Raw genomic sequence first — 56,147 nt, 5'->3', positions numbered from 1 at the left:
TCGACCGTGGCGTTGGCCGTCTCCTCGGCGAAGGGCGTGAGCCGCAGGCCGATGAGCCGCGACGCCTTGGTGCGCAGGTTCCGCGCGGCCCGGTTGGGCGTGTAGCCCAGGGTGTCGACGGCGTCGCGCACCCGCTCGAGGGTGTCGGCGCGCAGCAGGGCCGGGTTGTTGAGCGCGTTGGAGACCGTCTGGCGCGAGACCCCGGCGAGCGCGGCCACGTCGGCCAGGGTCGGCGGACCCGACGGGCCGTCCGCCGCCCGGTGGGGGTCGCGGCCCATCCGTCTCCCTTGATCGATCCAAGCTGTGCGTCGAGCATCATCGGGCGGCGCGGGGAGGGCCGTCAACACCTCGCACGGGTACGTCGACCCGCACTGTCGGCGGGCTCCTCTACGGTGCCGTCCATGAGCCGACCCGCCTCCCGTCCCGCCCGCTCCCGCCCGGTCCACCGGTGCAGCGAGTGCGGCTGGGAGACCGCGAAGTGGGTGGGGCGCTGCGGTGAGTGCCAGGCCTGGGGCACCGTCGTCGAGGTGGCGTCGTCGACGGCGTCCGCGGCTGCGGCCGCCGGCCCCGTCACCGCACCCGCGGTGCCCATCGGCCAGGTCCGCACGGACACGGCCACCTTCCGCACGAGCGGGGTGCCGGAGCTCGACCGCGTGCTCGGCGGCGGCCTCGTGCCCGGCGCCGCCCTCCTCCTGGCGGGCGAGCCCGGGGTCGGCAAGTCGACCCTGCTGCTCGAGGTGGCGGCCCAGACGGCCCGCCGCCGCACGCGCACGCTCTACGTCTCCGGCGAGGAGTCGGCCTCGCAGGTGCGCCTGCGGGCCGACCGCACGCACAGCATCACCGACGAGCTCTACCTGGCCGCCGAGACCGACCTGGGCGCCGTGCTCGGGCACGTGGACGCCGTGCAGCCGGCCCTGCTGGTGGTCGACTCCGTGCAGACGATCAGCGCCCCGGGCGTCGACGGCGTCCCCGGCGGCGTCACCCAGGTCAAGGAGGTCGCGGCGGCGCTCATCCGCATGGCGAAGACGCGCGGCATCACGACGGTGCTCGTGGGCCACGTGACGAAGGACGGCTCGATCGCGGGCCCCCGCGTGCTCGAGCACCTGGTGGACGTCGTGCTGCACTTCGAGGGCGACCGCGACTCGCGGCTGCGCATGGTGCGGGCGATGAAGAACCGGTTCGGCCCGGTCGACGAGGTGGGCTGCTTCGAGCTGGGCAGCGACGGCATCACAGCGGTGTCGGACCCGACGGGTCTCTTCGTCGAGCACCACGAGCGCCAGGTGCCGGGCACCTGCGTGGCCGTGACGCTGGAGGGGCGACGCCCCCTGCTCGCCGAGGTGCAGGCGCTGGTCACGCCGACCCCGGCGGAGCGTCCCCGCCGCACGACGGCGGGCCTCGACGGCTCCCGGGTGGCCATGGTGCTGGCCGTCCTGGCGCAGCACTGCGGCATCCGGCTGCACCAGATGGACGTCTTCGCCTCCACCGTCGGCGGGGCGCGGCTGCACGAGCCGGCGAGCGACCTGGCGCTCGCCGTCGCGCTGGCCTCGGCCAGCCAGGGGAAGGCCGCCCCGCTCGGGGTCGTCGCCATGGGCGAGATCGGCCTCGCGGGCGAGCTGCGGCGCGTGCGCGACCTCGACCAGCGCCTCTCCGAGGCCGCCCGGCTCGGCTTCCGCCTCGCCGTGGTGCCGCACCGCAAGTCCGGCGGACGCTCGCCGGAGTCGTGGACGGTCGACGGCATGAAGGTGGTCGACGTCGACGACGTGCGCTCCGCCCTGCGGTTGCTCGGCCTCGTGAACGGCTGAGCCCCACCACGCCGCCGGCCCGGGGCTCAGCCCCCGGCGAAGGGCGGGAGGAACTGCACGACCGAGCCCGGGCTCACCACGACGTCGCCCGGGTCCTCCGAGCTGACGGGGCGGTCGTCGACGAGCACGGAGCAGACGGCGAGCACGTCGCCGAGGCGCGCGCCGGGGTGCAGCCCGAGCACGCGTTGCTGCAGGTCGGCGAGGGTGACGGCGCCCTCGACGGGCACCTGGTCGGCCTCCACCCCGGCGGCCTGTTTCGCTGCCGCCCAGTAACGGGCCTCGATGACCTGCGTCTCACTTCGCGGTGATGCCGGTGGCGTGTCGACCATGTTTCTGTATTCTCCCGTTCACTTGTGCAGGCCGAGACTCAACGACGTGTTTCGGTCCCCACCCCTTCGGGAGGAGACCACCATGAGCGCTCTTCTGCTCCTCACCAGTGCCCTGCAGCCCTCGGTCGAGGTGCTGCCCGGCCTGGCCCTGCTCGGCCACAGCGTCAAGATCCTCCCAGCCGAGGGAAGCGCGCTCCTCGAGGCCCCCGACGCGGACCTGGTCCTCGTCGACGGCCGCCAGGAGCTCGCCCACGCGCGTGACCTCTGCCGCCTCATCCGCACCACCGGGGCCGACGTCCCCGTCCTGCTCGTCGTCACCGAGGGCGGCCTGGCCGTCGTGGCCGCCGACTGGGGCATGGACGACGTCGTCCTCCACACCTGCGGTCCCGCCGAGCTCGAGGCCCGCATCCGCCTCGCGATCGGTCGCCTCAACGCCCAGCGGCAGGCGGACGACCCCGAGTCGCACGTCATCCGCAGCGGCGAGGTCGTGGTCGACGACGCGACGTACACGGCGAAGCTCGGGGGCCGCCCGCTCGACCTGACCTTCAAGGAGTTCGAGCTCCTGAAGTTCCTGGCCCAGCACCCGGGCCGCGTGTTCAGCCGCCAGCAGCTGCTGCAGGAGGTGTGGGGCTACGACTACTTCGGCGGCACCCGCACCGTCGACGTGCACGTGCGTCGCCTGCGCGCCAAGCTCGGCCCCGAGCACGAGACGCTCATCGGCACCGTGCGCAACGTCGGCTACCGCTTCGTGCTGCCGTCGAAGGACCGGTCCGAGACGACGGTCGCGGCCGACGCCGGCGTCGACGCCTGAGCGTTCCCGCGGAGCAGCAGCACCCAGCGACACCTCAGCACGGCCCCGGGTCCGCCCGGGGCCGTGCTGCGTCGCGGCCGTAGGGTCGGGGCCATGGCGCACGAGGGGACGGACCACCTGCAGGGACGCACCGGGCCGGTCGTGCTCCGCGAGCCGGTCACGCTCGACGAGTCCACCCGGGCGGCGCTCGACGCCGTGGACGGCGGCGTCGCCCGCACCCTCGGAGCCCCGGCGCTCGACGAGGCCGGTCGCCGCCACCTCGAGCACCGCGGGCTCCAGGACGCCCGGCTGTGGCTGGCCGAGGAGCCCCGGCCCGCCGGCGGCCCCCGCCCCGTCGGGTTCGCGCTCCTGCGGCGCACCGGCGCCGAGCACGACCTGACCCTCGCCGTGACCCCCGACGACCAGGGGTACGGCGTGGGTGCCGCCCTGGCGCGGACGTCCCTCGACGGGCTCGCCGACGACGCCCGCGTGGTCGCCTGGTCCCACGTGGACAGCCCGCGGGCGGCCCACCTCGCGGAACGCCTCGGCTTCGACCGCGTGCGCGAGCTGCTGGTGATGGAGCGCGAGCCCGGTGGCCTGCCCGCCCTGCCGTCGCGCGCCGACGTCACGATCCGCTCGTACCGCCCCGACGACGCGGCCGACCTCCTGGCGGTCAACGCAGCGGCCTTCGCCCGCCACCCGGAGCAGGGCGCGATGGACGAGCGCGACCTCGCCGAGCGGATGGCCCAGGACTGGTTCGACCCGGCAGGCCTGCTCGTCGCCGAGGACACCGCCACCGGCGCGATGCTGGGGTTCCACTGGACCAAGACCACCCCGGGCGACGACAGCGGCGACGGCAGCGGGGACGACACGGGCCCGGTCGGCGAGGTCTACGTCGTCGGCGTCGCGCCGCAGGCGCAGGGCCGCGGCCTGGGCAAGCTGCTGACGCTGGCCGGTCTGCACCACCTCGAGGCGCAGCACCCCCGCGTCGTCGAGCTGTACGTCGAGGGCGACAACCACCCGGCGCGCGCGGTCTACGCGGGCCTGGGCTTCACGGTCGCCGCGAGCCACGTGCAGTACGCGCGGGGCTGAGCCGCCGGGCCCGGCCCGCCGGCGGGTCGCTCAGCCGACCTGGGCCAGCACGGCCGCCGCGATGGCCTCGGCGCCCCGCTCGGTCGGGTGGGCCCCGTCGGTCGTGAGGCCGGGCGACGCCCACCGGTCGTCGCCGTCCCCGACCTCGGGCACCACCTCGACGAACGGCACGTCGAGCTGCTCGGCCAGAGCGCGCTCGGCCTCGATCAACGGACCGACGTCGCCCCAGCGGGGCAGGTCGAGCGGCGGGGGCGAGACGATCCACACCTCCGCGCCGGCCCCGCGCGCCGCGTCGACCATGGAGCGCAGCGCGTCGAGCGAGTCCTCGACCGCCAGCCCGAGGCGCACGTCGTTGGTGCCGCCCATGATCACGACGGCCTCCGGGCCGCGGGCCAGCACGTCGCGCTCGAAGCGGTCCGCCATCTCGCCGAGCGTCTCCCCGGCGACGGCGGCGTTGGCCACGTAGCGCCACGGCGTGCGGTCGTCGGTCACGACGTACCGGGTCCACGACCGCGGCCCCGGCAGGTCCGTGGCCCCCGCAGTGTCGGCCTCGGTGATGGAGTCGCCGATGAAGACGGTGGCCACCCCGTTGGCGCTGGCCTCGACACGGGTCGTCTCGTGGGCCACGACGCCCGTCGCGACGCCCGCCACGACCAGCCCGGCGCCGATGCGGCGCCAGGGCAGCCCGCTCCCCCGGCCGCCGCTCACCCGGCCCACGCTCAGCCCCCCGCCGTACCCGCCGCCGCGGTGCCGCCCGCCGGCTCGGTGCCGCCGTGGGCGCCGTCGGCGTCGACGCCGAGCCCGGCGCGCAGGGCGGCCGCGACCTCGACGAGCGCGGCGTGGTTGGCGGCGCCGAGCGCGACCCAGTTGGCGAAGCCGTGGATGAGGCCGTCGAAGCGGCGCTGGACGACGGGGACGCCCGCGGCCTCGAGCTTGCGGGCGTAGGCCTCGCCCTCGTCGCGCAGGGGGTCGAAGCCGGCCGTGCACAGGTACGCCGGGGCCAGCCCCTCGGGCAGCTCGGCGAACAGCGGCGAGGCCGTGGGGTCGACGCGGTCGTGGACCTCGGGGAGGTAGCCCTCCGCGACGCCGTCCATGAACTCGGCGGTGAGGAAGAAGCCGCGGGCGAAGAGCCGGTGGCTCTCGCTCGAGCGCGTCATGTCGGTCGCGGGGTAGATGAGCAGCTGGAACGCCAGCGGCAGTCCCTCGCGGGCCGCCTCGATCGCCACGGTCGCGGCGAGGTTGCCGCCCGCCGAGTCGCCGCCCACCGCGATGCGGTCCACGTCGGCGCCGAGCCAGCCGGCGTTCTCGACGACCCAGCGGTACGCCGCGACCGCGTCGTCGTACGCGGCGGGGAACGGGTGCTCCGGCGCGAGCCGGTAGGCCACCGACAGCACCCGGACGCCGGCCTGCTCGGCGAGGAACCGGCACAGCGCGTCGTGGCTGTCGAGGTCGCCGTACAACCAGCCGCCGCCGTGGAGGAAGACCAGCAGCGGGTCGCCGCCCCCGCCGTCCTGCACGAGCCGGCCGCGGGGCACGTAGAGGCGGCCGGGCAGACCGGCCACCCGGCACGAGAGCGCGTCGCCGATCGGCTGCTCGCCGCCCGCCAGCACCGACTGGGCGAGCAGCGCCCGCCGCGCCTTCGCGACGGGCAGCGTCTCGATGACGGGCTCGCGGGTGAGCTGCGCGAGGCGCAGCACGAGCTGGGTGTCGAGGTCGAGGCGCAGCCCGTCGAGGTCGACGGGGGCGCCCGCCAGCCGGCGCTTGACCGGCTCGGGCAGGGCGAGCAGGCCGCGCAGGGAGGCGCGCTTGAGGCGGGTCGCTGCGTGCGTCGGGGAGGTGTCGGCAGGCACGAGCGTCAGGTTACCGATCGGTTCGCCCCGCGCCAGCGGATCCGCGGGATGCGCACGGTCACCGCTCGTTCACCGTCGGGTGGGAGGATGGCGCGCATGAGCACCGACCCGTCCATCCTCGCCGCTCACGTCTCGGGCTCGCTGGACGACGGGCCCCCGGAGTCCGCCCTCCAGGCGGCCGGCGGCGACATCTTCGACGTCGACCCGCCGTACGTGCCCGACCCGGAGGCGCTGGCCGCGGTGGAGAAGCACGGCGACCGGTTCCTGGACCGCGAGGTGTCGTGGCTGAAGTTCAACCAGCGCGTGCTCGAGCTGGCCGAGGACCCCACGCTCCCCCTGCTGGAGCGCACCCGCTTCCTCGCCATCTTCGCGAGCAACCTCGACGAGTTCTTCATGGTGCGCGTGGCCGGCCTCAAGCGCCGGATCGCGGCGGGCGTCGCCGTCCGCGCGGCCTCCGGCCTGCTGCCGCGCGAGGTGCTGCGCGAGATCTGGTCGACGACCCGTGAGCTGATGGACCGCCACGCGCGCGTGTTCCGCGACGAGATCGTGCCCGCGCTCGAGCTGGAGGGCATCCAGCTCGTGCGTTGGGAGGACCTCGACCGCGACGAGCAGAAGCACTGCAAGCGCCTCTTCCGCGACCGCGTCTTCCCGGTGCTGACCCCGCTCGCCGTCGACCCGGCCCACCCGTTCCCCTACATCTCGGGTCTCTCGCTCAACCTGGCCGTGCTGGTGCGCAACCCGAAGACGGGCAAGGAGCAGTTCGCCCGCGTCAAGGTGCCGCCGATCTTCGACCGCTTCGTCGCGGTGGGCAACCAGCGCTTCGTGCCGCTCGAGGACGTCATCCGCGAGCACCTCAAGCGGCTGTTCCCCGGCATGGAGGTGCTGGGCGTCCACACCTTCCGCGTCACCCGCAACGAGGACCTGGAGGTCGAGGAGGACGACGCCGAGAACCTCCTCCAGGCGCTCGAGAAGGAGCTGCTGCGGCGTCGGTTCGGGCCCGCCGTACGCCTGGAGGTCGAGGAGTCCATCGACCCGAAGGTGCTGGAGCTGCTGACCTCCGAGCTCGGCGTGCGCGACGAGGAGGTCTTCCGGCTCTCGGGCCCGCTCGACCTGCGCGGTCTCAACGACATCGCCGACCTCGACCGCGAGGACCTGAAGTACCGCGCGTTCGTGCCCTCGACCCACCCGCTGCTCGCGGAGGTCGAGTCGAGCTCGCCCGTCGACGTGTTCAAGGCGGTGCGCCGCCACGACGTGCTGCTGCACCACCCCTACGACTCGTTCGCCACCTCGGTGCAGCGCTTCCTCGAGCAGGCGGCCGCCGACCCGCACGTGCTGGCGATCAAGCAGACGCTCTACCGCACCTCGGGCGACTCGCCGATCATCGACGCCCTCGTCGACGCCGCCGAGGCCGGCAAGCAGGTGCTGGTGATCGTCGAGATCAAGGCGCGCTTCGACGAGACCAACAACATCCGCTGGGCCCGCAAGCTGGAGCACGCGGGCTGCCACGTCGTCTACGGCCTGGTCGGCCTCAAGACGCACTGCAAGCTCTCGCTGGTGGTGCGCGACGAGCCCGACGGCATCCGCCGCTACACCCACATCGGCACGGGCAACTACAACCCGAAGACCGCCCGCCTCTACGAGGACCTCGGCCTGCTCACCGCCGACCCCCGCATCGGCGAGGACGTCGCCCACCTGTTCAACAACCTGTCCGGCTTCTCCCGCAACGCGTCGTACGACGAGCTGCTCGTCGCCCCGGACGGGGTCCGCACCGGGCTCGTCGACGCCATCCACGCCGAGATCGCCCACCACGAGGCGGGGCGTCCGGCGCACATCCGCATCAAGGCCAACTCGGTCGTCGACGAGGCGATCATCGACGCGCTCTACCTCGCCTCGCAGGCCGGCGTGAGCATCGAGCTCCTGGTGCGCGGGATCTCCGCGCTGCGCCCCGGCGTGCCCGGGCTGTCGGAGTCCATCCACGTCCGTTCCGTGCTCGGTCGCTTCCTGGAGCACAGCCGCGTCGCGTGGTTCGCCGGCGGCGGCTCCCCTACCGCCTGGATCGGCTCGGCCGACATGATGCACCGCAACCTCGACCGCCGCGTCGAGGTCATGGTGCGGCTGCCCGAGGCGCAGGGGGCGAAGGTCGCCGCGCTGCTCGACCTCGCGTTCGACGACGCCACCGACGCCTGGCACCTCGAGTCCGACGGCTCGTGGACCCGGCACCGCGGGGAGCGTCACCTCCAGGAGACGCTCATCGAGCAGCAGCGCCGCCAGCGCCGCGGCTGACCGCGGCGGGTGCGGTCCGCCGTACCCGACCGGGGGTGGTCCGGACCGGAGCGGGCGTCGGGGACGTCACGGGGCCCCGGGTTTGTGTCCGGCAAGTGACGAAGCCCTAGCATGAGGCGGCCTGGTTCCGTCCTGCAGGAGAATCCCGTGGCTTTTCGCTTCCGCCCTGTCGAGGGGTCGTTCTACGACCTCTTCTCACAGTCGGCCCAGCACCTCGTCGTCGGCGCCGGCCTGCTGGCCGAGATGCTCGCCGACGGCGCCGACCGCGAGGACGTCGCGCGCCGCATGCGCGACGCCGAGCACGCGGCCGACGAGACGACCCACGCGATCGTGCGGCAGGTGAACTCGACGTTCGTGACGCCGTTCGACCGCGAGGACATCTACGGCCTCGCCTCCGGTCTCGACGACGTGATGGACGAGATGGACGAGGCGGTCGACCTGATCCTGCTCTACGAGGTGAAGGCGCTGCCCCCCGAGCTGAGCCAGCAGGTCGACGTGCTCCAGCGCTGCGCCGAGGTCACCGCCGAGGCGATGCCGCGGCTGCGGACGATGAAGGACCTCTCGGAGTACTGGATCGAGATCAACCGGCTGGAGAACGCCGGCGACAAGAACCACCGCCGCACCCTGGCCAACCTCTTCAGCGGGTCCTACAAGACCATCGAGGTGCTGAAGCTCAAGGACATCGTCGAGGCGCTCGAGCGCGCCATCGACGCCTTCGAGACCGTGGCCAACCGGGTGGAGACGATCGCCGTCAAGGAGTCCTGAGCGGTGGAGCTCACCATCGTCGTCGTGGTGGTCGTCGTCGCCCTCACGTTCGACTACACGAACGGGTTCCACGACGCGGCGAACGCGATCGCGACGTCCGTCTCGACGCGGGCCCTCACCCCGCGCATCGCCCTCGCCATGGCGGCGGTCATGAACTTCGTCGGCGCCTTCCTGGGCCAGGAGATCGCGAACACCGTCGCGTCGGTCATCACGATCCCCGACCCGGAGACGACCTCGGCCGCGGTCCACGGCCTGGTGATCGTGCTCGCCGGGCTGCTCGGCGCCATCGCCTGGAACCTGATCACCTGGTACTTCGGCCTGCCCTCGTCGTCCTCCCACGCCCTCATCGGCGGCCTCGTGGGCGCCGCGCTCGCGGGCGGCGCGACGGTGAAGTGGGACGTCATCGTGCAGAAGGTCGTCATCCCGATGATCGCCTCGCCGCTGTTCGGCTTCGCCGCGGCGTTCGTGCTGATGGTCGCGATCATGTGGATCTTCCGGCGCAGCAACCCCGGGCGGACCAACCGCGGGTTCCGCGTCGCGCAGACGCTGTCCGCCGCCGCGATGGCGCTGGGCCACGGCCTGCAGGACGCACAGAAGACGATGGGCGTCATCTTCCTGGCGCTCGTCACCGGCGGGTTCTACGCCCAGTCCGACGGCCTCCCCCTGTGGGTCATCTTCTCGGCCGCCGCCGCGATCTCGCTGGGCACGTACGCCGGCGGCTGGCGCATCATGCGCACCCTCGGGCGGCGCATCATCGACCTCGACCCGCCCCGCGGCTTCGCGTCGGAGACGGTGGCGGCCGGCGTGCTCTACACGACCGCGTTCGCCTTCGAGGCGCCCATCTCGACGACGCACACCATCACCTCCGCCGTCATGGGCGCCGGCGCCACCAAGCGCTTCTCCGCCGTGCGCTGGGGCGTCGCGAAGTCGATCATCATGGCCTGGATCCTGACGTTCCCCATGGCCGGCCTCGTCGGCGCCGCCGGCTACGGCATCGCCCACGTCGTCTTCGAGGTCGCACCCTGAGCCACCCCGGCTCGTAGCGCCCGGCCCCGCGCCGTACCGCGCCCCCGCCCAGCCCCCGGGACGTCATACCGATCCGAGGCCGAAGGGCTCTTCTCGCATGACGTCTCGGCGCGTCGTATGAGGGCCTGGCGCTCCGCCGGGGGCCGCCGCCAGACTGCCCGGGGACGTCATCCGGATGCCAGGCCAGGACGCTCACTGCGCATGACGTGCGGCGGGTCAGCCGGCGAGGAGGGTCTCGTCGCGTTCCCAGCCACGTGCGCGGAGCGCGCGCTCCACCTGCTCGAAGAACGCGTCGGGGGCGACCCTCAGGCCGAGGACCGGGAGCCGCAGGACGAGGTCCGCGCCCGCCAGCACCACCTCGTTCTGGCGGATCGCGTCGGCCACGAGGTTCTCCGCCCAGGCGTGGTGGAGCCCGTCGACCTCGAGGACGACGCCGTACTGCTCCCACCAGACGTCGAGGTAGTAGGAACCGCCGCGGCCGCGGCGCACCGCCTGCCGCGTCGGCTCCGGCAGCCCCCGACGACGGCACTCACGGGCGACGTCGATCTCGCCCAGGGACTCCGCGCCGCCGAGCAGCTCTTGCAGCACCTCCTGCACCAGCGCACGACGCCGGTCGCGACGGATGCGGAGCAGCTCAGCGCCCAGCTCGGCCACGGTCGCGACTCCCTGCTGCACCGTCATGGTGAGCAGCAGCGTCGCCTGGCGGTCCGATCGCGCCCAGAGTGCGGCCCGGACGGCGGCGACGGCCGGCCGAGCCCGGGGCACGCCCGGGCCCACCACGTCCTCGGCCGAGTAGCGACGTGTCTGGCGCACGTCGAGACCGGGTCCCCGCCGTACCCGGGCACCCCGCGGGACCGACACCCGGATCGCCTCCTCCGACCACCGGCGGAGTCCCGCGACCTCGAGAGCCGCAGCGCCGTCGAGGTGCGCCCGGGGGCCCGCCTCCAGCACCGCGCTCCACAGCGCGCCGTCCCGGTCCAGCGGTCCGTTGTGGACCACGATGCTCTGCGACCTCAGGCGACGCCACCTGCCCCCGGCGATCTCGGCGCGCACCTGCCACCTGGTCACGCCCGCGGCGTACGCCTGGCGTCGCGACACGACGCCGCCCTGCTCCCCCGCCAGGGCGACGACCTGTGCCCGCGCGCGCCGTCGGCGTTCGCGTCCGTCCGCCGGTCTCGTCCCTCCGTCCACCACCCGACCAGGCTCCCGGCCCGCACCCTCCGCAGGATGGTGGGAGGCGGCGCCTGGGGACGGCGGGTCCGGCGCGGCCACCTGGGGACGGAAGACGGCTCGTCGGACGACGACCGGGTCGGCCAGGTCGCCTCACTCGTCTGGCCGGCGAGCCGCGGGACGTCATACGCCCCGAGCGCTCCGACCCACCCGACGCATGACGTCCGGGCAGGGCCGCGGGACGTGGCAAGACCCCGGGGACGACCCGAGGCCCCACGGGACGGCGCAGGGCCCGCGGCGGGTACGGCGTACCTGCTGCGGGCCCTGCGTCGGTGGCGGCCCCGGGATGGCCCCGGGGGCGGCGGCTCAGCCGAAGCGGCCGGAGATGTAGGCCTCGGTGGCCTCGTTGTCCGGGTTCGCGAAGACCTTCTCGGTCGGGTTGAACTCGACCAGGTGGCCGGGCTGGCCGGCGCCCTTGAGGTTGAAGAAGCCGGTCTCGTCGGAGACGCGGGCCGCCTGCTGCATGTTGTGGGTGACGATGACGATCGTGTACTGCGACTTCAGCTCGTGGATGAGGTCCTCGATCGCGGAGGTCGAGATGGGGTCGAGCGCGGAGCACGGCTCGTCCATCAGGAGCACCTCGGGCTCGACCGCGATCGCCCGGGCGATGCACAGGCGCTGCTGCTGACCACCCGACAGGCCCATGCCGGGCTTGCCGAGACGGTCCTTGACCTCGCCCCACAGGTTCGCGCCCTTCAGGGAGCGCTCGACGATGGTGTCCGCCTCGGACTTCTTCATCTTCTTGGCGTTGAGGCGGTTGCCGGCCAGCACGTTGTCGTAGATCGACATCGTCGGGAACGGGTTCGGCCGCTGGAAGACCATGCCGATCTGGCGGCGCACGGCGACGGGGTCGACACCGTTGCCGTAGAGGTCCTGCCCGTCGACCACGATCTTCCCCTCGACGCGCGCGCCGGGGATGACCTCGTGCATGCGGTTGAGCGAGCGGAGGTACGTCGACTTGCCGCAGCCCGAGGGACCGATGAAGGCGGTCACGCTGCGCGCCCGGATCGTCATGTTGACGCCCTGCACGGCGAGGAAGTCGCCGTAGTAGATGTCGAGGTCGGAGACGTCGATGCTCTTGGCCATGGGGAGTGCTTTCCTTCTCTCGGCTCAGCGGCCGGTCTTGGGTGCGAACGCCTTGCCGATCACGCGGGCGAGCACGTTGAGGATCATGACGATCGCGATGAGCACGAGGGCCGCGCCCCAGGCCCGCTCGTGACCGGCGGACGCCGGCAGACCCGGCTGCGTGTAGCTGTAGTAGATGAACACCGGCAGCGTCGCCATGCGCTCGTCGAACAGGTTGAAGTTCACCGAGTCGGTCTTGCCGGCGATGATGAGCAGCGGGGCCGTCTCGCCGATGACCCGCGCGATCGCCAGCGTCACACCGGTCACGATGCCGCTCATGGCGGTCGGCAGCACCACCTTGGTGATGGTCCGCCACTTGGGCACACCCAGAGCGTACGCCGCCTCCCGCAGCTCGCCGGGAACCAGCTTGAGCATCTCCTCGGTGGAGCGCACCACGACCGGGATCATCAGCAACGACAGGGCCACCGAGCCACCGAAGCCCATGCGCACGCCGGGGCCGAAGAACAGCACGAAGAGCGCGTAGGCGAACAGGCCGGCGACGATCGAGGGGATGCCCGTCATGACGTCCACCAGGAACGTGATGGACCGGGCGAGGCGACTGCCCGTGCCGTACTCGACGAGGTAGATCGCCGTGAAGATGCCGATGGGCACGGAGATGATGGTCGCCGCGATCGTGACCAGGACCGTGCCGATGAGGGCGTGGTAGATGCCGCCCTGCGCGTCGCCGAAGACGCTGCGCATCGAGTAGGTGAAGAAGTCCGCCGAGAGGGCCGGGGCCCCCTTGCTGACGACCGTCCAGATGAGGGAGACCAGCGGCACGATCGCCGCCAGCAGCGCCACCCACACGAGGGCGGCGACCAGGCGGTCGACGGCGCTGCGCTTGCCCTCGACGATGCGGGACCACAGCGGGAGCAGCACCACGAAGGCCACGATGGCGAGGAACGCGGCGGCCACGACGCCGGCGCCGAGCACGAGCGCCAGCGCACCGCCGACGGCGATGGCGGCCACGACCGCGAGCAGCGGCGCGTAGGCCGGCAGGCGGGGCCCGGACAGGGGCATGTCCTCCCGCACGGGCGTGGGGTTCTTCTCGAGGGTGGTCATCGGTTCATCTTCTTCCCGCTCCGGGCCACGATGGCGCGCGCCGCGAAGTTCACGGCGAAGGTGATGACGAAGAGGACCAGGCCGCTCGCGATGAGCACGTTGACCGAGGTGCCGGTCGCCTCGGGGAACTCACGCGCGATGTTGGCGGCGATGGTGTTGGGGTTCTGCGTCGAGATCAGGTTGAGCGTCACGAACCCGGTGCCCGAGGCGGCCAGCACCATCGCGACGGCCATGGTCTCGCCGAGCGCGCGGCCGAGGCCCAGCATCGTGGCCGACACCATGCCCGAGCGGGCGTACGGGAAGACGGCCATCCGCACCATCTCCCAGCGCGTCGCGCCGAGCGCGAGGGCGGCCTCCTCGTGCAGCTTCGGGGTCTGCGCGAAGATCTCGCGGCAGATGGCGGTGATGATCGGCAGCACCATGATCGCCAGCACGAGGCCGGCGGTGAAGATGGTGCGGCCGCTGCCGGCGGCCGGGCCCGCGAAGAGCGGGATGAAGCCGAGGTTCTCCTCGAGCCAGCGGAAGAGGTCGCCCATGCGCGGGCCGAGGAACAGGATGCCCCAGAGGCCGTAGACGACGCTGGGCACGGCGGCGAGGAGGTCGACGACGTAGCCGAGCGGGGTGGCCAGGCGGCGCGGCGCGTAGTGGGAGATGACCAGGGCCATGCCGATCGAGAGCGGCGTGGCGACGACGAGCGCGATGACGGCCGCCAGCAGCGTGCCGTAGACCAGGCGCAGGGCGTAGCCGGCGAAGCTCGCCTGCCCGCTCATGGCGTCGGGCTCGGCGGTGAGGCCGGGGAGGCCCTCGACGGTCAGGAAGATCGCGACGCCGGCGAGCGCGACCAGGATGACCGTCGCCGCTCCGACGGCGGTGCCGCGGAAGATGCGGTCGCCAGGGCGCTCGGTGGAGCGCTTCTTGACGGCCGGCTCACGATCCGGCGGGGGCGCCTTCACGGTGTCGGTAGAGGGCACGCTGCCTCACACTTTCTCTTCGTGCACACCGCCGTTCGGCGGCACGCCCCCGTGGGGACGTGCCGCCGAGCGGTCGGTCATGTGCGGTTGATCAGGAGATCTTCTCGACGGCCGCGGCCGCCTTCTCCCGGAGCTCGTCGGGCAGCGGAGCCGCGCCGGCGTCCTGCGTGCCGGACTCCTGGCCCTCCGGCGAGAGGATGTACTCGAGGAAGCCCTTGACCAGCTCGGCCTCGTTCGAGTCCTCGTAGGACTGGCAGGCGATCAGGTACGACGCGAGCACGATCGGGTAGGTGCCCGACTCCTGCGTCGTGTAGTCGATGTCGACCGCGAGGTCGACCTCGGCGTCGCGACCCGGGACGGGGGTGGACGCGGTCAGGATCTGACCGGCGGCCTCGGGGGTCGGGGCCACGAACTCCTCGCCGACGCCGATGGCGGCGGCCGAGAGACCGGCCTCCTCCACCTGCGAGCCGTCGGCGTAGCCGATGGAGCCCTCGGTGCCGGTGACGACCTCGATGACGCCCGACGTGCCGGTGGCGGCCTCGCCGGTGGCCGGCCAGTCCTCGACCGGGCCGTGCGGCCACGACGTGGTGGCGTCGAGGTAGGTGGTGAAGTTCTCGGTCGTGCCCGAGGCGTCACCGCGGAAGACCGGGTTGATCGTCAGGTCGGGCAGCGTCGCGTCCGGGTTGTCCGCGGCGATGGCCGGGTCGTTCCAGTTCGTGATCTGGTTGTTGAAGATCTGCGCGACCGTCTCGCCGGACAGCTGCAGGTCCTCGACGCCCGGGAGGTTGTACGCGACCGCGATCGGCGCGACGTACGACGGGATCTCGATCGGGGTGGTGCCGTTGCAGCGCTCGGTGGCGGCCGTCAGCTCCTCCTCGTCGAGGTACGCGTCCGAGCCGGCGAACTGCACGCCGCCCGCGATGAACTGCTCGCGGCCCGCGCCGGAGCCGGCGGGGTCGTAGTTGACCGTGACGTCGGAGGCAGCGTTCTGGAAGTTGCCGCGCCACACGCCCATCACGGCCTCCTGCGTGGAGGCACCGGCGCCGTTCAGGGTGCCGGACAGCTCCTCGGCACCCTCGACGTCGGGGGCGTTGCCGTCGTCCTCGTTGCCGGCGCCGCAAGCCGAGAGCGTGAGGGCCAGGACGGCCACGCCGGGCACGAGGTACCGGCTGTAAGAACTGCGCTTCACTTCGTGTCTCCTGAAGTTTCGGATGAACTGACGCAGGGAACCTAAGGAGGTCGGGTGTACGGATCTGTCGGCGTCAGTGAACGAGCAGTGAACGCTGCCGACCCAGACCGGGACGACGCGGCGGGCGCAGGGCGACCATCAGGTGAACACCGGCCAGTAGGGCTTGACGGACATGACGTGCGTCACGCAGGGGCTCGTCGGTCGCCGCGGCCCGCGACGGCAGGCGCGACGGTCTCCGTGGCCACGACCGCGCCTCGGTGGTGGTGCGCGACGATCGCCGCCCCCTTCGCGAGCTGCTCCCCCGGGCGCGTGACCACGCCCGGCCGGGCGCGGGCGGCGAGCGCGTCGTACACGAGCGGGAGCACCGGGCGGTGCGTGCAGAGCACGACGCGGCGGCGTCCCTCGAGCAGGGCGGTGACGAGACGGCGTACGGAGCCGGCGTCGGCCCCCTCCTCGCTCAGGCAGGCCTGCAGGTCGGGCTCGAGCCCGGCCGCGTCGAGGTAGGGCTGCACCGTCTGCACGCACCGGGCGCTGGGCGAGCTGACGACCTCGTCGACGCCGTAGGCCCCCAGGACCGGCACCCACGCCCGCGCCTGCTCGTGGCCCCGGTCGACGAGCGGCCGCAGCGGGTCGGGCGCGTCCCACGACGAGCGTGGGCGGGCGTCGCCGTGGCGGAGCACGACGAGGGCGCCGGTACGGCGGGGCAGCTCCACCGCCTCGGCGAGGGTACGGCGGTCGTGCGGGTAGGTGAGCCGGTCGGCGGCCTCGGCGAACGGCAGCCACACGACCTCGTCGATCTCGTCCCCCCGGCGGTAGCCCGCGACGTCGTCGGCGCCCACGACCCGGGCGGACCAGTAGTCCACGGTCTTGCCGCGGGACCCGGCCCGGGCGGCGACCTCGTAGCGCTGGCGGGTCAGCGGCACCCCGAGCCGCACGGCGAGGCCCGTCTCCTCCGCGACCTCGCGGACCGCGGTGGCGGCCACGTGCTCGCCGGGGTCGACCTTGCCCTTGGGGAAGGACCAGTCGTCGTACCGCGGGCGGTGGACCAGGAGGACCTCGCGGCCCGGCCGGGTGACCACCGCACCGGCGGCACGGACCACGGGGGTGGCTCGGGGGTCGGCAGGACCTTCGGCTCCACGGGCGGCCCCGGCACTCATGGGCCCAGTCTCACACGGGGCCCGGGCCGGTCAGGCCAGGGCGTAGCCCGCCTCGTCGACCGCGGCCGCGACGGCCTCGCGGTCGACCTCGGACTCGCTGGTGACGGTGACGCGGCCGGACTCGAGGTCGACCTGCACGTCCTGCACGCCGGGGATCTCGCCGACCTCCTCGCGGACGGACGCGACGCAGTGGCCGCAGGTCATGCCGGTGACGGTGTAGGTCGTGGTGCTCATGGCTTCCTCCGAGGTGGGGTGCGGGGTGGGTCAGCGGACGAGGCGGCCGATGGCGTCGACCGCCTCCTGGATCTTGGCGTCGGCCTCGTCGCCGCCCGCCCGCGCCGCGTCGACGACGCAGTGCGACAGGTGGTCCCCGACGAGGGTCACGGAGACGACGTGGAGGGCGCGGGTCATGGCCGAGACCTGGGTGAGGATGTCGATGCAGTACTTCTCGTCCTCGACCATGCGCTGCAGGCCGCGGGCCTGGCCCTCGATGCGGCGCAGCCGGCGCAGGACCTCGTCCTTGTGGCCGATGTACCCGTGCTGGTGGTGCCCGTCGCGCACTTCGTCCTCACCGGGCTCGACGGGGGGCTCGACGGGGTCGACCGCACCGGCCGGGCTGGGGGACGTCATGGGGCCAGCATACCCCGTGGGGGTATCCGGGGCGGTGGTCGCTCAGGCGTCCGGGACGTCCACGCCGAGGATCCGGTCGATCTCCTCGGGGGACAGGCTGCCCTCGGACTGGCTGGCCGCGACCATGAGGTTGGTGGTGAGCTCGACCTCCGTCAGCAGCACGGAGTCCTCGAGCGTGACGTCGAACTGGTCGTTCATCCCGCTCACCTCCACCACCGCACGCGCACCGGTCCAGAGTGCCCCAGGGGTGGTGACCGGAAACCGGCGGCCGCACAGAACGGCCCGAACGGACCCGGAGGTCTAGTCCGGCCGGGGGGTGCGGCGTGGCCCGTCGGCGTCAGGAGGCGTCGGCGGGCGAGAGCGCCGCCGCGAGGGACCCGTGGATGACGAACACCTTCGCCAGGCCCGTGATCCGGAAGATCTTGAGGAGGCGGTCCTGGCTGCAGATGAGCTGCAGGGAGCCGTTGTGGGCGCGGACCTTCTTGAGGCCGCCGACCAGGACGCCGAGACCGGTGGAGTCGAGGAACTCGACGGCCTCCATGTCGATCACCAGGTCGTAGGCGCCCGCCGCCACCAGCTCGGTGATGCGGTCGCGCAGCCGGGGGGCCGTGTAGACGTCGATCTCGCCACCCACGGCGACGATGGTCTTGCCATCGTTCTCGCTGGTCGCAAGAGTCAGATCCACGTCGTCTCCTCAGGCACGGGGCGTGCTCTCGGCTCGTCAGGGGCACAGTCCCCCGAACAGTGCCTGGGCTATCAAACCATGTCGGGGCCCCCGCCCGCAGGCAGACCCGAAACGCGACCGACGGCCGTGCGCGGAGCCGAGCCCGCCCCGCCGTCCCGCCCGCGGGACCTGGATGTCGGTGGTCCTTGCGACACTCGATCCGTGACCACCACCCACCCCTGCCCCACGGGCACGCTGCCGCCGCGCCTGGCCCGCCTCGCGGCGACGGCCGACCGGCTCGAGCGGCTGCGGCACGTGGAGGTGGTGCCGGCCCGGGAGGCCACCACCGCCGCCTGGCCGGCGTGGGTGCACGCGGACGTGCGGGCGGCGTACGAGCGGAACGGCCTGCGGCTGCCGTGGGGCCACCAGGTGCACGCGGCCGACGCGGCCCACGCCGGGCGTCACGTCGTCGTGGCGACCGGGACGGCGTCGGGCAAGTCGCTCGCCTACGCGCTCCCGGCCCTGACGGCGGCGCTCGAGGCGCGCAACAGCCGGGGCCGGCGGGACGCGACCACGCTCTACGTGTCCCCCACCAAGGCGCTGGCCGCCGACCAGCGGGCCGGGCTCGAGGCGCTGGGGACCGGTGTGCGGGTGACGACGCACGACGGGGACAGTCCCCCCGAGCTGCGGGACTGGACGCGGGACCACGCGGAGTACGTGCTGACCAACCCCGACATGCTGCACCACTCGATGCTGCCCGACCACGCCCGGTGGGCGACGTTCTGGCGCTCGCTGCGCTACGTGGTCGTCGACGAGTGCCACCACTACCGGGGCGTCTTCGGCGCGCACGTGGCCCAGGTGCTGCGACGGCTGCGGCGGGTGGCGGCCCGGTACGGCGCGTCCCCCACGTTCGTGCTCGCCTCGGCCACCGCGGCCGACCCGGCGGGGACGGCCGGTCGCCTCACCGGTCTCGAGGTCGAGGCCGTCACCCGCGACGGCTCGCCTCGCGGCGAGGTCGCCGTCGCGCTGTGGCAGCCGGCGCTCACGTCCTTCGCCGGCGAGAACGGGGCGCCCGTCCGCCGCGCCGCGACCACGGAGGCGGCCGACCTGCTGGCCGACCTCGTCGTCGACGGGGTGCGCTCGCTGGCCTTCGTGCGCTCGCGCCGCGGGGCCGAGCAGGTCGCGCGCTCGACCCGCGACCACCTGGCCGAGGTCGACCCGTCGCTCGCGGGGCGGGTCACGTCGTACCGGGGTGGCTACCTCCCCGAGGAGCGGCGGGCGATCGAGCACGCGCTGCGCTCGGGCGAGCTGCTGGCGCTCGCCGCGACCAACGCGCTCGAGCTGGGCATCGACGTGGCGGGGCTCGACGCGGTGCTCGTCACGGGCTTCCCGGGCACCCGCGCGGCCCTGTGGCAGCAGGTGGGCCGGGCCGGTCGCGCGGGGCAGGACGCCCTCGGCGTGCTGGTGGCGCGCGACGACCCCCTGGACACCTACCTGGTGACGCACCCCGAGGCGCTGTTCTCCGCGCCCGTCGAGGCCACGGTCTTCGACCCGGGCAACCCGTACGTGCTCGCGCCCCACCTGTGCGCCGCGGCGGCCGAGCTGCCGCTGACCCCCGAGGACCTGCCGCTCTTCGGCGCCACCGCTGCCGGCATCGTGGAGCAGCTGGTGGAGGCCGGGCTGCTGCGGCGCCGTCCGCACGGCTGGTTCTGGACCGACCGCCGCCGTGCCAGCGAGCTGGCCGACCTCCGCTCGACCGGGGGCCGGGCGGTGCAGCTGGTCGAGGCGGAGACGGGCCGCGTGGTCGGCACGGTGGACGCCGCCCGCGCCCACGGGGAGGCCCACGAGGGCGCCGTCTACCTGCACCTCGGCGAGACCTGGTTGGTGGAGTCCCTCGACCTGGACGAGCACGTCGCGGTGATGCGGCGGGCGGACCCGCCGTACTCGACCTCGGCGCGGGAGGTCACCGACATCCAGGTCGTCGCCACGTCGGAGTCGACCGACTGGGGCGGCTGCCGCCTCGCGCTGGGCACCGTGGAGGTCAACCACCAGGTCGTCTCGTTCCTGCGCCGCCGGGAACCCGGTGGAGAGGTGATGGGCGAGCAGCCCCTCGACCTGCCCACCCGGTCGCTGCGCACGAGCGCGGTCTGGTGGACGGTGCCGGCCGCCGTGCTGGAGGAGACGGGCATCGACGCGATCGACCTGCCGGGCGCGGCGCACGCGGCGGAGCACTGCTCCATCGGGCTGCTGCCGCTCTTCGCGACCTGCGACCGCTGGGACATCGGCGGCGTCTCGACCGTGCTGCACCCGGACACGGGCACGCTGACCGTCTTCGTGTACGACGGGCACCCGGGCGGGGCGGGCTTCGCCGAGCGCGGGTACGCCGCCGCGCCCGCCTGGCTGCGCGCCACCCGCGAGGCGATCGCGGGCTGCGAGTGCCCGGCGGGCTGCCCGTCGTGCGTGCAGTCGCCGAAGTGCGGCAACCAGAACCAGCCGCTCGACAAGGAGGCGGCCGGGCGCCTGCTCGACGCCCTCCTGCGTCACGCACCCGTGGCCTGAGCCGGGCCGGCGCGGGCCGTGCCGCGCAGCTCGGCCACGCGGCCCGCCAGCGAGTCGTGCTCGACCACCACCTCGACGCGGACGTCGCGCCCGATCACCTCGCACGAGGCCAGGCGGGCGGCGTTCGCCTCCGCGGTGCTCGCCGCGGCCCCGCAGGCGTCGCCCGTGCCCCCCAGCGCCGTCGCGCCGGCGAGCGCCGCGAGGTCCGCAGCCGCCTGCGCGCGCCGGTGGTCGACCACGAGAGCGGCGCCCACCGCCACGGCCAGCGCGACCGTCGCGAGCACCATGACCATGCCCAGCGCCGCCACCGTCGCGAAGCCACCCTCGTCCCGCCCGCGGGCGGCCCGACCCCGCACCCGCGGGGTCGCGGTCCTCACCGCTCCTCCCTCGCGGCGACGGCGGTCGCCGACAGCTGCACGCCGGGGACCCAGCCCAGCAGCGGCGGCCCGCCCGTGTCGACGCGGACGGTCGCCACGACCTCGTCACCCTGCGACGCCACCGACACCGACGCGCCGTCGGGCGCCACCCGCCGGCCGGCGGCGAGGCTGGCCGCCGGGTCGTCGTCGCGCGCCGCCGCCCGCGCCGTCTCACGGGCCGCGTCGACCACCCGCACCTGGGTGACCCCCAGACCGACGAGCCAGCTCAGCGCGAGGGTGACGAGCACCAGCACGGGAAGCACCATGACCGCTTCCGCCGTCACCACGCCCCGCTGGTCCTGCGCCCGGTTCCGGGGGCGGGCCGGCGGGGCGGGGCGGGGGGGGGGGGGGGGGGGGGGGGGGGGGGGGGGGGGCCGCCCCCGCCCCCCCCACGCCCGGCTCTCATCCGACCCCGATCAGACCGAGGACGTGGTCGAACATCGAGGTCAGCATCTGGTTGCCCAGCCCGCCGGTGAGCAGCTGGAAGGCCAACCCGGCCAGGCCGGCGCCGGCGGCGGTGCCCACGGCGTACTCCGCCGTCGTGATGCCCCGCTGGTCGGCCCGGGGCCGGGTGCGGCCCCTCCGGCTCCGACGGGGCCTCGTCAGGTGTGCTCGCACGGTGTCTCCTCCTTCGTGTCGCGCCGGTCGGACCGGCGCGGATGACCGGGGCGCGGGACCGCCGCCGGGCCGCCCCTCGGGCGACGCAGCCACCCTCCGACGGCGGGCGGGCCGGCGGGCCGGGCCGCGGGCGGACTGTGGAGGGGGCGGGGCCACCGTCCGGCTGGGGACGCTTTGCGGCACGTCCCTCACCACCGGATGCCGTCCACGGCCGCCGCCACGAGCGGCACGATGCCGAGGAGCAGGAAGGCGGGCAGCAGGCACACGCCGAGGGGCACCGCGGCCCGCACCCCGACGGTGCGCGCCCGGTCCTCCACCCCCGCGCGCTCCTGGGCGGCGAGCTCGTCGGCGAGGTCGAGGACGGCAGCCGTGACACCGGCACCGGACTCGTGCGCCCGGACCATGACGCGCCCGAGCGGGGCCAACGGTGGGCTGTCGACGCCGAGACGGGCCCAGACCTGCGTGGGCTCGAGCCCCAGCCCGAGCCGCGCCGCCACCGGGGCGAGCTCCGCCGCGGCCGGGCCGGGGAGGGCGAGGCGCACGACGTCGAGGGCCGGTCCGGGGGCGGCGCCGGAGCCGAGGGCCGCGCCGTACATCTCGACGAGGGCGGGCAGCTCCCGCCGCAGCCGGGCTCGGTGGCGGCGCACGGAGGCGGGTTCCGAGCGGCGCAGCAGCGTCCACAACCCGGCGGCCGCGCCCGCGCCCAGGAGCCAGCCGAGCGGGCCCCCGACGAACGACACCACCCCCAGCGCGGCGCACCCGCACCAGAGGACGGCCCAGCGCTGCAGGAGGTCGGAGCGTGCGGGCCCCTCACCACCGGCGGCCCGGGGGCGCACCCGCGGCGCCGGGGGGCCGACGGCGAGGTACGCACCGGCCGCGCAGAGGGCGGCCACGACGGCGGCGCCGCTCACGACGCCGACCGGGTCACGTCGTCGGCGATGGCCTCGATCCACCACAGGCCCAGGAACCCCGCGACCAGGCCGCCCGCGAGGCACCCGAGGCCCACCGGCGTCGCGGTGAGGAAGTGGACGGGGTCCCCGCCCGTCGTGCCGCCCATCAGCAGCGCCACGACCGGCAGGCCGGCCATGAGGCGGGCGGTCGCGCGCGCCGAGGCCAGCTCCGAGGCGACGACGCGGCGGGTGCCCTGCGTCGCGCGGGCCAGCGCGGCCACCCGCGCCAGGGCCTCGGCGAGACCGGCGCCGGTGCGGGCACTGACCTGCCAGGCGGCCGCGACCAGCCGCAGGTCGTCCGCCCCCGGCGACCGCGCCAGCGCCCGCCAGGCGGTGGGCACGTCGGCACCGAGGCGTTCGGCGCGTCGTACGCCGGCCACCGCCGGCCACTCCTCCGCCGCCGCCGCGAGGGCGGTCGCGGGTGGCCGCCCCGATCGCAGCTCCGAGGCCAGCGCCTCGCAGACGGACACCACGCGCTCCCGCGTGCGGGCCGCGGCCCGGGCGGACGCCCGGCGGGCCAGGAGGGCGCGCCCGGCCAGCAGCACCGCCGTACCGAGGGCCGCCCACACGGCCACGATCCCGCCCCCGCCGAGGACGAGCGCGGTGCCGCCGGCGACGACCCCGGCGACGACGAGCGTGCCGGCGGGGCGCTGTGGGCCCCCCGCGGTCGCGTCACCCCGGCCGCCGACCCGCGGGCGCGACGGCGCCAGCAGGAGGACGGCGGCACCGGCCGCCGCACCGGCGACGAGGCCGCTCACGGTTCACCGTCCTGGTCGCCGAGCAGCTCCTCCAGCCGCTCGGCCCCCGGACCGAGGCGAACACCCCCGGACGCGTCGAACTCGACGGCCGGCCAGGCCTCGACGAGACCGTCGGGGCGGCGCACGGGCACGGCGACCTCCGCCAGCCGCCGCCTCCCGTCGCGGCCCCGGCCGAGGTGGAGCACGACGTCCAACGCCGCGGCCAGCTGGCTGTGGGCGGCGGCCCGGGGCAGGCCGGCGGCCTGGGCCAGGGCCTCCACCCGGGGGACGACGTCCCGCGCACTGTTGGCGTGCACGGTGCCGCAGCCGCCCTGGTGCCCGGTGTTGAGCGCCGCCAGCAGCTCCACCACCTCGGCGCCGCGCACCTCCCCGACGACCAGCCGGTCGGGGCGCATGCGCAGCGCCTGGCGCACCAGCGTGCGGAGCGTGACCTCCCCCGCGCCCTCCACGTTCGCCGGCCGCGCCTCGAGCGCCACCACGTGCGGGTGCTCGGGCCGCAGCTCGCTGGAGTCCTCGACCAGCACGATGCGCTCGTGCCGGGGCGCCAGGGACAGCAGCGCGCCCAGCAGGGTCGTCTTCCCCGACCCGGTGCCTCCACTGACGAGGAACGCCCGACGGCGCGCCACGAGCCGGTGGAGCAGCCGGGCTCCCTCCGGCGTCACCGCCCGGCGCTCGAGCAGGTCGTCGAGGCCCAGTCGGCCGGGCCGCGGCACGCGCAGGCTGACGAGCGTCCCGGGCCGGGCCACGGGGGCCAGCACCGCGTGCAGCCGGGTGCCGTCGGGCAGCCGGGCGTCGACGTGCGGCACGGCGTCGTCGAGGCGACGACCGGCGCGGGCCGCCAGCCGCTGCGCCAACCGACGCACGGCCGCCTCGTCGACGAACCGCACGTCCGTGCGCTCGAGCCCTTCGCCGACGTCGACGAAGACGTCGTCCGCGCCGTTGACCAGCACGTCGGTCACGTCGGGCAGGCGCAGGAGCGGCTCGAGGGGACCGGCGCCGCCGACCTCCCGCCGCAGCTCCTCGTGCACCGCGAGGACGGTCGCGTCCCCGACCGGCCGGCCGAGGTCGCGCAGGGCGGCCGCGACGCGGCGGGGAGTCAGGGCACCGGGCTCGGCCAGCTCGCCGGCGAGCTGGTCGCGGACGGCGTCCACCAGGTGCGGCACGGCGCTCACGCCGCACGCCCCACGGTCGCCCCGACGACGTCGAGCACCTGGGCGGCGGCCGCCGCCAGCGCGCCCCGCACGCGCAGCGGACCCACCCCGAGGAGCACGGGCTCGACCAAGCGCGGCCGCGAGGGCAGCTCCCCCACCAGCGGCGCCCCCACCGCCCGCGCCACCTGCTCGGGTCGCGCCCCGGGGCCGCGCACCACGACGCCGACCGGCGTCGTACCTCCCAGCCACCCGACCACCCGGGCCGCCGAGGCGACGCCCGCGAGGGTCGGGTCCACCACGACGACCACCAGGTCGGCGCGGGCGGCGAGCTCCGCGGTGCGGGCGTCGGAGCGGCGGGGCAGGTCCAGTACCACCGTGTCGTGGCCGCGGCCCGCCGCGGCCAGCACCTCGCGGACCACCTCGAGCGGCGGCTCCTCGCCCCCGCCCGTTGTCGGGCCCCCCGGGCCGCCCGAGCTGCCCGAGCCGCCCGCGCCACCCTGCGTGAGGACGCCCAGGTCACCACGGCGCGGCAGGGCCTCGCGCAGCGCCCGGCCACCGATGCGTCCCACCGTGCCGGCGAGGGCGTCCCACCGGACGCCGTCCGCGTCCTCCAGGCCGAGCAGGCGGTCGGCGCCGGGCCCCCAGGGGTCGAGGTCGACGACGACGGCGGGGCCTGCCGCGGCGGCCACCGCCCCCGCCGCGCACGCCAGGACCGTCGCTCCCGCTCCCCCGCTGCCCCCGACGACGGCGACGGTCCGGGAACCCCCGCGCGCGTCCTCCTGGTCCCCGAGCTGCTCGGCCAGCCACTCCGTCGCCCCGGGCAGGGCGGCCACGCTGCTCGCCCCGAGCTCGACGGCCGCGCGGTAGGTGACCGGCGGCGGGTCCGTCGCCGCCAGCACGTGCACCGCGTCGCGGCGGGCCGGGCGCAGGTCGCCCAGGGTGGGGGCGAGGTCCGCGCCGACGAGCACCAGCGGCGCCGTCTGCCACCGCGCCAGCGCGGCCACCGGGTCCTCCACCACCTCGAGCCCGGCGCCGGTCGCCGCGGCCAGCCGCTCCACCGCCGCCCGCAGGTCGGGGTCGGCCGTGGCGAGCAGGGGCGGCGCCCCCGGCTCGCCGGCGTCCGACGGGTCGCTCCGGGCCGCGCCGCTCCGCGCTCGTGTCCACATGGACCCACGGTCACCGCCACGACGGGCCACCCGCTGCCGGCAACCGCGCCCTGGGGACGACCGGACGTCGGCGCCGGCCTGGGGACGAGAAGCGGCGCGCCGCACCCGGGGCGCGACGTACCGGAACCTTCCACCTGCCGCCCGCGGCCCGCAGGCGCGACGGTGGAGCCCACGCGTCGAAAGGGGCCTCCCGTGTCCACCTCCTCCCCGCCGGGCGACCCCGGCGCCCCCGCCGTCCCCGGCGTCCCCGGCCTGCCGCCCGACGCCCCCCACGTCGCCCTCCGCGTCGCCGTCACCACGGGCACGACGACCGTGCGCAGCGACCTCGTGCTCCTCGGCAGCCGGGGGGCGCTCCGCACCCCCGTCGCCCCCACCGCCGCGGCGGGTGCACCGGCGGGCGCACCCGGCCCCCGTACGACGACCTTCCCCACCGCCGCGCTCTGGCCGACGGTCCGGAACCTGCTGCCGGACCTCGCGCACGTCGTCGCGGACCCGGCGATCAGCCGCCCCGAGGACCGCACCGAGCCGCCCGCCGACCTCGCCACCACGGCGCTGCACGTCGTGACGACGAGCGTCGGCGCCCACGTGCCCACCGCGCCCGCCGTACCCGGCCCGCCCGGGGCGACCCCGCCCCCGGACTCCCTCGCGGTCCGCACCTGGCTCGTCACCGCCACCGGGTTGTACGGCGTGGGCGAGGGCCCGCTCGGCACGACGATCGTCACCGGCGAGCGGGCCGGCGCGCTGGCCGCGACGCTGCAGTGGGACGTCGCCGGCGCGCTCGACCACCTCGTGCGCCTCCTCGAGCAGCGGCCGGGGGCCGCGTGATGACGCTCGTGACGCACGGCATGGACGTGGCGGCGGGGCTCGCCGCGGCCGACACGATGACCGACGGGGCCACGGCGGTCCGCGACCTCGCCGCCCGCCTCGACGCGGCGCTCGAGGGGTTCACGTGGACCGGTCCGGACGCCGAGCGCGTGCGCGGCGAGTGGTCCTTCACCCGCCGCCCGCAGCTCGTGCTCGTCGCCGAGCACCTCTTCGAGCTCGCGGTGCGCCTGCGCGCCGAGGCCGACGCCCAGGAGGTGGCCTCCGGCGGCGAGGGGGCGACCGGTGCCGCGGGCGGGTCGGCCGGGCCACAGGGTCCTCCGCCGGAGCCCCAGGGCCTGCTGGGCCGGGTCGGTGACTGGATCGGCGACCGGCTCGTCGCCGGCGGGCAGGCGCTCGGCCGCTTCCTCGGGGCCCAGCTCGACCTCCAGGGCAAGGTGCTCGACGTCCTCCTGGGGCGCGGCGACCACAGCGTCGCCTCGATCGCCGCCAGCGCGATCACCGGCCTCGGCGCCCTCGCCGGTGTCGGCGTGAACCTCTGGACGGGCGAGGACCGGCGCTGGTTCACCGAGGGCGGGGGCCGCGCGGGCGACCCGGTCGCCGTGCCCGCCCACGACGGTGGCCCCTCGTCGCGCCCCGCCCTGGAGCCACCGCGCAGCCTCGACGCGATCATGCAGTCGGTGACCGACGCCTACACGAACGGCACGACCCCCGGCAGCGACGGCGAGGTGCGCATCGTCAGGGTCGACAACGGGGGCACCCCGGCGTACGTCGTCGCCGTGCCCGGCACCGAGACGTGGAGCCCGAGCGGCGGCACCATGCCCCGCGACCTCACCGCCAACGTGCAGCTCATGGCCGGCAACCCCACGGCCGCGGCCGAGTCGGTGCGGGCCGCGATGGAGCGCGCCGGCATCCCGGCCGGGGCGCCGGTGCTCATGGTCGGGCACTCGCAGGGCGGCATGATCACCGGCCACCTGGCCGCGGACCCGGGGTTCCGGGAGCGGTTCAACGTGACGAACATGGTCACCTACGGCTCGCCCGTCGACCACCTGCGCATCGAGGGCGTGCAGGTGCTGCAGATGGGCCACTCCCTCGACCCCGTGCCGCGCGCCGACCTCGGCGGCTGGCAGCCCGGCGGGCTCCCCTCCGTCGGCCAGCAGGTCGAGCTGCCCAGCCCCGCGGCGTGGAACGACGTGCTCGGCAACCACAGCCACGAGGCCTACATCCGCACGGTGCACGACGCGCTCGCGAGCGACTCCGCGCTGGGCGACCAGCTGCGCGCCTACCAGTCCGACCCGTCGATGGCGCCGTTCCTCGTCGGGCCCGACGGCTCGGCCTCGGCGGTCGACGTGCCGATCGGGCGCGACGTGCCGCGCCGCGAGGGCACCTGAGCGGGCCTGGCGCCACCGCGCCATGATGGCCGGGTGACGGGGACACGATGGGCTGGCTGACGCGGTTGCTCGGCGCCTCCGGCCGCTCCCCCGAGCAGGTCGAGGCCGAGCTGGCCGGTGCGCTGCTGCGGCTCGAGGGCGTGGGCCCCGTCGACCTCGCCTACCGCACCGACGCCAGCGGCGGCGGTTCCGTGCGGGGGTACGTCGAGGTGGCGGCGCCCGCGGCGTTCCGTGCCGCGCTCGGCGTCGTGGGCCGCGTGCTCGGCACCGACGGCGCCCGCGTGGCGGTCTACCTCGTCGGCCGCCTGCCCGACGGCGGCGAGGTGACCCCGGCCGACCTCGGCTTCCGCTCCCGGCCCTCCGGCGCGGAGCTGCGCGAGGCTCAGTAGCGGCCCGCGGTGGCCGAGAGCCACTGCTGCGTGCGCCCGATCAGCGCGTCCACCTCGGCCGCGGGGCGCCCGTCGAGGACGGCGGACAGCGGGAGCTCGAGGCCGAACGTCGCCTGCCAGGTCCGCGCCCGGGCGTACGTCGCCGGGTCGACGACCGCCCGCACCACGTGCCACCCGAAGGAGGCCAGGCACGCCGCGTCCACCGCCGGGTCGAAGGGCTGGGCCAGGTCCCAGTCGACGACGCCGGCGAGGCGGCCGTCGCGCCACAGCAGGTTCGGCCCGGCGAGGTCGCCGTGCACCAGCACGGGCTCGACGGGCGGCAGGGCGAGCGCGGCGTCGATGCGGCGGCGCGCCTCGCTCCGCCACGACGGCGGGAGGCGCTCGACGACGTGCTGGTCGAGCAGCGCGGCCCACTCGCCGCGCCCGGCGTACTCGTGCGGCTCGCCCAGCACGTCGGCCAGCGGGTCCAGGTCGACCGTCGCCAGCTCGCGCAGCAGGGCGGCCACGGCCGGGACGGGCGCCCGCGTGGAGGGGGCGCCGTCCACCCAGCCGAGCGCGACGGCGCCGTCGACGACGTCGGTCAGCACCGCGGGGGCACCGAGGGCCGGGTGCCGCTGGCCCAGCCGGCGCAGCAGCTCGGTGCGCCGGGGCAGCTGGGCCGCGGCGCGCTCGCTCCGCGCGACGCGGACCACCGCCGTGCCGGGGAGCAGGACCACGTCGTGCGTGGCGCCGGACCGGTCGACCCGGGCGCCCTCGACGTCCGCGGTCGGCAGCAGGCGGGCGGCGATCTCCAGCAGGTCGCGGGTGTCCACCGGCCCGACCCTAGGTGCCTCCCGGACCGGTCCCGATCCCGCCCCCGCCTCGCCCCCGGCGCCTATCCTGGGAGGCATGCCAGCCGGCCCCGCGCCCACCGCGGCGTTCTTCGACCTCGACAAGACGATCATCGCGAGGTCCAGCACGCTGGCGTTCAGCAAGCCCTTCCAGGCCGGCGGCCTCATCTCCCGGCGCGCGGTGCTGCGCTCGGCGTACGCCCAGTTCGTCTACCTCGTCGGCGGCGCGGACCACGACCAGATGGAGAAGATGCGGCAGTTCCTGTCCGCCATGACCGCCGGGTGGGACGTGGCCACGGTGCGCGAGATCGTCTCCGACACCCTGCACAACATCGTCGACCCGCTCGTGTACGACGAGGCCGTCACCCTCATCGACGAGCACAAGCGGGCCGGGCGCGAGGTCGTGATCGTCTCGACCTCCGGCTCCGAGGTGGTCGAGCCGATCGGCGCCATGCTCGGCGCCGACCGCGTCGTGGCGACGCGCCTCGTCGAGGCGGAGGGGCGCTACACCGGCGAGATCGCCTACTACGCGTACGGCGAGGAGAAGGCCAACGCGGTGCGGGCGCTGGCCGAGGAGCGCGGCTACGACCTCTCCGCCAGCTACGCCTACAGCGACTCGATCACCGACGTGCCGATGCTCGAGGCGGTCGGTCACCCCTCCGCGGTCAACCCGGACCGCGAGCTGCGCCGGGTCGCCGTCGCGAACGACTGGCCCGTCCTCGTCTTCGACGAGCCCGTCGCCCTGCGCGCCCGGCTGCGGCTGCCCCCGCCCGGCCCCACCATCACCGCCCTCGCGCTGGGCGGGGCCCTGACCCTCGGCGGCGTGGCCTGGTCGCAGGTGCGGCGGCGCCGCCGTACCGCCTGACGGGTCCGTCGCGAGACGCGCGAAGTTACCGTCGAGGAACCCCTTGCGTGACCCAGGTCACAGGCGTAGACAAGGGAGCACGCCGGACGCGGCGGATCACCACCAGGCAGCACAACTCGACAGAGCCCCACGCACCACCGGGTACCCACGCGGCGATCCACCCTTCTCACAGGGCGCCTGTCAGCGGGACTCCCGCGGCAGCAACCAGATGCACGCTTGGTAGCCATCGGAGGTGCGTGTCAGCAACGGCCCCTGGATCTACGCGACTCCGGGGGCCGTTCGCTGCGCCGCGGCGGGCCGATCAGTCCGTCGCCCCGCGCCGCAGGGGGCTCGCCTCGGCGCCGGCCGCGAAGGCCTCGGCGCCGTACAACAGCCAGGCGTGGACCCCGGCCCGTCCGCCGTCGCGGTAGCCGCGCAGGTTCGACTCGTACTCCCGGCGCAGCGCGAGGTGGCCCGCCTCGGGCACCACCAGCGACTTCTCGTCGACGCCGCGGGCGACGAGCACGAGCCGCTCCGCGGCGCGCGCCACGATGCCGTTGTGGGAGCCGAACGGCGCCGACGCGGCGAGCTCGGCGTGCACGACCGCGGCCACGACGAGCGCCGGCGTCTCGCGGGAGCCCAGCAGGAGATCGGCGATCCCCCGCAGCCGCGCCGCCGCCTCCGCGTCGCGGGGGCGGCCCAGCCGCTCCTCGGGCAGCGAGCCCGCGGCGACCAGCGCGTGCAGCCGGGCGAAGACCATGAGCGGCGCCTGCCGCAGCTGCGGGGCCAGTCCCAGCAGCGCCGTCGAGACCCGCAGCGCGTCCTGCGCGACGTCGTCACCCTCCCCCTCCCGCACCTGCGTGAGCGAGGAGGCGGACCCCTCGAGCGCCGCGCTGGCGTGGGCACCGCGCAGGAGCGACTCGGCCGTGGTCTCCGGGGAGGTACGCCGCAGCCCGCGGTCCCGCAGCATGACGTCGATGCCGTCGCGCGCGGCCGCGTACGCCGACCCGACCCCCTCGAGGGCGAGCAGGTGGGCGAGCGGGTCGGGGCTGGACGCGGTCACCCGCGCAGGCTACCCAGGCCCTCGGCCCCGGACGGCGACAGGGAGCCGACCCCCTGCGGGGCCGACTCCCTGTCGGTGGTGGAGCGGGTGGAGCGGGTGCGTCAGCGGCGGACGGGCACCGAGATCGCGGCCGCGGCGGGCGCGATCAGGTTGGTGCCGTCGGTCCACACCGTGAGGCGGTACCAGCCGGTGTTCTTCGGCGGCAGCGTCACGCGGGCGAAGCCGCGGTTGACGAAGACGCGCAGGCCGGTGCCGCCGTACGACACGTTGGCCCAGCCCGAGTAGGGCGCGCCGCTGGAGTTGCCGACCTCGATGCCGAGCGTGCCGGTGCGGCCCGTCGGGATGGGCTGCGGCCACGCCGAGATCTTCAGGACCGAGCGGGCCTTGTTGATCGTCACGACCACGCCGGCGCTGGAGCGCGCGGTGGACTCGTCACCCAGGTAGTAGACGCCGACCCGGTAGGTGCCCGGGGCGAAGGTCTTCGGCAGCGCGAGGACGGCGCGGCCGTCCGCACCCACCGCGGCGCGGTGGACGTAGCTCCCCCAGCGCAGCTCGACGACGCCGGTGCCCGTGCCCTCGGCCGAGTCCACCTGGACGGGGATCGCCGTGTACTGGTTGTAGAAGCCCGTCGCGGTGCCCGGGCCGGTCACGGTGGAGGCCGGACGGTTGTCCACGACCTCGATCGGGCCGACGACGGTGCCGCCCGGGTAGGAGACCAGGTAGACGGAGTCGCCCGCCTCGGCCTCGATCGGCACCTGCAGCTCGACCGCGGCCTGTCCGCCGGTGACGGTGAACTCGCCCGCGTCGGCGACGAACTCGCCCTCCGCGTCGTAGACCTCGGCGACGAGCGCCTCGTTGGCCGGGGCGCCGCGCGAGGTCAGGTCGAGACCCGCGACGGTGAACTCGGCCGTCTCACCGACGCCCAGCTGGGTCGGCACCGCGGGCGCGTTCACCTGGCGGACCGCGAAGTCCGGGTCGATCGGGCTGTTGTCCTCGAGGTAGGACAGCCAGAGGTCGCGGTCGACGAGGCCGGTGTCGCGGCTCGTGCCGTTGGTGAACGCCGAGAAGCTGTCGCCGCCCTGCGCGAGGAAGTTGAACGTCGAGACCGTGTAGGTGTCCTCGGGGCCGACGAGCTCGCCGTCGATCCAGATGTTCTTGACGCGGTCACCCACCGGGCCGGCCGGGTCGACCGTCACCGACATGTTGTCCGAGAGCCCGAGGCGCAGCGTGGTGCTGCGGCCCTCGACCGGCCACTGCTGCTCGAGCACGGCCTTCAGGTCCGCACCCGTCAGCTCGACGAGCCAGATGTTGTTGAGGAACGGCAGCACGTTGTTGGCCTCGGCCACCGTCACGACGCCGTCGGTGTTGCCCGGGACGGACGGGTTGCCCGCGAAGAGCAGGTCGTCGCGCAGGCCGCCCGGGTTGACGATGCCGATGTCGGCCGCGCCGAGGTCGGACGGGATGCCGTCGCGCAGCGCGTTGCCGACGAGGCCGCCGAGGCTCGACTGGGCGTCGCGGACCGCGGCGCCGGCCGAGTTGTAGGCGCGGGTGATGTCGCCGGTGATCTCGCCGACCGGCTGGTTGCCGACCTCGGCCGCGAAGGCCAGGGCCGCGTCCGTGATCTGCTTGACCGCCGCCACGCGCGGGAGCGCGACGTTCTCCGTGGCCGAGCGGGCCACGTTGGCCTGCTGGTAGGACACCACGTCGCCCGTCGCGGGGTCGACGCTGAGGAGGACCTGGCCGACGTTCTCGCCGTACTGACCCGTCTGGAGGACCGGGCGGGTGCCCTCGCCGCCGGGGACGGGCGCGTCGTAGGCGTACTTCTGGTGCGTGTGGCCCGTGAAGATGACGTCGACGGCCGCGGACGTGCCGTCCACGATGTCGGCGAACTCGGGGCGGTCGGCCTTGGCGGCGTCGAGGCTCGTGGCCGCGTTGGCGCCCTCGTGGTACTCCGCCACGATGACGTCGGCCTCGCCGTTGGCCTCGTCGCCGTCGCTCAGCTCGCCCGCCACGCGGTTGACGGCCTCGACGGGGTCGCCGAACTCGATGGTCGCGATGCCCGCCGGCGAGACAATGTCCTCGGTCTCCAGCGTCACGGCGCCGATGACGGCGACCGTCTGGCCCTGCACCTCGAGCAGCTCGAACTCCGGCAGGGCCGGGTTCGTCGTGCCCTTGTCGTAGACGTTCGCGCCGAGGAAGGGGAACTCGGCCCGGTCGGCGACCCGACCGGTCAGGTCGTCGTAGCCCTGGTCGAACTCGTGGTTGCCCGCCGACGACGCGGCGACGTCGAGCGCGTTCAGCACGTCGAGCGTGGGCTCGTCCTGCTGCACGGCGGAGGCGAAGAGCGAGGCGCCGATGTTGTCGCCGTTCGACAGCAGCAGCGTGCTGTCGTCACCGTGCTGGGCGCGGAGACCCTCGACGGTGGTGGCGAGCTTCGTCGTGTTCGCGTCGATGCGACCGTGGAAGTCGTTGAGGTTGAGGAGCTGGATCGTGACGGGGTCGGCCGCAGTGGCGGACGGCGCGACGGCGACCGGCACGACGACGCACGCCGTGGCGGACGCGACGGCCAGCGCCGCGAGACGACCGACACGCGAACGGGCGGTCGTCGGGGGGACCTGGTGAACGGACAACGCGGTACCTCTCGAGGGTAAAAGGGTGGCCTCGGAACGCTATCCCGAGAATTTCCTGAGAGCCCCGTCCCGACGGGTGAAAGTTCTGTGACGAACGGGCGTCGGAGCGGCGTCGGCGGCGGCGTGGCGAGCCCCCCGCCGGACGCGGCGCCGGTAGCCTCGGGCGCACCATGGACCAGCTGTCCGCGCAGACCCGCACCTCCCCGTTCCCCCCGGACGCCGCCGCCTGGCTGGCGGGCCAGTCCGGGCGCACCGTGGTGCTCGTCGGCGACCCCCGCGGCACGGCCACGCTCGCCGAGGCCCTCGCCGCGCTGGGGTACGACGTGCGCGCCAGCGAGGACGGCTCCATGAGCCTCCCCGACCGCTCCGTCGACGCGATCGTCGCGCTGCACGAGCTCCCCGACCTCGAGGTGGCGGCGCGCGTCCTGCGCCCCGGCGGCCAGGTCGCGGTGCTCGCGCAGGAGCACGACCAGCGCATCCCCTGGGTCCGCAAGCTCGGCGCCGCGCTCCGCCTCGGCGGGGCCCCCGACCCGACGGCCCCGCTGGTGGCGTCGCCGTACTTCGGGTCGGTCGGCACCGAGTCGTTCCGCCACTGGCAGGTCGTCACCCGCGACGGGCTGGCCGAGGTCGTGCGCCGCCTGCCCGCCGTGCTCGCCCGCAGCCACTCCGAGCAGGAGCGCGCCGTCGCCGACGCCCTCGCGCTCTACGACGACTACGGCCGCGGCCCCGACGGCATGCAGCTGCCGTGGATCAGCCACTGCCACCGTGCCCCCGTGCTCGCCGAGGCCTGGGCGACCGTGACCGAGCGCGTCCGCGCCGCGGCCGAGGCCGCCGAGCTGTCCGAGCGCGCGGCGCGCAACGCCTCCCGCCGCGCCGCCGAGGGCGACACGGACGGCACGGACGGCACCGACGCGACCCCGGACGCGTCGGGTGAGCGCGACGACCGGGGCGAGGCCGCCACCTCCACCCCGCCCGCCGACGCGGAGGCCGCCGAGGCCGCGGGGGGCGGGGAGCGCCGTACCCCGCCGCGCCCGCAGCCCACGTTCGACATCGGCGACACCGCCGAGGGCGTCATCACCTACGTGGTCGACACCGGCGAGATGCCCCCGGTCCGCGCCGCGCTCGGCGACGACCGCGCGCGCCCGGCCCGGCGGGGCGCGCCCCCCGCCGCCTCCACCCGCCCCGCGGCCCCGGCCGCGGAGGTCGAGGAGCCCGACGAGGGCGACGGCGACCTGCTCATCCGCTTCCGCTGACGTGGCGCGCTGGAGCAGGCGCCGCACCCACCTGGGCACGGAGGCCGACCGCGCGACCTTCCGCACGCTCCACAACGCCTCGCTCGCCGCGCCCGCGCTGCGCGAGGGCCTGCGCGCCGACAGCGCCGAGCGGGCCGTGCGCCACCTGCGTGCCCTGCTCGGCACGCCCGCCGTCGCGCTGACCGGCGCCGACGGCGTCCTCGCCTGGGACGGCATCGGCGCCCACCACGCCGAGCAGTGCGCCGCGCTGGCCGCCCGGGCCGTCGACGCGGGCGTCACCCTCCTCGCCGACGCCGACGAGCTGCCCTGCACCGCGGACGGGTGCCTCGCCCGCGCCGCGATCGCGAGCCCGCTCGTGGTCGAGGACGACGTCGTCGGCACCCTCGTCGTCGTCGCGCCCCGCTCGACGGGTCGGCTCGTGCGGGCCACCGACGAGGTGGCGGTCTGGGTCTCGGGGCAGCTCGCGCTCGCCGAGCTCGACGCGTCGCGCAACCGGCTCGTCGAGGCCGAGGTGCGGGCGCTGCGGGCCCAGATCAGCCCCCACTTCGTCTACAACTCCCTCGGCGCCATCGCCAGCTTCGTGCGCACCGACCCCGACCGGGCCCGCGAGCTGCTGCTCGAGTTCGCCGACTTCACGCGCTACTCCTTCCGCCGCCACGGCGAGTTCACGACGCTGGCCGACGAGCTGCGCGCCATCGAGCGCTACCTGCTGCTAGAGCAGGCGCGCTTCGGCGACCGCCTCGCGGTGCGCCTGCGGATCGCCCCGGAGGTGCTCGGCGTGACCGTGCCCTTCCTCTGCCTGCAGCCGCTGGTGGAGAACGCCGTGCGGCACGGGCTGGCCGGCTCGCCGCGCCCCGTCACCACCGTCACGATCGTCGCGCGCGACCTGGGCCGGCTCTGCGTCGTCGAGGTCGAGGACGACGGGGCGGGCGAGGACCCCGAGCGCATCGCGCGGGTGCTGGCCGGGGAGGACGTGACGGGCGGCGGGCCAGGTGCGCCCGGCGGCCGGGGGGACGGCGAGGGCGTGCACCCGTCGGTCGGGCTCGGCAACGTCGACGCCCGGCTCCGCGCGACGTACGGCGACGAGGCCGGCCTCGTCGTGGAGACCGCGCCCGGCGCCGGCACGAAGGTGACGGTCCGCGTGCCCAAGTTCGCGCCGGGCGTGCACCCGTGAGGGGCTGCGCCCGCGCTACGGTCGTGCGGTGATCCAGGCCACTCCCCCCGGCGCGGCGCCCCTCCCCGTCGCGCTCGTGGTCGACGACGAGCAGCCGGCCCGCGACGAGCTGGCCTGGCTGCTGGGCCGCGACCCGCGCGTCGGCGAGGTGCGGGTCTGCGCGTCGGCGACCGAGGCGCTGCGCGTGCTCCACGAGGGCGGGGTCGACGTCGTGTTCCTCGACATCGCCATGCCGGGCCTGAGCGGCCTGGAGCTCGCCGGGGTGCTGGCCGCGTTCCGCGAGCCCCCGCCCGTCGTGTTCGTGACCGCGCACGAGGAGCACGCGCTCGAGGCCTTCGACCTCAGCGCCGTGGACTACCTGCTGAAGCCGCTGCGCGAGGAGCGCCTCGCCGAGGCGGTACGGCGGGTGCTCGCCCGCAGCGCTCCCCCGCCGGCCCCGGCCGACGACGAGCAGGTGCGCGTCGAGCGCGGCGGGGTGACGCGCTTCCTGCCCCGCTCCACGATCCGGTACGTCGAGGCGCAGGGCGACTACGCCCGGCTGCACGCGCGCGTCGACGGCGAGGCGGCGTCGTACCTCGTGCGGACCCCGCTGACCACGCTCGAGGAGGAGTGGGCCGGCGCGGGCTTCGTGCGCGTGCACCGCTCGCTGCTCGTCGCGCTCGCGCACGTGGCCGAGGTGCGGATGGACGCGGGCCGCTGCACGGTGCTCGTCGACGGCACCGAGCTGGGCGTGAGCCGGCGCCACACCCGGGCGCTGCGCGAGGTGCTCGCCGGTCGCGTCGGGGCCCGCTGAGCGTGGACCCCCACGACCTCCCCGAGCCGCCGCGGCCGCTGCCGCCGTCGGCGCGGGTGCGGGTGACGGGCCCGCCGCGCCGCGCGGTCCGTCGTACGACGGGAGCGGAGCAGATCGACGCGGGCACCGCGGTCGGCGAGGTCTACCTCCGCTCGCTGCTGCGCGAGCAGCTGCGCCTGGGCCTGCTGACCGTCGGCGGGCTGGTGGTCGGGCTGGGCGGCCTGCCGGCGCTGTTCTACCTCGTGCCGTCGCTGGCCGACGTGCGGATGCTGGGCGTGCCGCTGGCGTGGGCGGTGCTCGCCGGGGCCGTCTACCCGCTGCTCTTCGGCCTCGGCTGGCTGCACGTGCGCCGCGCCGAGGCCAACGAGCGCGACTTCGCCGAGCTCGTGGCCCGCAGGGCCGGGGAGGAGCAGGGGTGAGCGGCGACCTCGACCCCACCTGGGGCGCGGGGGCCGTCGCGCTCGTCGTCGTCGTCACCCTCGTGATCTCGACGTGGGGCCTGCGGCTCTCGCGCACCACCAGCGACTTCTTCGTGGCCTCGCGCAGCGTGGGGCCGGGACTCAACGCCTCGGCGATCGGCGGGGAGTACGTCTCGGCCGCCTCGTTCCTCGGCGTCGCCGGGCTGGTGATGGCGTTCGGGGCGGAGATGCTCTGGTACCCCGTCGGCTGGACCGCGGGCTACCTCGTGCTGCTCGCCCTCGTCGCCGCCCCGCTGCGCCGCTCGGGGGCCTACACGCTGCCGGACTTCGCGGAGGCGCGGCTGGCCTCGGGGGCCGTGCGCGCGGCCTGCGCGCTGCTCGTCGTCGCCGTGGGGTGGCTCTACCTGCTGCCGCAGTTCCAGGGCGCCGGCATCACGCTGACCGCGGTGACGGGGGCGCCCCGCTGGCTCGGCGGGCTCGTGGTGGCCGCCGTCGTGCTCGTCGGCGTCGCCTCGGGCGGCATGCGCTCGATCACGTTCGTCCAGGCGTTCCAGTACTGGCTGAAGCTGACCGCCCTGCTCGCCCCGCTCGCCGTCCTCGCCGTCGTGTGGCTGGGCGACGGCCGCCCCCTGCCCGACGACCTGGCGACGGGCTCCGGGACCGGTTCCGGCACCGGCGACGACGGCTGGTCGACGCCCTTCGGTGGCGGCACGAGCGGGCTGAGCGACGGGCCCGAGGGCCTCTACCTGACCTACTCCGTCATCGTCGCCACGTTCTTCGGCGCGATGGGCCTGCCCCACGTCGTCGTGCGGTTCTACACCAACCCCGACGGCCGGGCCGCCCGCCGTACCACCCTCGGGGTGCTGGGGCTGCTGGGCCTGTTCTACCTGCTGCCGCCCGTGTACGGCGCGCTCGGCCGCGTGTACGGCGCGGACGTCGAGGCGGGCGGGGCCGACACGGTCGTGCTGCGCCTGCCGGGCCTCATGACCGACGGGACGCTGGCGGACGCCCTCACCGCCGTGCTGACCGCGGGGGCCTTCGCGGCGTTCCTGTCGACGTCGTCGGGCCTGACGATCGCGGTCGCCGGCGTGCTCAGCCAGGCCGTGACGCGCAGCCGGCACGCCACGCGGGGGCTCGGGCCCGTGGCGGCGTTCCGCGTCGCCGCCGTGCTGGCGGCGGGCGTGCCCTGCCTCGCCGCGCTGGCGGCTCCGGGGATCCCGGTCGCGCGGTCGGTCGGGCTGGCCTTCGCGGTGGCGGCCTCGACGTTCTGCCCCCTGCTCGTGCTCGGCATCTGGTGGCGCGGCCTGACCGCCGCCGGGGCGCTGGCCGGGCTCGTCGTGGGCGGGCTCGGCTCCTTCGTCGGGGTCGTCGCGGCGCTCGTGCTCGGCTCCGCCAGCGGCGAGGGCTGGGGCGTGGCGCTGGTGACGCAGCCCGCCGCGTGGAGCGTGCCGCTCGCCTTCGCCACGATGGTCGGCGTCAGCCGCGCGACCCGGGCGCGGGTGCCCGAGGGCGTCGACCGGTTCATGGTGCGGCTCCACACCCCCGAGGCCGTCGAGCTCGACCGGGGCTGAGCGCGGCGGGGCCCGGCGCCGGTTCGTGGTGGCAGCGCCGCGGAATGCCTGGCGCTCCCACCACGAACGGGTCCCGGCGCTCAGACCTCCGCGTCGGGGGGCAGCTGGCGGGGGTCGTGCGCGGTGACGACGGTGACGGCCGGGTCGGCGTCGAGGCGCCGCAGGGCGGCGTGGTTGCGGCGCAGCCGCCACGGCTGGCGGCACGCCACCGCCTCGAACGCCCGCAGCGCCGGCAGCGTGCCGAACGCGTCGCCGGTGCCGGGGTCGCACGCCCCGAAGGTGCTGGCGTCGAACGCCGCGTCGCCCGCGTGCACGACGAGCCCGGCGTCGCCCTCGACGGCGACCGCCGCGTGGCCCCGGGTGTGCCCGGCCAGCGGCACGAGCGTGATGCCCGGCAGCACCTCGTGCCCGCGCAGCCCGTCGCGCCACGGCTCGCCCGGGCCCGCGTGCCGACGTACGTCGCTCGTCGTCGCCCACTGCACGGGGCGGTAGCGCAGCCGCTCCGGCGCGTGCGTCGCGACCGTCGCGGCGGCCCACTCGGTCGTCGTGGTGTGCAGGACCGCCTGCGGGAAGTCGGACAGCCCGCCGGCGTGGTCGAAGTCGAGGTGGGTGAGCACGACGTGGGTGACGTCGGTGGCGCTGTGACCCAGGGCCAGGACGGCCGCGAGGGCGGTGGTGCTCGGGTCGGGGTCGGGCCGCAGCATCCGCCCGACCGGGCCGAGCCGGCGCGGGTCGGCGAGGTCCGCCGTACCCAGACCGGCGTCGACGAGCACGAGGCCCGCCTCGTGCTCCACGACGAGGACGTGGCAGACCGCCCGCGCTGCGAACCGGGGACGGAGGACGCCGGCGACGGCGTGGTGCACGCGCATGACCCGATCTTGGCACCCCGGCCAGGGGCGCGGGGGGCGGACCGCGAGGACGCCCGCCCCGCGACCGTTCGTCGCGCCCGGACGACCGCTCGGCGACCCGCGGCGCCGCCCACCGACCCGGGCGGCCCGCGGCGTCGCCCGTGAGCGCGACCACACCTAGCGTGACCGTGCTCACATCCCCGCCGAGGAGGCAACGATGCCCGAACCGTCCGAGCAGAGGTACCGCTCGACGTCCGAACCGATCTACGCCGACCTGCACTCGACGGCGCAGTTCGCCGAGCTGCGCCGCCGCTACCGCGGCTTCGCGCTGCCGTGGACCGTCGCGTTCCTCGTCTGGTACCTGACCTACGTCGCGCTCTCCAACTGGGCGCCCGGCCTGATGAACACCGAGGTGGTCGGCAACGTCAACGTCGCCCTGATCTTCGGCCTGCTGCAGTTCGTCACGACGTTCGGCATCGCCTGGCTCTACTCGCGCCACTCGACGCGGACCCTCGACCCCCTCGCGGCCGAGCTGCTCGACCGCTACGACACCCGCGGCGCCGCCGGCGGCCACCACCTCCGGAAGGACGACTCGCGATGAGCCAGCAGTTCCTCACCAGCGCGCTGTTCCTCGGCGTCGTCCTCCTCACCGTCGGGATCACGTTCTGGGCCTCGCGCCAGACGAAGTCCGCGACCGACTTCTACTCCGGCGGGCGCTCGTTCTCGGGCTTCCAGAACGGCCTCGCGATCGGCGGCGACTACATGTCGGCCGCCTCGTTCCTCGGCATCTCCGGGGCCATCGCGCTCTACGGCTACGACGGCTTCCTCTACTCGATCGGCTTCCTCGTCGCCTGGCTCGTCGCGCTGCTGCTCGTCGCGGAGATGCTGCGCAACGCGGGTCGCTACACGATGGCCGACCAGCTCGCCTTCCGGATGCGCCAGCGCCCCGTGCGCACGGCCGCGTCGGTCTCCACCGTGGTCGTCTCGATCTTCTACCTGCTCGCGCAGATGGTCGGCGCCGGCACGCTCGTCGCCCTCCTGCTCGGCGTGTCCAGCGAGGCGGTCAAGAACCTCACCATCGTCGGCGTCGGCCTGCTGATGATCTTCTACGTCGTCGTCGGCGGCATGAAGGGCACGACGTACGTGCAGATCGTCAAGGCCGTCCTGCTCATGCTCGGCTCCGCGCTCATCGTCTTCCTCGTCATGCTGAAGTTCGACTTCAACCTCTCGGCGCTGCTCGGCGAGGCCGCGGACAACTCGGGCAAGGGCGACGCGTTCCTGCAGCCCGGCCTGCAGTACGGCTCCACCTTGACCTCGCAGATCGACTTCCTGTCGCTCGGCCTGGCCCTCGTGCTCGGTACGGCGGGACTCCCCCACATCCTCATCCGCTTCTACACGGTGCCGACGGCGCGCGACGCCCGGAAGTCCGTGCTGTGGGCCATCGGTCTCATCGGCGCCTTCTACCTGATGACTCTGGTGCTCGGCTTCGGGGCCGCGGCGCTGCTCGACACCTCCGAGGGCTCGACGGTGGGCGACAACTCGAACCTCGCCTCGCCGCTCCTCGCCGAGGCGGTCGGTGGCGGTGACGGCTCGACGGGCGGCGCGATCCTGCTGGCGCTCATCTCGGCGGTCGCCTTCGCGACCATCCTCGCGGTGGTCGCCGGCCTGACGCTGGCGTCGTCCTCCTCGGTGGCGCACGACCTCTACAAGGGCGTGTTCAAGAAGGAGGGCACCGTCTCGGAGAAGGACGAGGTGCGGGTCGCCCGCATCGCCGCCTTCGCCATCGGCGCGGTCGCGATCGTGCTCGCCATCCCGGCGCAGCGCCTCAACATCGCCTTCCTCGTGGCGCTGGCCTTCGCGGTCGCCGCGTCGGCGAACCTGCCGGCGATCCTTTTCAACATGTTCTGGAAGCGCTTCAACACCCGCGGCGCGACCTGGAGCATCTACGGGGGCCTCATCACCAGCGTGGGCCTCGTGCTCCTCTCGCCGGTGACCTCGGGCGCCGAGACGTCGCTGTTCCCCGACAGCGACTGGGCGATCTTCCCGCTCAACAACCCCGGCATCGTGTCGATCCCCGCCGGCTTCCTGCTCGGCATCATCGGCACCCTGACGTCGCGGGAGTCGCACTCCGAGGCGCTCTACGCCGAGCTCGAGGTCCGCGCGCTCACCGGCGCGGGCGCCGAGGGGGCGAGCCAGCACTGAGCCCCGCGGTGGGGACTCCCGGGACCACCGGGGGTCCCCACCGTCACGCACGCGCAGCAGTCCCGTCGTACGACGGGAGCACCGGCCTAGGCTGACGAACGACCAGCCGCCCAGCACCGACCGCCCCCCGCGGGCGGAGGAGGAGAGAGACGTGAGCGAGAACCTGTCGAACCTGCTCAAGGAGGAGCGGCGCTTCGCCCCGCCCGCCGAGCTGGCGCGCGACGCCAACGCGACGGCGGCCACCTACGAGCGGGCCGCGGCCGACCGCCTCGGCTTCTGGGCGGAGCAGGCCGAGCGCCTCACGTGGGGCGAGCCGTTCACCGAGGTGCTCGACTGGACGAACCCGCCCTTCGCCAAGTGGTTCGTGGGCGGGAGGCTCAACGTGGCCTACAACTGCGTCGACCGCCACGTCGAGGCCGGCAACGGCGACCGGGTCGCGTTCCACTTCGTCGGCGAGCCCGGCGACACCCGCGACATCACCTACGCCGAGCTCAAGGACCTGGTCTCCCAGGCGGCCAACGCCCTCACCGACCTCGGCGTCCGCGCCGGCGACCGGGTCGCCATCTACATGCCGATGATCCCCGAGGCCGTCGTCGCGATGCTCGCGTGCGCCCGGCTCGGCGCCCCCCACACCGTCGTCTTCGGCGGTTTCTCCTCCGACGCGCTCGCCTCGCGCATCGAGGCCTGCCAGGCCGAGGTGGTCGTCACCTCCGACGGCGGCTACCGCCGCGGCGCGCCCTCCGCGCTCAAGCCCGCCGTCGACGACGCCGTCGCGAAGCTGCCGGACGGCAGCGTGCGCAGCGTGCTGGTGGTGCGCCGTACCGGCCAGGACCTGCCGGAGGGCTCGTGGGTCGAGGGACGCGACGTCTGGTGGCACGACGTCGTCGAGGCCGCCTCCACCGAGCACACCCCCGAGCTGTTCGACGCCGAGCAGCCGCTCTACGTCATGTTCACCTCCGGCACGACGGGCAAGCCGAAGGGCATCCTGCACACCTCGGGCGGCTACCTCACCCAGTGCGCCTCCACCTTCTGGTCGACCTTCGACCACAAGCCGGAGACCGACGTCTACTGGTGCACCGCCGACATCGGCTGGGTCACCGGGCACTCCTACATCGTCTACGGCCCGACGGCGAACGGCGCCACGCAGGTGCTCTACGAGGGCACCCCCGACTCCCCCCACAAGGGCCGCTGGTGGGAGATCGTGCAGGAGAAGAAGGTGACGACGCTCTACACGGCGCCCACCGCCATCCGCACCTTCATGAAGTGGGGCGACGACATCCCCGCGCAGTACGACCTCTCGTCGCTGCGCCTGCTGGGCTCCGTGGGCGAGTCCATCAACCCCGAGGCCTACGTCTGGTACCGCGAGAACATCGGCGGCGGCAGCGCCCCGATCGTCGACACCTGGTGGCAGACCGAGACCGGCGCCCACATGATCAGCCCGCTGCCGGGCGTCACCGCGGGCAAGCCGGGCTCGGCCATGCTCGCCGTGCCCGGCATCGAGGTCGCGGTCGTCGACAACGACGGCAACCCGGTCGGCAACGGCGAGGGCGGCCTGCTCGTCATCACCGAGCCGTGGCCCGCGATGCTCCGCACCATCTGGGGCGACGACCAGCGCTACCAGGACACGTACTGGTCGCGGTTCCCCGAGCAGGGCTACTACTTCGCCGGCGACGGTGCCAAGCTCGACGAGGACGGCGACATCTGGCTGCTCGGCCGCGTCGACGACGTCATGAACGTCTCGGGCCACCGCCTGTCGACCACCGAGATCGAGTCCGCGCTCGTCTCCCACCCGAAGGTCGCGGAGGCCGCAGTGGTGGGCGCCGCCGACGAGACCACCGGTCAGGCCGTCTGCGCCTTCGTCATCCTCCGCGAGGAGGCGGGCGACGGCGGCGCCGACATCGTCGAGGAGCTGCGCAGCCACGTGGCGAAGGAGATCGGCCCCATCGCCAAGCCCCGCCAGGTGATGGTCGTGCCCGAGCTGCCCAAGACCCGGTCGGGCAAGATCATGCGGCGTCTGCTGCGCGACGTGGCCGAGCACCGCGAGGTGGGTGACGTGACCACGCTCGCCGACTCCTCGGTCATGGACCTGATCTCGAAGGGCCTCTCCACCGACAAGGCCGACGGCTGAGCCGGTAGCACCGGTCCCACCGCCCGACCCGCACCACCCGCAGGACCCCGTGGCCCGGCCGCGCGGCGTACCCCCGCTCACCGGGGCGCGCCGTGCGCCGGGCCGTGCCACGCCTGCGTTGTAGGGTCGGGCGAGACGCAGCTGCGCCGCCGCCCGCACCACCACGAGCCACCAGGGGATGACTCCATGACGACCGACCCGGTCAACCCGGTCAAGGACACCGAGCCCACGATCGGCCAGCTCGTGGCCGACGCGAGCCGCGACGTGTCCACGTTGCTGCAGAAGGAGATCGAGCTCGCCAAGGCCGAGCTCAAGGTCAGCGTGAGGAACGGCGGCACGGGCGCCGTCCTGTTCGCCGTCGCCGGCTTCCTCGGCCTGCTGGCGATCATCCTGCTGTCGATCGCCTTCGCCCACCTCATCCACTGGAACGGCGACGGCCTCGACCTCCACTGGGCCTACCTCATCGTCACCGGCGCCTACCTGCTGCTCGCCGGGCTGCTCGTGTTCCTGGGCATCCGGAAGGTCAAGAAGGTCCGCGCCCCGGAGCGCGCCATCCGCCAGGGCAAGCAGATCCCCCCGGCGCTCAAGGGCAAGGTCGGCTGACCTCCCGCTCCCGCAGCGCCTCGCGCGCCCCCGTGGCTCCGGGCGGCCCCGCCGCCCCCGACGCGCCCCGCCGGCCCAGGCCCGCGGGGCGCTGTCGCGTCCGGGCGCCGATCCGCGTCGCGGCGCTGTCACCCCGTCGTACGACGCGCGCCCTTCAGGCCGCGCAGGCCCCGGTGGCCACCTCGACGGACGACGCCCGGCCGGCCTCGCCGGCGCTGGCGACCTGGGCCGCGGTGAGCGCGTAGCCCGTGTCGGTGTCGGTCACCGACGCCGCGAAGATGACGCCGACGACCTGGCCCGAGGCGTCGACCACCGGGCCGCCGGAGTTGCCGGGCCGCACGAGGCCGCGCAGCGAGAAGACGTCGCGCACGGTGCGGCCCTCGCCGTAGATGTCGGGCGAGCGCAGCTGCTGCTGGGCGCGGATGCGGGCCGGCTGCACGTCGTACGGCCCGTCCTGCGGGTAGCCGAGGATCGCCACGCTCTCCTCCGTCGCGCCCTCGCCGAAGGCGAGCGGGGAGAGGCCCTGGTCGTCGAGCGCCAGGACCGCGACGTCGACCTGGGGGTCGTAGTGCACGACGCGGGCCTGCACCCACTCGCCGCCGAGCTCGACGCGAGGCTCGTCCACCCCGGCCACGACGTGGGCGTTGGTCATGAGGCGGTCGTCGGCGTAGAGGAAGCCCGTGCCCTCGACGCCGCGGCCGCAGTCGTTGTCGCCGCGGATCTTCAGCACGCGGCTCTGGGCACCGACGACGCCGGCGGCCTGCAGCGTCTCCCGGTCGCCCGGGGCGACCTCGACGATGCGCTCGGGCGCGAACGGCTCGAGGTAGCGCGGGAAGAAGGAGGTGCCCACGACGCCGTTGAACGCCTCCAGCGCGCGGTCGGCCTCGCCCGGCAGCACCGTGTCGACCTTCGCCAGCACCGCCGAGCTGCGCACGGCCTCGGTCACGCCCGCGATGCGGGTGCCGGAGACGGCGACGCCGAGGGCCCAGGCGACGAGGAGCACGGCGAGCGCGCTGAGCGCCGCCCCACCGAGGGCGTCGACGACGCGCGCCGGCTGCCACGTGACGTGGTCGCGGGCGCGGGAGCCCAGGTACTGGAAGCTGGCCTGCCCGATCGAGGCGAGCAGGATGACGATGAACAGCGCCCCCAGCGAGACCCACAGCCCCGGCTCGGCGTCCCCCAGCACGAGCGGCGCCAGCACGATGCCGGCGAGCCCGCCGACCAGCAGCCCGGCCGTCGCGAACGCGCCCGTGATGAAGCCCTGCCAGTAGCCCGACAGCGCGTAGGTGCCCACGAGCAGCAGCAGCACCCAGTCCAGCCAGTTCATCCGTCGCTCTCCTCGATGTCGGCCATCGGCCCCTCGATCGGGGCCTCGACCGGCTCCTGCCGCACGGTCTGCGGTCCCGCGCGCTCGGCGCCGCCCAGCATGTACGACGGGAGCGCCGTCGTGAGCGTGTCGTCCCACGGCTCGCTCCACCCGAGGAAGTCGAGCAGGCGCGCGACGATCCCCCCGGTGAAGCCCCAGAGCACCACGTCGTGGTCCTCGCCGATGAGGAAGCCCGGCGACGACCAGCCCGACGGTCCGCGGACGGTGCGCCGCCAGCGGGGGTCGACGAGGTCGGCGACGGCGACGCGGTGGATCGCGTGCACCTCGTCGGCGCTGCGCACCGACACGGTGCCGGGCGAGGCCCACCAGGCGACGACCGGCACGACGGCGAAGTTGCTCGGCGGCAGCCAGAGCTCGGGCAGCCGGCCCACGACGTGCACCGACGCCGGGTCGAGGCCGATCTCCTCCCACGCCTCGCGCAGCGCGGCCTGCTCGTGGGTCTCCCCGGGGTCGAGGCTGCCGCCGGGGAACGAGACCTGCCCGGGGTGGGAGCGCATGTGGTGGGCCCGCTCGGTGAGCAGCAGCTCGGGGCCGCGCTCGCCCTCCGCGAAGACCATGAGGACGGCGCCCGGGCGGGCGTCGCCGCCGGGCGGGGGCGTGAACGCGGTGAGGTGCTCGGCCCGGATCGTGGCCAGCGCGTCGGTGATCGGGCGCAGCCAGTCGGGGGCGCCCGCGGGGCCGACGGTCCCGTCGCTGCCGGACGCGCTCACCGCTGCAGCCCCAGGTGCTCGTCGACGAGGTCGAGCAGCTGCTCGGTGGACTTCAGGGCGACCGCCTCGCTGAACACGACCTGCCCCGACGCGTCGACGAGCGTCGTGACGGGCAGCCCGCGGTTGAGGGCGAGGAACGCCTCCTGGGTGCCCAGGTACTCCTGCGTGTCGACGAGCAGCGGGTAGGTCACGCCCGACTCGGCGACCAGCTCCATCGCCCCCTCCGGGTCGAGCTCGTTGTAGGCCACGCCCACGGTGGCGACCTGGTCGCCGTACTGCTCGTGGAAGGCCTGGAGCAGCGGCATCTCCTCGCGGCACGGGCCGCACCAGCTGGCCCAGAAGTTGAGCAGCAGCGGACCCTCGAGCGAGCTGAGGTCGACCGCCTCGCCGCCACCGAAGCACGGCAGGACCGCGCTGGGCAGGCCGCCGTCGACCGCCTCGCCGGCGCCGGGCACGCAGGGCGCGACGCCCGCGTCGGCCTTGAGCGCGCGGAGCTCGGGGCTGTCGACCACCAGGTCGCGCGGCCCGACGCTGGGCACGACGTACGCCTCCCCGTCCCGCGAGCCCTCCCCCGAGGGCGCGCAGCCGGCGAGCGCCCCGGCGAGGGCCAGGAGGGCGGCGGCGGCCGCCGTACCCCTCACGCGCGACCCTCGGTGCGCACCAGCGCCTCGGCGAGCACGGGGTCGGTCGGGCCCTCCCCGAACGCGGGGCACCAGCGGGCCACGGGGCAGGCGCCGCAGGCGGGCTTCTTGGCGTGACAGCGGCGGCGGCCGTGCCAGATGAGGTGGTGGGACAGCATCGTCCAGTCGCGGCGCGGGAAGAGCGCGCCGATCGCGTGCTCGACCTTCACCGGGTCGGTCTCCTCGGTCCAGCCGAAGCGGCGCACGAGGCGACCGAAGTGGGTGTCGACCGTGATGCCGGGGACGTCGAAGGCGTTGCCCAGCACGACGTTGGCCGTCTTGCGGCCCACGCCGGGCAGCGTCACGAGGTCCTCGAGGCGGGGCGGCACCTGCCCGTCGTACCGCTCCACCAGGGCCTGGCTCAGCTTGAGCAGCGCGTCGGTCTTGGCGCGGAAGAAGCCGAGCGGGCCGACGATGCCCTCGAGGACGGCGCGGTCGGCGGCGGCCATCGCGGCGGGGTCGGGGTACGCCGCGAACAGCGTGGGCCGCACCGCGTTGACCCGCTTGTCGGTCGTCTGCGCGGAGAGCACGGTGACGACGAGGAGCTCGAAGGGGTTGGCGAAGTCGAGCTCGCAGCGGGCGTCGGGATAGGTCTGCGCCAGCACCCGGTCGATCTTCCGGGCACGGCGGACCAGGGCGACGTCAGGCACCCCGACAGGGTACGGGTCGCCACCGACCGGCGTGCCGTCCCACGGCCTGGCGGCGCCGGAGGCGCGGCGCCGCTAGGATGCGGGGTGGCCGTGGCGTGCGCCACGACCGACACCGTCTCCCCGGGAGGATCTTGTGGACATCGACGTGCTGCGTCAGGCGCCGCTCTTCAGCGCGCTCGACGACGAGGCGATCGAGTCTCTCGTCGAGTCGCTGGCCGAGACCCGCCTGCGGCGCGGCGAGGTGCTGTTCCACGAGGGCGACTCCGGGGACAAGCTCTACGTCGTGCTGGACGGCAAGGTGAAGCTCGGCCGCACCTCCGCGGACGGTCGCGAGAACCTGCTGGCCATCCTCGGCCCCGGCCAGATGTTCGGCGAGCTGTCGCTCTTCGACCCGGGCCCGCGCTCGGCGACCGTCACCGCGGTGACGGAGTCGACCTTCGCGTCGCTCTCCCACGACGACCTGCAGGGCTGGATCGAAGGACGTCCGAGCGTCGCCCGCGGCCTCCTCGCCCAGCTCGCCGCACGCCTGCGCAAGGCGAACGACGTCGTGGCGGACCTCGTGTTCTCCGACGTGCCCGGTCGCGTCGCCAAGGCGCTCATCGACCTCGCCGACCGCTTCGGCCGCACCGCCGACGACGGCGTGCACGTGCACCACGACCTCACGCAGGAGGAGCTGGCGCAGCTCGTCGGCGCCTCGCGCGAGACGGTCAACAAGGCGCTCGCCGACTTCACCTCGCGCGGCTGGCTGCGCCTGGAGCCCCGCTCCGTCGTCATCATGGACATCGAGCGGCTCTCGCGCCGCGCGCGCTGAGCGCAACTGCGGTCTCCCCACCTCGGTGGGGGGAAGCTCCTCAGAGCCCGAGGTACGCCAGCTGGGCCCGCACGCTGAGCTCCGCGGCGCCCCAGAGCACGGGGTCGACGTCGGCGTAGACGACCTCGACCACCCGGCGCGGCAGGGTCTCCGCGTCGAGCTGCTCCACCTCCCGCAGGCCGGCCACGGCCGTCTCGACCTGCTCGAGCCGGGAGCGCCGGTGGGCGATGTAGGAGTCGAGCGCGGCCAGCGCGTCGTCGATCACCGGGCCGTGCCCGGGCCACACGACGCGCGCCTCCTCCCGCTCGGCCAGCGCGTGCAGCCGGTCGAGGGAGTCGAGGTAGGCGCCCAGCTGCCCGTCGGGGTGGGCCACCACGGTCGTGCCGCGGCCGAGCACCGTGTCGCCGGTCAGCACCGCCCGCTCGGCGGGCAGCACGAACGACAGCGAGTCGGCCGTGTGCCCCGGCGTCGCGACGACGTGCACCTCCAGCCCGTCGACCTCGACGACGTCGCCGTCGCCGAGGCCCTCGGACCCCAGCCGGTACGCCGGGTCCAGCGCCCGCACGCCGCAGCCGGCCCGCTCCGCGAACGCCCTCGCGGCCTCGGAGTGGTCGAGGTGGTGGTGGGTGAGCAGCACCGCGCCGACCCGGCCTTCGGCGGCCTCCAGCACCGCGTCGAGGTGGGCCTCGTCGGGCGGCCCGGGGTCGACCACCACGGCGCGGGCGGCGCCCGGCTCGCGCAGCACCCACGTGTTGGTGCCGTCGAGGGTCATCGTCCCGGCGTTGGGGGCCAGGACGCACCGGCCCCGCTCGCCGAAGGTGCCGCCGTGCCACGCCTCCACGCCTGCCGCCACCCGCCCCACCTCAGCCGCGGTGCGCCGCGAGGACGGGACGCATCCGGTCGGGCATCGACATCGTCCAGCCGCCGTCCGGCAGCCGCTCGACGTCGGGCTCGAACATCTCCACGGTGCGCCGACCCGCCTCGGCGAGGACGGCCGCGGCGCTCGGCTGCTGGGCCACGTCGAGGCACGTGAGGTACGTCGGGGGCATCATCGCCGTGCCCCCGGTCTCGGCGGCGACCACGGCGTCGGCCGCGGGCACCCACTCCACCGAGGACGACTCCGTCGAGACGTCGCGGGTGCGCTGGCCCGCGGGCAGGGCGGCGGCGAAGAACCACGTGCGGTAGCGCTTCGGCTCGAAGCGGGGCGTCACCCAGGCGTCCCAGACACCGAGCAGGTCGGTGCGCAGCACCAGGCCGCGGCGGGCGAGGAAGTCGGTGAAGGCGAGCTCGTGGGTCTCCAGGGCGACCCGGTCGGCCTCCCAGTCCGCCCCCGTCGTGTCGGCGACGACCTCGTCGGCGGAGGCGCCGGCGAGCAGCACGCCGGACTCCTCGAACGTCTCGCGCACCGCGGCGCAGACCAGCGCCGCCGCCCGCTCCTCGTCGACGCCGAGACGCTCGGCCCAGGCCGCGGGCGACGGCCCGGCCCAGCCGCCGTCACCCAGGTCGGCGTCGAAGTCGCGCGGGTCGACCCCGCCGCCGGGGAACACCGCCATGCCGGCCGCGAACGCCATCGACGTGTGCCGCCGCAGCAGGTAGAGCTCGGGACCGCCGGGGTCACCGGCGCCGTCGCGCACGAGCACGACCGTCGCGGCGTCACGGGGCTCCGCGGGCGTGCGCCGCCCCGCGGCGTACTCCCCCGCCAGCGCGACGACCTCGTCGGGCACGGGCACCGGCGGCAGCGGGATCCGCACGCTCAGACCTCGACGACGATCTCGACCTCGACGGGCGCGTCGAGCGGCAGCACCGGCACGCCGACCGCGGAGCGCGCGTGCACCCCGGCCTCGCCGAAGACCCGGCCCAGCAGCTCGGAGGCCCCGTTCGCGACCTGCGGCTGCCCCGTGAAGTCGGGGGTCGAGGACACGAACGCGACCACCTTGACCACGCGCTTGACCAGGGCCAGGTCACCGATCTCGGCCTTGACGGCGGCGAGGGCGTTGAGCGCGCACTGCTGCGCGCAGGCCACGGCGTCCTCGGGGCTCACCGCTCCCCCGACCTTGCCGGTCGCCATCAGCTCGCCGCCGCGCATGGGCAGCTGGCCGGACGTCATGACGTGGATGCCCGAGCGGACCGCCGGCACGTACGCCGCGACCGGCTTGGCGACCTCGGGCACCGTCAGGCCGAGCTCGGCCAGGCGCTCCTCGGGGTGCGCCACTGCTCAGCCCTGGCCGGGACGCTTGAGGAAGGCGACGAGGCCGCCCTGGGCGTTGGTGTGGATGGCCACCAGCTCCCAGCCGTCCTGGCCGAAGTTGTTCAGCATCAGTGCCTCGTTGTGGAGCGGAATCGGCGCCACCTGGTACTCCCACTTCGTCATGCGGGGCACCCTACTCGGCGCGCTCGCCGCCCGACCCGTGCGACGCCCGGCTCGACGGCGGGCCGGGGCGGGAGCGGCGTCGGATCCACCCGCAGGCGGACGCGGGGCGGGTACGGCGCGCCGTACGCTCACCGGTCATGACGACCGTCGCCGTGCTGCCGCGGCAGCCCCGACGGCTGGGCCCGCGGGGGGCCGCGCTCCTCGACCTGGCGGTGGTCGGGGGCATCGGGTTCCTGGCGTTCGTGGGCGGCGTCAGCCTCTCCTCCGTCGTCGCCCTGGGGCTCGGCGCGGCGCAGACCCTGCCGCTGCTGTGGCGCCGCCACCACCCGGTGGCGACCTTCGCGGCGGTCGTCGCGGCGAGCGCGCTGCAGGTGCCGCTCCTCGGCGATCCCCTGCCCAGCCAGCTCGCGTTCCCGGTCGCGGTCTACTCCGTGGCGCGGTTCTCCTCCGCCCGGGCGGGCTACGCCGCGCTCGCCACGGGGCTCGTGGCCGCCGTGGTCGCGGCGCTCGACTGGACGATGGCGTACGGCGACGGGCTCGTGGCCGCCCGCAGCTACGCCGTCACGATCGGGCTCATCGTGCTCGCCGCCTGGGCGCTCGGCACGCTGGGGCGCACGCGGGCGGCGTACGTCGACGCCCTCCTCGCCCACACCCAGCACCTCGCCCGCGACGCCGAGCAGCGCGCCGAGCTCGCCGCCTCCGACGAGCGCGCCCGCATCGCCCGGGAGATGCACGACGTCGTCGCCCACGGCCTGTCGGTGATCGTGGTGCAGGCGGACGGGGCGCGCTACGCCGCCGCCAAGGACCCCGACGTCGCCACCCGCACGCTCGAGACGATCGCCGGCACGGGGCGCGAGGCCCTCACCGAGATGCGCCGCCTGCTCGGCCTGCTCCGCTCCGACCGCACGGGCACCGCCCCGTAGCCCGGCCTGGCGGACCTGCCCCACCTCCTCGACCAGGCCGCCGCCGACGGCCTGCCGATCATCGCGAGCCTTCCCGACCCGGCCCCCGCCGTGCCCGACGGGACGGCCCTCGTCGTCTACCGCGTCGTGCAGGAGGCCCTCACGAACGTACGGCGGCACGCCGGCCCCGTGGACACCGTGGAGGTCGTCGTCGCCGAGGCACCGGGGGAGGTCGTCGTGCGGGTCACCGACGACGGACGCGGTGCCGCTGCGACCCCGGGCCGCGACGCCCCGTCGGGCGGCCTCGGACTCGTGGGGATGCGCGAGCGGGTGCGCGCGGCCGGTGGCAGCGTCACCGCCGGCCCGCGGCCCGGCGGCGGGTTCGAGGTCGGTGCGAGGATCCCCGTGTGAGCGTCACCGAGCCGATCCGCGTCTTCCTCGTCGACGACCAGCAGATGGTGCGGGCCGGCTTCCGCATGCTGGTGGAGAGCCAGGACGACCTGACCGTCGTCGGCGAGGCCGGCGACGGTGAGGAGGCGCTGCGCCGCCTGGGCGCCGTCACCGCCGACGTCGTGCTCATGGACGTGCGGATGCCCCGGATGGACGGCGTCGACGCCACCCGCCGGCTGGCCGCCGAGGCCGCCGCCGGACGACCGGTCCCGCGCGTCATCGTGCTCACCACGTTCGACCTCGACGAGTACGCCTTCGCCGCCCTCAAGGCCGGTGCCTCGGCGTTCCTCCTCAAGGACGCGACCCCGCCCGAGCTGCTCGAGGCCGTCCGGCGGGTGCACGCCGGCGACGCCGTCGTCGCGCCGTCGACGACCCGCCGGCTGCTCGACCACTTCGCCGCGACGCTGCCCGACGGGGCCGGCCCGGGTGCGACGGCGGCGGGCCCGCCCGCGGCGGGGGACGCCGTACCCGACCCGAGGCTCGCGAACCTCACCGACCGCGAGGCCGAGGTGCTGGAGCTCGTGGGCCGCGGCCTGTCCAACGGCGAGATCGCGACCGCGCTCTTCGTCGGCGAGGCCACCGTGAAGACCCACGTCAGCCGCCTGCTGGCCAAGACCGGCTCCCGCGACCGCGTGCAGCTCGTCGTCCTCGCCTACGAGACCGGCGTCGTCTCCGCGGGCTGAGCGCCGCGCCCGGACCGGGGCCGTCATCCCCCGGGGGGGGACGGCCGGCCACGGGGGCGTCCACCCCCCGGCGTACGGCGGCAGCCCCGCCCGCCGCAGGATCCACCGGTCGCCGGACGACCCGGGGGCCCCGCCGTACCTAGCGTCCTGGTCATGTCCACGACACCCTTCACCGACCTGGTCCACCCCGCGCCGAGCGGCCCCGCGCCGGCCGCCAGCGCCCGCGGCCTGACGAAGACCTACGGCCGCGGCGACGCCGAGGTGCACGCCCTCCGCGGCGTCGACCTCGACCTCCCGGCCGGTCGCTTCACCGCCGTCATGGGCACGTCCGGCTCCGGCAAGTCGACCCTCATGCACTGCCTCGCCGGCCTCGACCAGCCGACGTCGGGCACGGTCAGCATCGCCGGCAAGCGGCTCGAGGGGCTCGACGACGACGCCCTCACCCGCTTCCGCCGCGACCACGTCGGCTTCGTGTTCCAGGCGTTCAACCTGCTGCCGATGCTGACGGCGGGGCAGAACATCCTGCTGCCCTTCGAGCTGGCCGGGCGCCGCGTCGACGCCACGGTGCGGGCCCGCTACGACGAGGTCGTCGCCACCCTGGGCCTCACCGACCGGGTCGGCCACCGGCCCGGCGAGCTCTCCGGCGGCCAGCAGCAGCGCGTCGCGATCGCCCGTGCCCTCGTCGCCCGGCCCGAGATCGTCTTCGCCGACGAGCCGACCGGCAACCTCGACTCCGACACCTCCGCCGAGGTGCTCGGCTTCCTGCGCCGCTGCGTGCGCGAGCTCGGCCAGACCGTCGTCATGGTGACCCACGAGCTCGACGCCGCGGCGTACGCCGACGACGTCGTCGTGCTCGCCGACGGCGCCGTGCGCGCCCACCTCGTCGACCCCACCCCCGAGCAGCTCCTCGCCACCCTGCGTCCCGGCGCCGGGGCCCGCACCGCCGGGGGCACCCGATGAGGACGGTGCTGCTCGCGTCGCTGCGCACCCACACCCGCCGCTACGTCGCCGCCGTCCTCGCCGTGGCGATCGCGGTCGCGTTCGTGGTCGTCACCGACGCCCTCGCCTCCTCGGCCCGCGGCGGGCTGACCGGCGAGGTCGGCAAGCCCTACGAGAAGGGCGACCTCGTCGTCACCGGTGGCGGGCTGGACGGGTGGCCGAACAACACCGGCGTCGAGGCCGTCGTCGACCTGGCCGAGGAGCGGGGCGACGCCGCCGTGCCGCTGGCCCAGACCTGGCTGACGGTCGAGCGCGCCGACGGCTCGACCGTCGCCACCGACGCCGAGATCGGCACCTGGGCCGACGACCCGTCCCTGGTCTGGCAGGACGTCGTCGAGGGCCGCGGTGCCGAGGCGCCCGACGAGGCCGTCGTCAGCGCCTCGCAGGCCCGGGCCCGCGACGTCGCCGTCGGCGACGAGCTCGTCGTCGGCAGCGGGGAGGGCGCGACCACCCTCACCGTGGTCGGTCTCGCCGACGGCACCCGCCTGGCCTCCAGCGCCCTGTGGGTGCCGTTCGCGACGATGCGCACCCTCGAGGGCTGGTGGGCCGAGACGGTCACGTACGCCGTCGCCCCCGGTGGCGACGTCGACGCGGCCGCCGACGCGATCGCGGCGCTGGGCGACGACGGGTCGGGCAGCGTCGACGCCGACGTCGAGACCACCGGCCTGCTCGAGACGTTCACCCCGGCCGAGGTCGCGGACGACCGGCTGCAGCAGGCCAACCAGCAGGTCGACGTCATGGCGATGCTCGTGCTGCTCTTCGCCGCCATCGCGGCGGTCGTGTCGGTGATGGTCATCGCCAACACCTTCTCCATCCTCTTCGCCCAGCGCCTGCGCGACCTCGCGCTGCTGCGCTGCGTCGGCGCCACCCGCCGGCAGGTGCGCCGGGCGATCCGCCTCGAGGCCCTCGTGGTCGGTCTCCTGGCCTCGCTGACCGGCCTCGCGCTGGGCGCGGCCCTGGGGTACGGCGGCGTCGCGCTGCTGCGGGCGAGCGTCGACTTCCCGCTGGGCGCTGTCCGGCCCTCGCCCCTGTGGTGGGGCGCGGCGTTCCTCGGCGGCGTCGTCACCACGGTGGTCGCCGCGTGGCTGCCCACCCGCACCGCGACGCGGGTGAGCCCGCTGGCGGCCCTGCGCCCCGAGGCCGCGCCGTCGGTGCGCACGACCGCGGGCCGGGCCCGGATCGCGCTCGGCGGGCTCGTGCTCGTCGCGGGCGGCGTGGGACTCGCCCTGGCGGTCGCCACGGCGAACCTGCTCGTCATGGTCGCCGGCGGCACCGCGTTCTTCGCCGGCGTCGTGCTGCTCGGGCCCGTCGTCGTGCCGGCGCTGCTGCGGCTCGTGGGGCTCGCGGTCCGGCGTACCGGCCCCGCCGCCCGCATCGCGGGCGACAACGCGGTGCGCAACCCCCGTCGTACGGCGGCCACCACCGCCTCCCTGCTCATCGGGGTCACGCTCACCACCGCCGTGCTGACGGGGATGGCGAGTGCCCGGTCGGCGACGGCGGTCGAGCTGGACCAGCAGTTCCCGGTCGACGTCACGGTCGCCGCCGACGCCGGCCCGCTCGACGCCGACCTCGCGGACCGGCTCGCCGAGGTGCGCGGCGTCGACGCGGCGCTCGTCGTGCCCGGCGGCCTCGCCGCGGTCGCCCCCGCCGCGGGCACCGACACCGGCGGCCTGCCCCCGGAGGAGGTCTGGTCCAGCGACACCCTCCCGCTCGCGGCACCGGCCGCCGCCGAGGACGCCGACGGGTCCCTCGACGAGGTCGTCCGCGGGGACCGCACCATCGCCGCCCCGGCGGACGACGAGATCGCGGTGCCCTACGACGTCGTCGGCACCGCGGGCGTGCCCGAGCGGGTCGAGGTGACGACGGCCGCCGGCACCCGCACGCTCACGCCGCGGCTGGTCGACAGCGGGTGGGGCTCGGCGGCCCTCGTCTCTCCGGCGACGCTCCAGGCGCTGGTCGGG

59 protein-coding genes (2 of these 59 only partly in view) are annotated in these 56,147 nt (G+C 75.2%); 26 read left to right on the top strand and 33 right to left on the bottom strand.

Going from position 1 to position 56,147, the window contains the following annotated elements:
* Positions 1-278: the 5' portion of a LacI family DNA-binding transcriptional regulator gene (locus INN71_RS11080; RefSeq protein ID WP_277500538.1), read on the bottom strand. Its footprint begins 763 nt before the window's first position; the window shows 278 of its 1,041 coding nt (coding positions 1-278); it begins with the start codon at positions 276-278; the stop codon falls past the left edge of the window.
* A 123-nt stretch (positions 279-401) separates the two neighbouring features.
* Between INN71_RS11080 and radA the strand changes: the two genes are divergently transcribed.
* Positions 402-1,802 carry a DNA repair protein RadA gene (gene radA / locus INN71_RS11075; RefSeq protein WP_277500537.1) on the top strand — a complete coding sequence of 467 codons (1,401 nt, stop codon included), beginning with the start codon at positions 402-404 and terminating at the stop codon, positions 1,800-1,802.
* A 26-nt stretch (positions 1,803-1,828) separates the two neighbouring features.
* On the opposite strand, the gene INN71_RS11070 is transcribed toward radA, so the two are convergent.
* On the bottom strand, positions 1,829-2,131 hold the full coding sequence (locus tag INN71_RS11070; protein ID WP_277500536.1) for a MoaD/ThiS family protein: 303 nt from the start codon (positions 2,129-2,131) through the stop codon (positions 1,829-1,831).
* 82 nt (positions 2,132-2,213) lie between these two features.
* Between INN71_RS11070 and INN71_RS11065 the strand changes: the two genes are divergently transcribed.
* Together INN71_RS11065 and mshD are read left to right on the top strand one after the other, a co-directional pair.
* Positions 2,214-2,942, top strand: a complete 729-nt coding sequence (locus tag INN71_RS11065) for a response regulator transcription factor (RefSeq protein WP_277500535.1) — start codon at positions 2,214-2,216, stop codon at positions 2,940-2,942.
* A gap of 93 nt (positions 2,943-3,035) precedes the next feature.
* Complete coding sequence (gene mshD, locus INN71_RS11060; protein WP_277500534.1) at positions 3,036-4,013, top strand: mycothiol synthase; 978 nt, start codon at positions 3,036-3,038, stop codon at positions 4,011-4,013.
* Between the two features lie 30 nt (positions 4,014-4,043).
* Here the strand turns inward: mshD and INN71_RS11055 are convergent, their stop codons facing one another.
* Positions 4,044-4,721: a GDSL-type esterase/lipase family protein gene (locus INN71_RS11055; protein WP_277500532.1), complete on the bottom strand. Its 678-nt coding sequence runs from the start codon at positions 4,719-4,721 to the stop codon at positions 4,044-4,046.
* A gap of 11 nt (positions 4,722-4,732) precedes the next feature.
* Positions 4,733-5,863 (bottom strand): alpha/beta hydrolase, encoded by a 1,131-nt coding sequence (locus INN71_RS11050; RefSeq protein WP_277500531.1) that lies wholly within the window; start codon positions 5,861-5,863, stop codon positions 4,733-4,735.
* Between the two features lie 96 nt (positions 5,864-5,959).
* Between INN71_RS11050 and INN71_RS11045 the strand changes: the two genes are divergently transcribed.
* The 3 genes from INN71_RS11045 to INN71_RS11035 all read left to right on the top strand — a co-directional run bounded on the left by INN71_RS11045 (position 5,960) and on the right by INN71_RS11035 (position 9,937).
* A complete protein-coding gene (locus INN71_RS11045; protein WP_277500530.1) occupies positions 5,960-8,146 on the top strand; it encodes an RNA degradosome polyphosphate kinase in 2,187 nt (728 codons plus the stop codon).
* A gap of 147 nt (positions 8,147-8,293) precedes the next feature.
* The gene (locus tag INN71_RS11040; protein WP_277500529.1) at positions 8,294-8,911 is read left to right on the top strand and encodes a DUF47 domain-containing protein; all 618 of its coding nucleotides are present in this window, start codon (positions 8,294-8,296) and stop codon (positions 8,909-8,911) included.
* A gap of 3 nt (positions 8,912-8,914) precedes the next feature.
* A complete protein-coding gene (locus INN71_RS11035; protein ID WP_277500527.1) occupies positions 8,915-9,937 on the top strand; it encodes an inorganic phosphate transporter in 1,023 nt (340 codons plus the stop codon).
* Positions 9,938-10,153: 216 nt separating this feature from the next.
* Here the strand turns inward: INN71_RS11035 and INN71_RS11030 are convergent, their stop codons facing one another.
* The 10 genes from INN71_RS11030 to INN71_RS10985 all read right to left on the bottom strand — a co-directional run bounded on the left by INN71_RS11030 (position 10,154) and on the right by INN71_RS10985 (position 17,986).
* Complete coding sequence (locus INN71_RS11030; protein ID WP_277500526.1) at positions 10,154-11,005, bottom strand: hypothetical protein; 852 nt, start codon at positions 11,003-11,005, stop codon at positions 10,154-10,156.
* A gap of 468 nt (positions 11,006-11,473) precedes the next feature.
* The gene (gene pstB / locus INN71_RS11025) at positions 11,474-12,253 is read right to left on the bottom strand and encodes a phosphate ABC transporter ATP-binding protein PstB (RefSeq protein WP_277500525.1); all 780 of its coding nucleotides are present in this window, start codon (positions 12,251-12,253) and stop codon (positions 11,474-11,476) included.
* A 24-nt stretch (positions 12,254-12,277) separates the two neighbouring features.
* A complete protein-coding gene (gene pstA / locus INN71_RS11020) occupies positions 12,278-13,354 on the bottom strand; it encodes a phosphate ABC transporter permease PstA (protein WP_277500520.1) in 1,077 nt (358 codons plus the stop codon).
* Entirely contained in the window at positions 13,351-14,325 is a 975-nt protein-coding gene (gene pstC / locus INN71_RS11015; protein ID WP_277500518.1) for a phosphate ABC transporter permease subunit PstC, read from the bottom strand. The genes pstA and pstC overlap by 4 nt, the downstream gene beginning before the upstream one ends.
* Positions 14,326-14,416: 91 nt before the next feature.
* A complete protein-coding gene (pstS, locus tag INN71_RS11010) occupies positions 14,417-15,514 on the bottom strand; it encodes a phosphate ABC transporter substrate-binding protein PstS (RefSeq protein WP_277500517.1) in 1,098 nt (365 codons plus the stop codon).
* 182 nt (positions 15,515-15,696) lie between these two features.
* Positions 15,697-16,671, bottom strand: a complete 975-nt coding sequence (locus INN71_RS11005) for an NUDIX hydrolase (protein WP_277500516.1) — start codon at positions 16,669-16,671, stop codon at positions 15,697-15,699.
* Positions 16,672-16,701: 30 nt separating this feature from the next.
* Positions 16,702-16,905, bottom strand: coding sequence for a heavy-metal-associated domain-containing protein (locus INN71_RS11000; RefSeq protein WP_277500515.1), 204 nt, complete (start codon positions 16,903-16,905; stop codon positions 16,702-16,704).
* A 30-nt stretch (positions 16,906-16,935) separates the two neighbouring features.
* Positions 16,936-17,301 carry a metal-sensitive transcriptional regulator gene (locus INN71_RS10995; protein WP_277500514.1) on the bottom strand — a complete coding sequence of 122 codons (366 nt, stop codon included), beginning with the start codon at positions 17,299-17,301 and terminating at the stop codon, positions 16,936-16,938.
* Positions 17,302-17,343: 42 nt separating this feature from the next.
* A complete protein-coding gene (locus INN71_RS10990) occupies positions 17,344-17,499 on the bottom strand; it encodes a hypothetical protein (RefSeq protein WP_277500513.1) in 156 nt (51 codons plus the stop codon).
* A gap of 139 nt (positions 17,500-17,638) precedes the next feature.
* Positions 17,639-17,986, bottom strand: coding sequence for an STAS domain-containing protein (locus tag INN71_RS10985; protein WP_277500512.1), 348 nt, complete (start codon positions 17,984-17,986; stop codon positions 17,639-17,641).
* A gap of 201 nt (positions 17,987-18,187) precedes the next feature.
* Between INN71_RS10985 and INN71_RS10980 the strand changes: the two genes are divergently transcribed.
* A complete protein-coding gene (locus INN71_RS10980; RefSeq protein ID WP_277500511.1) occupies positions 18,188-20,524 on the top strand; it encodes a DEAD/DEAH box helicase in 2,337 nt (778 codons plus the stop codon).
* Here INN71_RS10980 and INN71_RS10975 read toward each other — a convergent pair.
* From INN71_RS10975 to ssd, 7 genes are all read right to left on the bottom strand, one after another.
* Complete coding sequence (locus INN71_RS10975) at positions 20,506-20,901, bottom strand: Rv3654c family TadE-like protein (protein WP_277500509.1); 396 nt, start codon at positions 20,899-20,901, stop codon at positions 20,506-20,508. The two genes, INN71_RS10980 and INN71_RS10975, sit on opposite strands and share 19 nt — an antisense overlap.
* A complete protein-coding gene (locus INN71_RS10970; protein WP_277500560.1) occupies positions 20,898-21,224 on the bottom strand; it encodes a TadE family type IV pilus minor pilin in 327 nt (108 codons plus the stop codon). Before INN71_RS10970 ends, INN71_RS10975 begins: the two co-directional genes overlap by 4 nt.
* 118 nt (positions 21,225-21,342) lie before the next feature.
* Positions 21,343-21,558, bottom strand: coding sequence for a DUF4244 domain-containing protein (locus tag INN71_RS10965; protein WP_277498866.1), 216 nt, complete (start codon positions 21,556-21,558; stop codon positions 21,343-21,345).
* 188 nt (positions 21,559-21,746) lie between these two features.
* A complete protein-coding gene (locus INN71_RS10960) occupies positions 21,747-22,469 on the bottom strand; it encodes a type II secretion system F family protein (RefSeq protein ID WP_277498865.1) in 723 nt (240 codons plus the stop codon).
* Positions 22,466-23,266 (bottom strand): type II secretion system F family protein, encoded by an 801-nt coding sequence (locus tag INN71_RS10955; protein WP_277498864.1) that lies wholly within the window; start codon positions 23,264-23,266, stop codon positions 22,466-22,468. Before INN71_RS10955 ends, INN71_RS10960 begins: the two co-directional genes overlap by 4 nt.
* Positions 23,263-24,438 carry a TadA family conjugal transfer-associated ATPase gene (locus INN71_RS10950; protein ID WP_277498862.1) on the bottom strand — a complete coding sequence of 392 codons (1,176 nt, stop codon included), beginning with the start codon at positions 24,436-24,438 and terminating at the stop codon, positions 23,263-23,265. Before INN71_RS10950 ends, INN71_RS10955 begins: the two co-directional genes overlap by 4 nt.
* Positions 24,435-25,583 carry a septum site-determining protein Ssd gene (gene ssd / locus INN71_RS10945; protein WP_277498861.1) on the bottom strand — a complete coding sequence of 383 codons (1,149 nt, stop codon included), beginning with the start codon at positions 25,581-25,583 and terminating at the stop codon, positions 24,435-24,437. Before ssd ends, INN71_RS10950 begins: the two co-directional genes overlap by 4 nt.
* A 192-nt stretch (positions 25,584-25,775) precedes the next feature.
* On the opposite strand from ssd, the gene INN71_RS10940 reads away from it, so the two are divergent.
* The 3 genes from INN71_RS10940 to INN71_RS10930 are packed head-to-tail and all read left to right on the top strand — an operon-like array spanning position 25,776 to position 28,185.
* Positions 25,776-26,408 carry a hypothetical protein gene (locus INN71_RS10940; protein WP_277498859.1) on the top strand — a complete coding sequence of 211 codons (633 nt, stop codon included), beginning with the start codon at positions 25,776-25,778 and terminating at the stop codon, positions 26,406-26,408.
* On the top strand, positions 26,408-27,796 hold the full coding sequence (locus INN71_RS10935; protein ID WP_277498858.1) for a hypothetical protein: 1,389 nt from the start codon (positions 26,408-26,410) through the stop codon (positions 27,794-27,796). The genes INN71_RS10940 and INN71_RS10935 overlap by 1 nt, the downstream gene beginning before the upstream one ends.
* 47 nt (positions 27,797-27,843) lie before the next feature.
* Complete coding sequence (locus INN71_RS10930) at positions 27,844-28,185, top strand: hypothetical protein (RefSeq protein ID WP_277498857.1); 342 nt, start codon at positions 27,844-27,846, stop codon at positions 28,183-28,185.
* On the opposite strand, the gene INN71_RS10925 is transcribed toward INN71_RS10930, so the two are convergent.
* The gene (locus INN71_RS10925) at positions 28,179-28,997 is read right to left on the bottom strand and encodes a phosphotransferase (RefSeq protein WP_277498856.1); all 819 of its coding nucleotides are present in this window, start codon (positions 28,995-28,997) and stop codon (positions 28,179-28,181) included. The genes INN71_RS10930 and INN71_RS10925 overlap by 7 nt on opposite strands.
* 76 nt (positions 28,998-29,073) lie before the next feature.
* On the opposite strand from INN71_RS10925, the gene INN71_RS10920 reads away from it, so the two are divergent.
* The gene (locus INN71_RS10920) at positions 29,074-29,880 is read left to right on the top strand and encodes an HAD family phosphatase (RefSeq protein ID WP_277498855.1); all 807 of its coding nucleotides are present in this window, start codon (positions 29,074-29,076) and stop codon (positions 29,878-29,880) included.
* A gap of 301 nt (positions 29,881-30,181) precedes the next feature.
* Here INN71_RS10920 and INN71_RS10915 read toward each other — a convergent pair whose 3' ends face one another.
* The gene (locus tag INN71_RS10915) at positions 30,182-30,922 is read right to left on the bottom strand and encodes an oxidoreductase (protein ID WP_277498854.1); all 741 of its coding nucleotides are present in this window, start codon (positions 30,920-30,922) and stop codon (positions 30,182-30,184) included.
* A 101-nt stretch (positions 30,923-31,023) separates the two neighbouring features.
* Positions 31,024-33,552 carry a bifunctional UDP-sugar hydrolase/5'-nucleotidase gene (locus INN71_RS10910; RefSeq protein WP_277498853.1) on the bottom strand — a complete coding sequence of 843 codons (2,529 nt, stop codon included), beginning with the start codon at positions 33,550-33,552 and terminating at the stop codon, positions 31,024-31,026.
* Between the two features lie 170 nt (positions 33,553-33,722).
* Between INN71_RS10910 and INN71_RS10905 the strand changes: the two genes are divergently transcribed.
* From INN71_RS10905 to INN71_RS10885, 5 genes are read left to right on the top strand one after another with little or no spacing between them, the layout of a single operon-like run.
* On the top strand, positions 33,723-34,805 hold the full coding sequence (locus tag INN71_RS10905; RefSeq protein WP_277498852.1) for a hypothetical protein: 1,083 nt from the start codon (positions 33,723-33,725) through the stop codon (positions 34,803-34,805).
* Position 34,806: 1 nt separating this feature from the next.
* Complete coding sequence (locus INN71_RS10900) at positions 34,807-35,979, top strand: sensor histidine kinase (protein ID WP_277498851.1); 1,173 nt, start codon at positions 34,807-34,809, stop codon at positions 35,977-35,979.
* 28 nt (positions 35,980-36,007) lie between these two features.
* Positions 36,008-36,772, top strand: a complete 765-nt coding sequence (locus INN71_RS10895) for a LytTR family DNA-binding domain-containing protein (RefSeq protein WP_277498850.1) — start codon at positions 36,008-36,010, stop codon at positions 36,770-36,772.
* A 2-nt stretch (positions 36,773-36,774) separates the two neighbouring features.
* Positions 36,775-37,191 (top strand): hypothetical protein, encoded by a 417-nt coding sequence (locus INN71_RS10890; protein ID WP_277498849.1) that lies wholly within the window; start codon positions 36,775-36,777, stop codon positions 37,189-37,191.
* Positions 37,188-38,762, top strand: coding sequence for a cation acetate symporter (locus INN71_RS10885; RefSeq protein WP_277498847.1), 1,575 nt, complete (start codon positions 37,188-37,190; stop codon positions 38,760-38,762). Before INN71_RS10890 ends, INN71_RS10885 begins: the two co-directional genes overlap by 4 nt.
* An 80-nt stretch (positions 38,763-38,842) precedes the next feature.
* Here the strand turns inward: INN71_RS10885 and INN71_RS10880 are convergent, their stop codons facing one another.
* Entirely contained in the window at positions 38,843-39,631 is a 789-nt protein-coding gene (locus INN71_RS10880) for an MBL fold metallo-hydrolase (protein ID WP_277498846.1), read from the bottom strand.
* Between the two features lie 196 nt (positions 39,632-39,827).
* On the opposite strand from INN71_RS10880, the gene INN71_RS10875 reads away from it, so the two are divergent.
* The 4 genes from INN71_RS10875 to INN71_RS10860 all read left to right on the top strand — a co-directional run bounded on the left by INN71_RS10875 (position 39,828) and on the right by INN71_RS10860 (position 44,543).
* A complete protein-coding gene (locus INN71_RS10875) occupies positions 39,828-40,211 on the top strand; it encodes a DUF485 domain-containing protein (RefSeq protein ID WP_277498845.1) in 384 nt (127 codons plus the stop codon).
* Positions 40,208-41,812 carry a cation acetate symporter gene (locus INN71_RS10870; RefSeq protein ID WP_277498844.1) on the top strand — a complete coding sequence of 535 codons (1,605 nt, stop codon included), beginning with the start codon at positions 40,208-40,210 and terminating at the stop codon, positions 41,810-41,812. The genes INN71_RS10875 and INN71_RS10870 overlap by 4 nt, the downstream gene beginning before the upstream one ends.
* A gap of 151 nt (positions 41,813-41,963) precedes the next feature.
* Positions 41,964-43,940 (top strand): acetate--CoA ligase, encoded by a 1,977-nt coding sequence (gene acs, locus INN71_RS10865; protein ID WP_277498843.1) that lies wholly within the window; start codon positions 41,964-41,966, stop codon positions 43,938-43,940.
* Between the two features lie 186 nt (positions 43,941-44,126).
* Entirely contained in the window at positions 44,127-44,543 is a 417-nt protein-coding gene (locus tag INN71_RS10860; RefSeq protein ID WP_277498842.1) for a phage holin family protein, read from the top strand.
* Positions 44,544-44,697: 154 nt separating this feature from the next.
* Here INN71_RS10860 and INN71_RS10855 read toward each other — a convergent pair whose 3' ends face one another.
* From INN71_RS10855 to nth, 4 genes are read right to left on the bottom strand one after another with little or no spacing between them, the layout of a single operon-like run.
* A complete protein-coding gene (locus tag INN71_RS10855; protein ID WP_277498841.1) occupies positions 44,698-45,870 on the bottom strand; it encodes a MarP family serine protease in 1,173 nt (390 codons plus the stop codon).
* A complete protein-coding gene (locus INN71_RS10850) occupies positions 45,867-46,640 on the bottom strand; it encodes a CoA pyrophosphatase (RefSeq protein WP_277498840.1) in 774 nt (257 codons plus the stop codon). Before INN71_RS10850 ends, INN71_RS10855 begins: the two co-directional genes overlap by 4 nt.
* The gene (locus INN71_RS10845) at positions 46,637-47,281 is read right to left on the bottom strand and encodes a TlpA disulfide reductase family protein (RefSeq protein WP_277498839.1); all 645 of its coding nucleotides are present in this window, start codon (positions 47,279-47,281) and stop codon (positions 46,637-46,639) included. Before INN71_RS10845 ends, INN71_RS10850 begins: the two co-directional genes overlap by 4 nt.
* Positions 47,278-47,970 (bottom strand): endonuclease III, encoded by a 693-nt coding sequence (gene nth / locus INN71_RS10840; RefSeq protein WP_277498836.1) that lies wholly within the window; start codon positions 47,968-47,970, stop codon positions 47,278-47,280. The genes INN71_RS10845 and nth overlap by 4 nt, the downstream gene beginning before the upstream one ends.
* A gap of 133 nt (positions 47,971-48,103) precedes the next feature.
* Here nth and INN71_RS10835 point away from each other — a divergent pair, with 133 nt between their 5' ends.
* A complete protein-coding gene (locus INN71_RS10835; RefSeq protein ID WP_277498834.1) occupies positions 48,104-48,781 on the top strand; it encodes a Crp/Fnr family transcriptional regulator in 678 nt (225 codons plus the stop codon).
* Positions 48,782-48,821: 40 nt separating this feature from the next.
* On the opposite strand, the gene INN71_RS10830 is transcribed toward INN71_RS10835, so the two are convergent.
* Genes INN71_RS10830 through INN71_RS10815 form a run of 4 tightly spaced genes read right to left on the bottom strand, consistent with a single transcriptional unit; the run spans position 48,822 to position 51,152 of the window.
* Positions 48,822-49,634 carry an MBL fold metallo-hydrolase gene (locus tag INN71_RS10830; protein ID WP_277498832.1) on the bottom strand — a complete coding sequence of 271 codons (813 nt, stop codon included), beginning with the start codon at positions 49,632-49,634 and terminating at the stop codon, positions 48,822-48,824.
* A gap of 10 nt (positions 49,635-49,644) precedes the next feature.
* Positions 49,645-50,532: an NUDIX hydrolase gene (locus tag INN71_RS10825; protein ID WP_277498830.1), complete on the bottom strand. Its 888-nt coding sequence runs from the start codon at positions 50,530-50,532 to the stop codon at positions 49,645-49,647.
* A 2-nt stretch (positions 50,533-50,534) separates the two neighbouring features.
* Entirely contained in the window at positions 50,535-50,993 is a 459-nt protein-coding gene (locus tag INN71_RS10820; RefSeq protein ID WP_277498829.1) for a RidA family protein, read from the bottom strand.
* Positions 50,994-50,996: 3 nt separating this feature from the next.
* A complete protein-coding gene (locus tag INN71_RS10815) occupies positions 50,997-51,152 on the bottom strand; it encodes a hypothetical protein (protein ID WP_172268980.1) in 156 nt (51 codons plus the stop codon).
* 137 nt (positions 51,153-51,289) lie between these two features.
* On the opposite strand from INN71_RS10815, the gene INN71_RS10810 reads away from it, so the two are divergent.
* The 5 genes from INN71_RS10810 to INN71_RS10790 all read left to right on the top strand — a co-directional run.
* A complete protein-coding gene (locus INN71_RS10810) occupies positions 51,290-52,075 on the top strand; it encodes a sensor histidine kinase (protein WP_277498826.1) in 786 nt (261 codons plus the stop codon).
* A 90-nt stretch (positions 52,076-52,165) separates the two neighbouring features.
* Positions 52,166-52,465 (top strand): sensor histidine kinase, encoded by a 300-nt coding sequence (locus INN71_RS10805; RefSeq protein ID WP_277498825.1) that lies wholly within the window; start codon positions 52,166-52,168, stop codon positions 52,463-52,465.
* On the top strand, positions 52,462-53,187 hold the full coding sequence (locus INN71_RS10800; RefSeq protein WP_277498823.1) for a response regulator transcription factor: 726 nt from the start codon (positions 52,462-52,464) through the stop codon (positions 53,185-53,187). Before INN71_RS10805 ends, INN71_RS10800 begins: the two co-directional genes overlap by 4 nt.
* 153 nt (positions 53,188-53,340) lie before the next feature.
* Positions 53,341-54,147 (top strand): ABC transporter ATP-binding protein, encoded by an 807-nt coding sequence (locus INN71_RS10795; protein ID WP_277498820.1) that lies wholly within the window; start codon positions 53,341-53,343, stop codon positions 54,145-54,147.
* Positions 54,144-56,147 carry the 5' portion of an ABC transporter permease gene (locus tag INN71_RS10790; protein ID WP_277498818.1) on the top strand. Its footprint extends 558 nt past the window's final position, so only the first 2,004 of its 2,562 coding nucleotides appear in the window; its start codon is at positions 54,144-54,146; the stop codon falls past the right edge of the window. Before INN71_RS10795 ends, INN71_RS10790 begins: the two co-directional genes overlap by 4 nt.

Source organism: Nocardioides sp. ChNu-153, assembly GCF_030466625.1.
GTDB lineage: Bacteria > Actinomycetota > Actinomycetes > Propionibacteriales > Nocardioidaceae > Nocardioides.
This window is presented reverse-complemented; position numbering and strand designations above follow the sequence as displayed.

What these genes read in the sequence shown, in the direction of transcription:
- INN71_RS10855 (WP_277498841.1), bottom strand. Translation starts at nt 45,870, where the DNA reads ATGAACTGGCTGGACTGGGTGCTGCTGCTGCTCGTGGGCACCTACGCG.
- INN71_RS10990 (WP_277500513.1), bottom strand. Translation starts at nt 17,499, where the DNA reads ATGAACGACCAGTTCGACGTCACGCTCGAGGACTCCGTGCTGCTGACG.
- INN71_RS10930 (WP_277498857.1), top strand. Translation starts at nt 27,844, where the DNA reads ATGGGCTGGCTGACGCGGTTGCTCGGCGCCTCCGGCCGCTCCCCCGAG.
- INN71_RS10875 (WP_277498845.1), top strand. Translation starts at nt 39,828, where the DNA reads ATGCCCGAACCGTCCGAGCAGAGGTACCGCTCGACGTCCGAACCGATC.
- INN71_RS10880 (WP_277498846.1), bottom strand. Translation starts at nt 39,631, where the DNA reads ATGCGCGTGCACCACGCCGTCGCCGGCGTCCTCCGTCCCCGGTTCGCA.
- INN71_RS10795 (WP_277498820.1), top strand. Translation starts at nt 53,341, where the DNA reads ATGTCCACGACACCCTTCACCGACCTGGTCCACCCCGCGCCGAGCGGC.
- INN71_RS10870 (WP_277498844.1), top strand. Translation starts at nt 40,208, where the DNA reads ATGAGCCAGCAGTTCCTCACCAGCGCGCTGTTCCTCGGCGTCGTCCTC.
- pstA (WP_277500520.1), bottom strand. Translation starts at nt 13,354, where the DNA reads ATGACCACCCTCGAGAAGAACCCCACGCCCGTGCGGGAGGACATGCCC.
- INN71_RS11045 (WP_277500530.1), top strand. Translation starts at nt 5,960, where the DNA reads ATGAGCACCGACCCGTCCATCCTCGCCGCTCACGTCTCGGGCTCGCTG.
- INN71_RS11065 (WP_277500535.1), top strand. Translation starts at nt 2,214, where the DNA reads ATGAGCGCTCTTCTGCTCCTCACCAGTGCCCTGCAGCCCTCGGTCGAG.
- INN71_RS11000 (WP_277500515.1), bottom strand. Translation starts at nt 16,905, where the DNA reads ATGAGCACCACGACCTACACCGTCACCGGCATGACCTGCGGCCACTGC.
- mshD (WP_277500534.1), top strand. Translation starts at nt 3,036, where the DNA reads ATGGCGCACGAGGGGACGGACCACCTGCAGGGACGCACCGGGCCGGTC.
- INN71_RS10810 (WP_277498826.1), top strand. Translation starts at nt 51,290, where the DNA reads ATGACGACCGTCGCCGTGCTGCCGCGGCAGCCCCGACGGCTGGGCCCG.
- INN71_RS11005 (WP_277500516.1), bottom strand. Translation starts at nt 16,671, where the DNA reads ATGAGTGCCGGGGCCGCCCGTGGAGCCGAAGGTCCTGCCGACCCCCGA.
- pstB (WP_277500525.1), bottom strand. Translation starts at nt 12,253, where the DNA reads ATGGCCAAGAGCATCGACGTCTCCGACCTCGACATCTACTACGGCGAC.
- INN71_RS11070 (WP_277500536.1), bottom strand. Translation starts at nt 2,131, where the DNA reads ATGGTCGACACGCCACCGGCATCACCGCGAAGTGAGACGCAGGTCATC.
- radA (WP_277500537.1), top strand. Translation starts at nt 402, where the DNA reads ATGAGCCGACCCGCCTCCCGTCCCGCCCGCTCCCGCCCGGTCCACCGG.
- INN71_RS10920 (WP_277498855.1), top strand. Translation starts at nt 29,074, where the DNA reads ATGCCAGCCGGCCCCGCGCCCACCGCGGCGTTCTTCGACCTCGACAAG.
- INN71_RS10935 (WP_277498858.1), top strand. Translation starts at nt 26,408, where the DNA reads ATGACGCTCGTGACGCACGGCATGGACGTGGCGGCGGGGCTCGCCGCG.
- ssd (WP_277498861.1), bottom strand. Translation starts at nt 25,583, where the DNA reads ATGTGGACACGAGCGCGGAGCGGCGCGGCCCGGAGCGACCCGTCGGAC.
- INN71_RS10860 (WP_277498842.1), top strand. Translation starts at nt 44,127, where the DNA reads ATGACGACCGACCCGGTCAACCCGGTCAAGGACACCGAGCCCACGATC.
- INN71_RS10995 (WP_277500514.1), bottom strand. Translation starts at nt 17,301, where the DNA reads ATGACGTCCCCCAGCCCGGCCGGTGCGGTCGACCCCGTCGAGCCCCCC.
- INN71_RS10815 (WP_172268980.1), bottom strand. Translation starts at nt 51,152, where the DNA reads ATGACGAAGTGGGAGTACCAGGTGGCGCCGATTCCGCTCCACAACGAG.
- INN71_RS10905 (WP_277498852.1), top strand. Translation starts at nt 33,723, where the DNA reads ATGGACCAGCTGTCCGCGCAGACCCGCACCTCCCCGTTCCCCCCGGAC.